General features: G+C 71.7%; 54 protein-coding genes and 1 pseudogene (1 of these 55 cut by a window edge). 31 read left to right on the top strand and 24 right to left on the bottom strand.

Going from position 1 to position 55,732, the window contains the following annotated elements; all coding sequences use genetic code 11:
• Both ACWD35_RS04605 and ACWD35_RS04600 read left to right on the top strand, forming a co-directional pair.
• Positions 1-222, top strand: the final stretch of a protein-coding gene (locus tag ACWD35_RS04605) for an MFS transporter (protein WP_451349660.1). 1,446 nt of this gene lie to the left of the window's left edge; only the last 222 of its 1,668 coding nucleotides appear in the window; its start codon lies off the left edge, out of view; its stop codon occupies positions 220-222.
• 68 nt (positions 223-290) lie between these two features.
• Complete coding sequence (locus ACWD35_RS04600; protein WP_451349659.1) at positions 291-1,481, top strand: acyl-CoA dehydrogenase family protein; 1,191 nt, start codon at positions 291-293, stop codon at positions 1,479-1,481.
• Positions 1,482-1,518: 37 nt separating this feature from the next.
• On the opposite strand, the gene ACWD35_RS04595 is transcribed toward ACWD35_RS04600, so the two are convergent.
• Positions 1,519-1,956: a cell division protein SepF gene (locus ACWD35_RS04595; protein WP_451349658.1), complete on the bottom strand. Its 438-nt coding sequence runs from the start codon at positions 1,954-1,956 to the stop codon at positions 1,519-1,521.
• Positions 1,957-2,219: 263 nt separating this feature from the next.
• Here ACWD35_RS04595 and ACWD35_RS04590 point away from each other — a divergent pair, with 263 nt between their 5' ends.
• The 7 genes from ACWD35_RS04590 to ACWD35_RS04560 all read left to right on the top strand — a co-directional run bounded on the left by ACWD35_RS04590 (position 2,220) and on the right by ACWD35_RS04560 (position 12,469).
• Entirely contained in the window at positions 2,220-3,356 is a 1,137-nt protein-coding gene (locus ACWD35_RS04590; RefSeq protein WP_451349657.1) for a DUF5685 family protein, read from the top strand.
• A gap of 45 nt (positions 3,357-3,401) precedes the next feature.
• Positions 3,402-4,151 carry a DUF1684 domain-containing protein gene (locus tag ACWD35_RS04585; protein WP_451349656.1) on the top strand — a complete coding sequence of 250 codons (750 nt, stop codon included), beginning with the start codon at positions 3,402-3,404 and terminating at the stop codon, positions 4,149-4,151.
• Between the two features lie 152 nt (positions 4,152-4,303).
• On the top strand, positions 4,304-5,155 hold the full coding sequence (locus tag ACWD35_RS04580; protein ID WP_451349655.1) for a S1 family peptidase: 852 nt from the start codon (positions 4,304-4,306) through the stop codon (positions 5,153-5,155).
• 237 nt (positions 5,156-5,392) lie between these two features.
• Positions 5,393-6,292 (top strand): S1 family peptidase, encoded by a 900-nt coding sequence (locus tag ACWD35_RS04575; RefSeq protein ID WP_451349654.1) that lies wholly within the window; start codon positions 5,393-5,395, stop codon positions 6,290-6,292.
• Positions 6,293-6,617: 325 nt separating this feature from the next.
• On the top strand, positions 6,618-7,700 hold the full coding sequence (locus tag ACWD35_RS04570; protein ID WP_451349653.1) for a S1 family peptidase: 1,083 nt from the start codon (positions 6,618-6,620) through the stop codon (positions 7,698-7,700).
• 237 nt (positions 7,701-7,937) lie between these two features.
• The gene (locus ACWD35_RS04565) at positions 7,938-11,426 is read left to right on the top strand and encodes a DNA polymerase III subunit alpha (protein WP_451349652.1); all 3,489 of its coding nucleotides are present in this window, start codon (positions 7,938-7,940) and stop codon (positions 11,424-11,426) included.
• Positions 11,423-12,469, top strand: coding sequence for a DNA polymerase Y family protein (locus tag ACWD35_RS04560; RefSeq protein WP_451349651.1), 1,047 nt, complete (start codon positions 11,423-11,425; stop codon positions 12,467-12,469). The genes ACWD35_RS04565 and ACWD35_RS04560 overlap by 4 nt, the downstream gene beginning before the upstream one ends.
• A 17-nt stretch (positions 12,470-12,486) precedes the next feature.
• On the opposite strand, the gene ACWD35_RS04555 is transcribed toward ACWD35_RS04560, so the two are convergent.
• The gene (locus ACWD35_RS04555; protein WP_451349718.1) at positions 12,487-12,861 is read right to left on the bottom strand and encodes a cupin domain-containing protein; all 375 of its coding nucleotides are present in this window, start codon (positions 12,859-12,861) and stop codon (positions 12,487-12,489) included.
• A 96-nt stretch (positions 12,862-12,957) separates the two neighbouring features.
• Between ACWD35_RS04555 and ACWD35_RS04550 the strand changes: the two genes are divergently transcribed.
• From ACWD35_RS04550 to ACWD35_RS04540, 3 genes are all read left to right on the top strand, one after another.
• A complete protein-coding gene (locus ACWD35_RS04550) occupies positions 12,958-13,404 on the top strand; it encodes a MarR family winged helix-turn-helix transcriptional regulator (RefSeq protein WP_451349650.1) in 447 nt (148 codons plus the stop codon).
• A 189-nt stretch (positions 13,405-13,593) separates the two neighbouring features.
• The gene (locus tag ACWD35_RS04545; RefSeq protein WP_451349649.1) at positions 13,594-14,457 is read left to right on the top strand and encodes an esterase/lipase family protein; all 864 of its coding nucleotides are present in this window, start codon (positions 13,594-13,596) and stop codon (positions 14,455-14,457) included.
• A 171-nt stretch (positions 14,458-14,628) separates the two neighbouring features.
• Entirely contained in the window at positions 14,629-15,078 is a 450-nt protein-coding gene (locus ACWD35_RS04540) for a GNAT family N-acetyltransferase (protein WP_451349648.1), read from the top strand.
• An 18-nt stretch (positions 15,079-15,096) separates the two neighbouring features.
• Here ACWD35_RS04540 and ACWD35_RS04535 read toward each other — a convergent pair whose 3' ends face one another.
• Entirely contained in the window at positions 15,097-15,240 is a 144-nt protein-coding gene (locus ACWD35_RS04535) for a hypothetical protein (RefSeq protein ID WP_451349647.1), read from the bottom strand.
• A 114-nt stretch (positions 15,241-15,354) separates the two neighbouring features.
• On the opposite strand from ACWD35_RS04535, the pseudogene ACWD35_RS04530 reads away from it, so the two are divergent.
• Positions 15,355-15,441 (top strand): annotated as a pseudogene (locus tag ACWD35_RS04530) (SAM-dependent methyltransferase); the annotation flags it as partial.
• A gap of 21 nt (positions 15,442-15,462) precedes the next feature.
• On the opposite strand, the gene ACWD35_RS04525 reads toward ACWD35_RS04530, so the two are convergent.
• Complete coding sequence (locus tag ACWD35_RS04525; protein ID WP_451349646.1) at positions 15,463-15,963, bottom strand: DUF402 domain-containing protein; 501 nt, start codon at positions 15,961-15,963, stop codon at positions 15,463-15,465.
• Positions 15,944-16,873 (bottom strand): GNAT family N-acetyltransferase, encoded by a 930-nt coding sequence (locus ACWD35_RS04520; protein WP_451349645.1) that lies wholly within the window; start codon positions 16,871-16,873, stop codon positions 15,944-15,946. Before ACWD35_RS04520 ends, ACWD35_RS04525 begins: the two co-directional genes overlap by 20 nt.
• A gap of 85 nt (positions 16,874-16,958) precedes the next feature.
• Between ACWD35_RS04520 and ACWD35_RS04515 the strand changes: the two genes are divergently transcribed.
• Positions 16,959-17,330, top strand: a complete 372-nt coding sequence (locus tag ACWD35_RS04515) for a GntR family transcriptional regulator (RefSeq protein ID WP_451349644.1) — start codon at positions 16,959-16,961, stop codon at positions 17,328-17,330.
• A 5-nt stretch (positions 17,331-17,335) separates the two neighbouring features.
• Here ACWD35_RS04515 and ACWD35_RS04510 read toward each other — a convergent pair whose 3' ends face one another.
• Entirely contained in the window at positions 17,336-18,106 is a 771-nt protein-coding gene (locus ACWD35_RS04510; protein WP_451349643.1) for a DUF72 domain-containing protein, read from the bottom strand.
• A gap of 29 nt (positions 18,107-18,135) precedes the next feature.
• Positions 18,136-19,230 (bottom strand): DUF5925 domain-containing protein, encoded by a 1,095-nt coding sequence (locus tag ACWD35_RS04505; RefSeq protein WP_451349642.1) that lies wholly within the window; start codon positions 19,228-19,230, stop codon positions 18,136-18,138.
• Positions 19,231-19,501: 271 nt separating this feature from the next.
• Between ACWD35_RS04505 and ACWD35_RS04500 the strand changes: the two genes are divergently transcribed.
• Positions 19,502-20,305, top strand: a complete 804-nt coding sequence (locus ACWD35_RS04500; RefSeq protein ID WP_451349641.1) for an SGNH/GDSL hydrolase family protein — start codon at positions 19,502-19,504, stop codon at positions 20,303-20,305.
• Positions 20,306-20,309: 4 nt separating this feature from the next.
• Here the strand turns inward: ACWD35_RS04500 and ACWD35_RS04495 are convergent, their stop codons facing one another.
• The 4 genes from ACWD35_RS04495 to ACWD35_RS04480 form a co-directional block, all read right to left on the bottom strand.
• Complete coding sequence (locus ACWD35_RS04495) at positions 20,310-21,962, bottom strand: serine/threonine-protein kinase (protein ID WP_451349640.1); 1,653 nt, start codon at positions 21,960-21,962, stop codon at positions 20,310-20,312.
• 27 nt (positions 21,963-21,989) lie between these two features.
• Entirely contained in the window at positions 21,990-23,462 is a 1,473-nt protein-coding gene (locus tag ACWD35_RS04490; protein ID WP_451349639.1) for a nickel transporter, read from the bottom strand.
• Positions 23,459-24,820 carry a tetratricopeptide repeat protein gene (locus ACWD35_RS04485; protein WP_451349638.1) on the bottom strand — a complete coding sequence of 454 codons (1,362 nt, stop codon included), beginning with the start codon at positions 24,818-24,820 and terminating at the stop codon, positions 23,459-23,461. The genes ACWD35_RS04490 and ACWD35_RS04485 overlap by 4 nt, the downstream gene beginning before the upstream one ends.
• A 96-nt stretch (positions 24,821-24,916) precedes the next feature.
• Complete coding sequence (locus tag ACWD35_RS04480) at positions 24,917-26,461, bottom strand: DUF4331 domain-containing protein (RefSeq protein ID WP_451349637.1); 1,545 nt, start codon at positions 26,459-26,461, stop codon at positions 24,917-24,919.
• Between the two features lie 207 nt (positions 26,462-26,668).
• Between ACWD35_RS04480 and ACWD35_RS04475 the strand changes: the two genes are divergently transcribed.
• The 3 genes from ACWD35_RS04475 (at position 26,669) to ACWD35_RS04465 (ending at position 28,455) form a co-directional block, all read left to right on the top strand.
• Complete coding sequence (locus ACWD35_RS04475) at positions 26,669-27,211, top strand: sigma-70 family RNA polymerase sigma factor (protein ID WP_451349636.1); 543 nt, start codon at positions 26,669-26,671, stop codon at positions 27,209-27,211.
• The gene (locus tag ACWD35_RS04470) at positions 27,208-28,059 is read left to right on the top strand and encodes an anti-sigma factor (RefSeq protein ID WP_451349635.1); all 852 of its coding nucleotides are present in this window, start codon (positions 27,208-27,210) and stop codon (positions 28,057-28,059) included. Before ACWD35_RS04475 ends, ACWD35_RS04470 begins: the two co-directional genes overlap by 4 nt.
• A 126-nt stretch (positions 28,060-28,185) precedes the next feature.
• Entirely contained in the window at positions 28,186-28,455 is a 270-nt protein-coding gene (locus ACWD35_RS04465; protein ID WP_451349634.1) for a hypothetical protein, read from the top strand.
• An 11-nt stretch (positions 28,456-28,466) separates the two neighbouring features.
• On the opposite strand, the gene ACWD35_RS04460 is transcribed toward ACWD35_RS04465, so the two are convergent.
• The 3 genes from ACWD35_RS04460 to ACWD35_RS04450 all read right to left on the bottom strand — a co-directional run bounded on the left by ACWD35_RS04460 (position 28,467) and on the right by ACWD35_RS04450 (position 31,560).
• Entirely contained in the window at positions 28,467-29,663 is a 1,197-nt protein-coding gene (locus ACWD35_RS04460) for a CaiB/BaiF CoA transferase family protein (protein WP_451349717.1), read from the bottom strand.
• A gap of 131 nt (positions 29,664-29,794) precedes the next feature.
• Positions 29,795-30,577, bottom strand: coding sequence for an ABC transporter permease (locus tag ACWD35_RS04455; protein WP_451349633.1), 783 nt, complete (start codon positions 30,575-30,577; stop codon positions 29,795-29,797).
• Positions 30,574-31,560: an ATP-binding cassette domain-containing protein gene (locus ACWD35_RS04450; protein ID WP_451349632.1), complete on the bottom strand. Its 987-nt coding sequence runs from the start codon at positions 31,558-31,560 to the stop codon at positions 30,574-30,576. Before ACWD35_RS04450 ends, ACWD35_RS04455 begins: the two co-directional genes overlap by 4 nt.
• A 63-nt stretch (positions 31,561-31,623) precedes the next feature.
• On the opposite strand from ACWD35_RS04450, the gene ACWD35_RS04445 reads away from it, so the two are divergent.
• Positions 31,624-32,346 carry a TetR/AcrR family transcriptional regulator C-terminal domain-containing protein gene (locus tag ACWD35_RS04445; protein ID WP_451349631.1) on the top strand — a complete coding sequence of 241 codons (723 nt, stop codon included), beginning with the start codon at positions 31,624-31,626 and terminating at the stop codon, positions 32,344-32,346.
• Positions 32,343-32,870, top strand: a complete 528-nt coding sequence (locus ACWD35_RS04440; protein WP_451349630.1) for a nucleotidyltransferase domain-containing protein — start codon at positions 32,343-32,345, stop codon at positions 32,868-32,870. Before ACWD35_RS04445 ends, ACWD35_RS04440 begins: the two co-directional genes overlap by 4 nt.
• On the opposite strand, the gene ACWD35_RS04435 is transcribed toward ACWD35_RS04440, so the two are convergent.
• Genes ACWD35_RS04435 through hmgA form a run of 3 tightly spaced genes read right to left on the bottom strand, consistent with a single transcriptional unit; the run spans position 32,867 to position 36,192 of the window.
• Entirely contained in the window at positions 32,867-34,024 is a 1,158-nt protein-coding gene (locus tag ACWD35_RS04435) for a type ISP restriction/modification enzyme (RefSeq protein WP_451349629.1), read from the bottom strand. The genes ACWD35_RS04440 and ACWD35_RS04435 overlap by 4 nt on opposite strands.
• A gap of 25 nt (positions 34,025-34,049) precedes the next feature.
• A complete protein-coding gene (locus ACWD35_RS04430; RefSeq protein WP_451349628.1) occupies positions 34,050-34,799 on the bottom strand; it encodes a GntR family transcriptional regulator in 750 nt (249 codons plus the stop codon).
• Positions 34,800-34,854: 55 nt separating this feature from the next.
• A complete protein-coding gene (gene hmgA, locus ACWD35_RS04425; RefSeq protein ID WP_451349627.1) occupies positions 34,855-36,192 on the bottom strand; it encodes a homogentisate 1,2-dioxygenase in 1,338 nt (445 codons plus the stop codon).
• A gap of 170 nt (positions 36,193-36,362) precedes the next feature.
• On the opposite strand from hmgA, the gene ACWD35_RS04420 reads away from it, so the two are divergent.
• From ACWD35_RS04420 to ACWD35_RS04395, 6 genes are all read left to right on the top strand, one after another.
• Entirely contained in the window at positions 36,363-36,932 is a 570-nt protein-coding gene (locus ACWD35_RS04420; protein WP_451349626.1) for a hypothetical protein, read from the top strand.
• A complete protein-coding gene (locus ACWD35_RS04415) occupies positions 36,929-37,546 on the top strand; it encodes a TetR family transcriptional regulator (RefSeq protein ID WP_451349625.1) in 618 nt (205 codons plus the stop codon). The genes ACWD35_RS04420 and ACWD35_RS04415 overlap by 4 nt, the downstream gene beginning before the upstream one ends.
• Positions 37,547-37,662: 116 nt before the next feature.
• Complete coding sequence (locus tag ACWD35_RS04410) at positions 37,663-39,945, top strand: molybdopterin oxidoreductase family protein (protein ID WP_451349624.1); 2,283 nt, start codon at positions 37,663-37,665, stop codon at positions 39,943-39,945.
• Between the two features lie 97 nt (positions 39,946-40,042).
• Positions 40,043-40,846 (top strand): class F sortase, encoded by an 804-nt coding sequence (locus tag ACWD35_RS04405; RefSeq protein WP_451349623.1) that lies wholly within the window; start codon positions 40,043-40,045, stop codon positions 40,844-40,846.
• Positions 40,847-40,970: 124 nt separating this feature from the next.
• Positions 40,971-42,359: an aldehyde dehydrogenase family protein gene (locus tag ACWD35_RS04400; RefSeq protein WP_451349622.1), complete on the top strand. Its 1,389-nt coding sequence runs from the start codon at positions 40,971-40,973 to the stop codon at positions 42,357-42,359.
• Positions 42,360-42,374: 15 nt separating this feature from the next.
• Positions 42,375-43,457, top strand: a complete 1,083-nt coding sequence (locus tag ACWD35_RS04395; protein ID WP_451349621.1) for a Zn-dependent alcohol dehydrogenase — start codon at positions 42,375-42,377, stop codon at positions 43,455-43,457.
• Positions 43,458-43,461: 4 nt separating this feature from the next.
• Here the strand turns inward: ACWD35_RS04395 and ACWD35_RS04390 are convergent, their stop codons facing one another.
• Positions 43,462-44,403, bottom strand: coding sequence for a DMT family transporter (locus tag ACWD35_RS04390; protein WP_451349620.1), 942 nt, complete (start codon positions 44,401-44,403; stop codon positions 43,462-43,464).
• A 56-nt stretch (positions 44,404-44,459) separates the two neighbouring features.
• Positions 44,460-45,101, bottom strand: coding sequence for a TetR/AcrR family transcriptional regulator (locus tag ACWD35_RS04385; protein WP_451349619.1), 642 nt, complete (start codon positions 45,099-45,101; stop codon positions 44,460-44,462).
• Between the two features lie 89 nt (positions 45,102-45,190).
• Between ACWD35_RS04385 and ACWD35_RS04380 the strand changes: the two genes are divergently transcribed.
• The 3 genes from ACWD35_RS04380 to ACWD35_RS04370 all read left to right on the top strand — a co-directional run bounded on the left by ACWD35_RS04380 (position 45,191) and on the right by ACWD35_RS04370 (position 47,501).
• Complete coding sequence (locus ACWD35_RS04380; RefSeq protein WP_451349716.1) at positions 45,191-46,342, top strand: acyl-CoA dehydrogenase family protein; 1,152 nt, start codon at positions 45,191-45,193, stop codon at positions 46,340-46,342.
• Positions 46,343-46,458: 116 nt separating this feature from the next.
• A complete protein-coding gene (locus ACWD35_RS04375) occupies positions 46,459-46,746 on the top strand; it encodes a YiaA/YiaB family inner membrane protein (protein WP_451349618.1) in 288 nt (95 codons plus the stop codon).
• A gap of 113 nt (positions 46,747-46,859) precedes the next feature.
• The gene (locus ACWD35_RS04370) at positions 46,860-47,501 is read left to right on the top strand and encodes a TetR/AcrR family transcriptional regulator (protein ID WP_451349715.1); all 642 of its coding nucleotides are present in this window, start codon (positions 46,860-46,862) and stop codon (positions 47,499-47,501) included.
• On the opposite strand, the gene ACWD35_RS04365 is transcribed toward ACWD35_RS04370, so the two are convergent.
• Positions 47,492-47,953 carry a MaoC family dehydratase gene (locus ACWD35_RS04365; protein WP_451349617.1) on the bottom strand — a complete coding sequence of 154 codons (462 nt, stop codon included), beginning with the start codon at positions 47,951-47,953 and terminating at the stop codon, positions 47,492-47,494. The two genes, ACWD35_RS04370 and ACWD35_RS04365, sit on opposite strands and share 10 nt — an antisense overlap.
• 110 nt (positions 47,954-48,063) lie before the next feature.
• On the opposite strand from ACWD35_RS04365, the gene soxR reads away from it, so the two are divergent.
• A complete protein-coding gene (soxR, locus tag ACWD35_RS04360; RefSeq protein WP_451349616.1) occupies positions 48,064-48,519 on the top strand; it encodes a redox-sensitive transcriptional activator SoxR in 456 nt (151 codons plus the stop codon).
• On the opposite strand, the gene ACWD35_RS04355 is transcribed toward soxR, so the two are convergent.
• Both ACWD35_RS04355 and ACWD35_RS04350 read right to left on the bottom strand, forming a co-directional pair.
• The gene (locus tag ACWD35_RS04355) at positions 48,503-49,219 is read right to left on the bottom strand and encodes a 3-keto-5-aminohexanoate cleavage protein (protein WP_451349615.1); all 717 of its coding nucleotides are present in this window, start codon (positions 49,217-49,219) and stop codon (positions 48,503-48,505) included. The genes soxR and ACWD35_RS04355 overlap by 17 nt on opposite strands.
• A gap of 84 nt (positions 49,220-49,303) precedes the next feature.
• Positions 49,304-49,906, bottom strand: coding sequence for a hypothetical protein (locus ACWD35_RS04350; protein ID WP_451349614.1), 603 nt, complete (start codon positions 49,904-49,906; stop codon positions 49,304-49,306).
• Positions 49,907-50,125: 219 nt separating this feature from the next.
• Here ACWD35_RS04350 and ACWD35_RS04345 point away from each other — a divergent pair, with 219 nt between their 5' ends.
• On the top strand, positions 50,126-52,915 hold the full coding sequence (locus ACWD35_RS04345; protein ID WP_451349613.1) for a penicillin acylase family protein: 2,790 nt from the start codon (positions 50,126-50,128) through the stop codon (positions 52,913-52,915).
• 43 nt (positions 52,916-52,958) lie between these two features.
• On the opposite strand, the gene ACWD35_RS04340 is transcribed toward ACWD35_RS04345, so the two are convergent.
• A complete protein-coding gene (locus tag ACWD35_RS04340; protein ID WP_451349612.1) occupies positions 52,959-54,266 on the bottom strand; it encodes a serine-threonine protein kinase in 1,308 nt (435 codons plus the stop codon).
• Between the two features lie 81 nt (positions 54,267-54,347).
• Positions 54,348-55,577 (bottom strand): exo-beta-N-acetylmuramidase NamZ family protein, encoded by a 1,230-nt coding sequence (locus ACWD35_RS04335; RefSeq protein WP_451349611.1) that lies wholly within the window; start codon positions 55,575-55,577, stop codon positions 54,348-54,350.
• Positions 55,578-55,732 lie beyond the last annotated feature (155 nt).

Genomic DNA, 55,732 nt, shown 5'->3' with positions numbered 1-55,732 from the left:
CGGGACTCCTTCGTGCACGGGCTCCATGTCACCCTGCTGGTGAGCGCGGGCCTGCTCCTGCTCGGTGCGGTGATGGCCCTGCGGCTGCCGCGGATCATGCAGTGCGGGGAGCAGCCCGAGGTGGAGCTGCCGGCCCCGCGGGAGGCCGAGGTCGCGCCGGTGGAGGTTGTGCAGCCCAGGGTCCCCGTGGCGGCTCTGGACGTGCGGGACGTGGCACCGTAACGTCGGCCGCGAGTTGTAACTAGCGTCGCTAGTTTTCACTGCGTCTCAGTGTGCCGGAGGGTGTTTCCATGTCCGCGTCCGCGAAGTTGCCCCCGTTCGATGCCGCCGACCCGCTCGGGCTCGACGACCTTTTGGAGCCGGAGGACCTGGCCGTCCGGGACACGGTCCGCAACTGGGCGGCCGACCGCGTGCTGCCGAACATCGCCGACTGGTACGAGAAGGGCGAGCTGCCCGAGATCCGGGAACTCGCGCGCGAACTCGGCGGCATCGGCGCCCTCGGCATGTCGCTCACCGGGTACGGCTGCGCCGGGGCCACCGCCGTCCAGTACGGCCTCGCCTGCCTTGAGCTGGAGGCCGCCGACTCGGGCATCCGCTCCCTGGTCTCCGTGCAGGGCTCCCTCGCGATGTACGCGATCCACCGGTTCGGCAGCGAGGAGCAGAAGCAGGAGTGGCTGCCCGGCATGGCCGCCGGCGAGGTGATCGGCTGCTTCGGCCTCACCGAGCCCGACATCGGCTCCGACCCCGCCTCCATGCGCACCCACGCCAAGCGCGACGGCGACGACTGGGTCCTCAACGGCCGCAAGATGTGGATCACCAACGGGTCCGTGGCCGGGGTCGCCGTCGTCTGGGCCCAGACCGAGGAAGGGATCCGCGGCTTCGTCGTACCGACCGACACCCCCGGATTCTCGGCCCCCGAGATCAAGCACAAGTGGTCCTTGCGCGCCTCCGTCACCAGCGAACTCGTCCTCGACGACGTACGGCTGCCCGCCACCGCCGCCCTGCCGGACGGCATCGGCCTGCGCGGCCCGCTCAGCTGTCTCTCACACGCCCGCTACGGCATCGTCTGGGGCGCGATGGGCGCCGCGCGCAGCAGCTTCGAGTCGGCCCTGGAGTACGCGAAGACGCGGGAGCAGTTCGGGCGGCCAATCGGCGGCTTCCAGCTCACCCAGGCCAAACTCGCCGACATGGCGGTCGAACTGCACAAGGGGATCCTGCTCGCCCACCATCTGGGGCGGCGGATGGACGCCGGCCGCCTGCGTCCTGAGCAAGTCAGCTTCGGCAAGCTCAACAACGTCCGCGAGGCGATCGAGATCTGCCGTACGGCGCGGACGATCCTCGGTGCCAACGGGATCTCCCTGGAGTACCCCGTGATGCGGCACGCGACCAACCTGGAGTCGGTGCTCACCTACGAGGGCACCGTCGAGATGCACCAGCTCGTGCTGGGCAAGGCGCTCACCGGGCTCGACGCCTTCCGCTGACCCCAGGAGCGGGGCAGGGCCGGCGAGCGGCCCTGCCTCAGCTCTGGTTGAAGAAGCCGTCCTCGCGGCGGGCCGCCGGCTCGCCGGTGATGATCTCCGTGTTCGCGGGCGTCAGCAGGAAGACCCGCGTCGCGACCCGCTCGATCGTGCCCCGCAGCCCGAAGGTCAGTCCGGCCGCGAAGTCCACCACGCGCTTGGCGTCGGCCGGCTCCATGGCGGTCAGGTTCATGATGACCGGAACGCCCTCGCGGAACAGCTCGCCGATGGCACGCGCGTCCCGGAAGCTGTCCGGGGTGACCGTGCCGATCCGGCGGCCCTTCTCCTCGGCGACGTCCGTCGCCACCTTCACCCGGGGGTCGGTGACCCAGGCATCGCCGGGCTCGGTCCCCTCGTTGTAGTCGTCGTCGTAGTAGCGCTCGTCATCGTTGTCGTCGACGAGGCCGAGCCACGCACTCGCCTTGCGTACCGATCCCATGGACGCCTCCTCTCACAGCGGTCTCTCTTGCTTATCGCATCCCTATGGTCATCCATGATGCGGACGGCGCGCCAAGTGGATAGTCGCCGCGCGGGGGGTTTGTGACGGTACTGGTGCACAGCCCAAACGTCGAGACTCCTTGTGTCCCAAGGGTCGTGACACATACGGCTGCTGACTGTGAGTGAAATATGATTGTTTTCGGCGGATGGGTGAGACGCGGTGCGTCCGAGTGAACGTCCCATCAGGTCACGGGGGGATCAACGGTGTTCGGAATCGTCAGGCCATGCAGTCACCGGCTGGGGCAGAGCCTCAAGGCCGAGTGGATGGCGCACTTGTGCGGACTGTGTCTCGCGCTGCGCCGGGACCACGGACAGTTCGCTCGTGTTGTGACGAACTATGATGGGCTTCTCATATCGGTTTTGACGGAGGCTCAGGCGGGGCAGGCGAGCGGATCGCGGCGCACCGCCGGGCCGTGCGCACTGCGCGGCATGCGCACCGCTTCCGTCGCCCAGGGCGAGGGAGCGCGGCTCGCCGCAGCCGTCTCGCTGGTGCTCGCCTCGGCCAAGGTCCGCGACCATGTCGTGGACCGGGACGGGCTGCTGGCGCGGGCGCCCGTCGCGGCTGCCGCGCGCAGGGTCGCCGCGAGCTGGGGTCGGGCGGGGGCGCGGAGCGGCTCGGCGGTCGGGTTCGACACCGGGCTGCTCGTCGACGCCGTGGACCGGCAGGTGGGCATCGAGGCCCTCGCGGGTCACGGCACCCCGATCCTGACGGTCACCGAGCCGACCGAGACGGCGACCGCCGCCGCGTTCGCGCACACCGCGGTGCTCGCCGGGCGGCCGGCCAACGCGGAGCCCCTCGCCGAGGCCGGGCGGCTCTTCGGGCGGCTCGCCCACCTCCTGGACGCCGTGGAGGACCGGCACGCCGACGCCGAGACGGGCGCCTGGAACCCCCTGGCCGCCACCGGCACCTCCCTCGCCGAGGCCCGCCGGCTCGCCGACGACGCCCTGCACGGCATCCGACTCGCCCTGCGGGAGACCGAGTTCGCGGACGGCAGGCTCGCCCATCTGCTGCTCGTGCACGAGCTGGGCCGCTCGGTGGACCGGGCGTTCGGCACCGTGCCGGTTTGCGCGACGCATCAGCCGGGTCCGGTGGGGCCGTACGTCCCCGGCGTCCCGCACCACTCCGAAAAGCCCAAGGAGCCCCGGAGTTTCCTGCCCGGCTGCGGGATGTTCCTGCTGCTGTGCTGCTCGTGCCAGATGTGCTGTGCCGAGGAGTACGAAGGGCCCTGGTCGCGCAAGAAGCGGGAAGGCTGCTGCCGGGACTGCGACTGTCCGTGCGACGGGTGTGACGGCGGTTGCTGCGACGGGTGCGACTGCTGCTGCCCGTGTGACGGCTGCTGACGGTCAACGCTTGAACGCTATGACGGCTGGGCGCCGTCGCCGTCCTTGCGGGGGCGGCACCCTGCGCGAGCGCCTGGGCCTGACCTACTGACCGCCACCCACTGGCTGGAGGATTATCCGGAGGGGCGACTTCCGGACATTCCCGGGATCTGGGTGGCCGACGGGGACTCCGTGGTGCTGACGGCCACCGAGGCCGATGGCCTGACCGTGGAAGGCCGATCCTTCTCCGGTGAGGTCAGGCTCACCGCCGACCAGAGCTCGGCGGCCGAGGCGCGGGTCGAATTCGGCGAGAAGTGGCTGCCCGTGCTGCGGCGCGACGGCGTTACGGCTGTGCGGGTCTACGACCCCGACGCAGAGGTCCGCCGGAACTTCCGGGGCGTCGAGGCCACCACGTACGACCCGCGCTGGTCGGTGCCGGGCCGCTTCACGCCGTACGACGCCTCGCGCACCGTGCGCGTCGGGAACGCCGACAAGCGCCGGCGCGGGCTCGCGCTGGCCGGGGAACTCGCCTTCACCCTCGCCGGACAGGACCTGACGCTCCAGGTCGCCCGGCAGGGCGACGGCCGGCTGTGGGCGGTGTTCGCCGACGCCACCAGCGGCGACAGCAGCTACCGGCTCCGCTTCCTCTACCCGCATGCCCCTGGTGCCGACGGCCGTACGACGGTGGACTTCAACCGAGCCCAACTCCCGCCGTGCGCCTTCTCCGACCACTTCGTCTGCCCCTTCCCGCCGCCCGGGAACACCCTGGACGTGTCGATCGAGGCGGGGGAGCGCGTTCTGGGCCGAACTCCCTGAACTCCCCTTTTCCGTAAGGCTCCTGCGCCTCTCTTGTGCGCCCGGCCTTCCGGCGGCATTCTCACTGGGGCGCATGTCAGGAACACGCCATGCAAGCGCTTTACGGGTCCTCACCCCCCGGCCCGGCCTTCCGCTTCCCACGAGGAGGATCAGTGAGAGCCAAGCGCACCCGACTGCTCGCCATCGCCGCAGGTCTCATCGCCACGACCCTGGCCGGAGCCCCCACCGCGGGCGCGGCCGGTACCCACGTCCGCAGCGCGGCCCAGCTGGCCCGGGTCTCGGACAACGTCGCCAAGGCCGCGGTCGGCGGCACCGCCTGGTACACCGACCAGGCGACCGGCCGCGTTGTCGTCACCGCCGACAGCACGGTCACCAAGGCCGGCATCGCCCGCATCGAGAAGGCCGCGGGCACCGACCGGGGCGCCGTGGACGTCCGGCACTCCGCCGGGGCCTTCCGGCCGCTGGTGTCCGCCGGGAACGCCATCTACGGCGGCCAGTACCGCTGTTCGCTCGGCTTCAACGTGGTCAGCGGCAGCACGTACTACTTCCTCACCGCGGGCCACTGCGGCAAGGTTGCCAAGACTTGGTACACCGACCAGGCCCACACCACGCTCATCGGCCCGACCATCAAGTACGACTTCCCCGGCAACGACTACGCCCTGGTCCGCTACGACAACACCGCCCTCAGCCACACCGGCGGCTACAGCGCGGCCGATGCCTACGTCGGCGAGAGCGTCAAGCGCACCGGCTCCACTTCGGGCACCCACGGCGGCACGGTCACCGCGCTCAACGTCAGCGTCCACTACTCGAGCGGCGGCACGGTCAACGGCATGATCCAGACCAACGTCTGCGCCGAGCCCGGCGACTCCGGCGGGCCCCTGTACGACGGGTCGAAGGCGATCGGCCTGACCTCCGGCGGCAGCGGCGACTGCACGACCGGCGGCACGACGTACTTCCAGCCGGTCACCGAGGCGCTCAGCGCCTACGGCGTCAGCATCTACTAGGCGCGCGGCGGAGCCGTAGTGGCATTCGGCGGGTTGAAAACGCGTAACCTGTAGGACAGTTGAAGGCTGCACGGCCGAAAGGTGCCCTTGTGGCGACCGGCCGTGCAGCCGAATACTCCCCCTCAGCGCCTTGTCAAGGGAAAGCGGTCTCGGGAATCCCGGGCCGGCCCTTGGCTGCGCCTCACGGGCCTTCCGACCCCACGCGGGCCCCCGACTTCCCCTGGGAGGGAACGAAAAGTGAGGATCAAGCGCACCACTCCCCACAGCGGTACGGCGAGACGGACCCGGCTGATCGCCGTGGCAAGCGGTTTCCTGGCCGCAGCCGCGTTCGCAGCCCCCACCGCGAACGCGAGCGACGCCCACACGTTCAGCGCGACCCAGCTCAGCAAGGCGAGCGACTCCGTCCTCAAGGCGGACGTTCCCGGCACGGCCTGGGTGGTGGACGGCAAGACCCACCGTGTCGTCGTCACCGTCGACAACACGGTGTCCAAGGCCGAGATCGCCAAGATCAAGCGGCAGGCGGGCGCCGACGCGGGCGCGCTGACCATCAAGCACACCTCCGGCAAGTTCAACAAGCTGATCAGCGGTGGCGACGCCATCTACGGTGGCCAGTACCGCTGCTCGCTCGGCTTCAACGTGCACAGCGGCAGCACGTACTACTTCCTCACCGCCGGCCACTGCGGCCAAGTCGCCTCCACCTGGTACAGCAACTCCAGCCACACCACGGTGCTGGGCACCAACGTGGGCTACAGCTTCCCGGGTGACGACTTCGCCCTGGTGCGCTACACCAACTCCTCGATCTCGCACCCGAGCACGGTCGGCAACCAGACCATCTCCAGCGCGGCCACGCCCAGCGTGGGCCAGACCGTCTACCGTCGCGGTTCCACCACCGGCACGCACAGCGGCCGGGTCACCGCGCTGAACGCCACCGTCAACTACGGCGGCGGTGACATCGTCAAGGGCCTGATCCAGACCACGGTCTGCGCCGAGGGCGGCGACAGCGGCGGTCCGCTCTACGCGGGCAGCGTGGCCTACGGCCTGACCTCCGGCGGCAGCGGCAACTGCACCTCCGGCGGTACGACCTTCTTCCAGCCGGTCACCGAGGCGCTGAGCAAGTACGGCGTGAGCGTCGGCTGACGAACCTCGCAAAAGCCCCCGTACGCAACCGGCGTACGGGGGCTTTCTCTTGCCGATCCTCGGCCGGAGGACGAATTCAGGCCAGGGGCAACGGTGACTGTCCTGTGAAGAGTTACTCGCCCGTAGTGTTTGCAGTGCGAATTCCCCTGGGATGACTGTCCTCGGTCAAGTGAGTCGAGTGTGCGCGGCGTGCCCGTCCACGCGTCCGGAATCCGGCCTTGTGTGTCCGCTGTGGACCTCGGAATAGTAGGCGCCCGTCAACCAGCCTTCCGGTCCGCGAGGTCCCCACAACCTCCTGGGCCGACCCCCCACAGGAGGACATGAGTTGAAGCACCGACGCATACCCAGGCGGCGGGCCGCCGTGGCCGGAGCGGGAATCGCCGCCCTGGTCGCAGCGGGTGTCAGCTTGCAGAGTGCGAACGCCAGCGAGTCCGCGAAGTCCACTCCGGAACCGAGGCTGTTGTCGGCCCCGGCGGCCGGAACACTCGCCTCTGCTCTGAAAAAGGACCTCGGTTCCGACGTGGCGGGCAGCTACTACGACGCCCAGGCCAAGAGCCTCGTCGTCAACGTGCTGGACGCCACCGCGGCCAAGACCGTCGAGGCGGCCGGCGCCAAGGCCCGCATCGTCGCCAACTCGCTGGCCGAACTGAACGGCGCACGCACGGAGTTGAAGAAGGACGCGACCATCCCGGGCACGTCCTGGGCCACCGACCCGGTCACGAACAAGGTAGTCGTCACCGCCGACAAGACGGTGTCCGGCGCCCAGTGGACCAAGCTCGGCAAGGTGGTCGAGGGGCTCGGCGCCAAGGCCGAACTGAAGCGCTCCCAGGGAGAGTTCAAGCCCTTCATCGCCGGTGGCGACGCCATCACCGGCTCCGGCGGGCGCTGCTCGCTCGGCTTCAACGTGGTCAAGGACGGGCAGCCGTACTTCCTGACCGCAGGCCACTGCACCGAGGCCATCTCCACCTGGACGGACTCCAGCGGCAAGGAGGTCGGCCAGAACGCGGAGTCCCACTTCCCGGGCACCGACTACGGCCTGGTCAAGTACACCTCGCAGGTCGACCATCCGAGCGAGGTCGACCTGTACAACGGCTCCAGCCAGAAGATCACCGGCGCCGCCGAGGCCACCGTCGGCATGAAGGTGAGCCGCAGCGGCTCGACGACCAAGGTGCACGACGGCAAGGTCACCGGCCTGAACGCCACCGTGAACTACCAGGAGGGCACGGTCAACGGTCTGATCCAGACCGACGTCTGCGCCGAGCCCGGTGACAGCGGCGGCTCGCTCTTCTCGGACAGCAACGCCATCGGCCTGACCTCCGGCGGCAGCGGCGACTGCACCAACGGCGGCGAGACCTTCTTCCAGCCGGTCACCGCGGCCCTGCAGGCCACAGGCACCCAGATCGGCTGACCCACCCGACACCACCCGCTCTACGTACTTTCAGTACCACCCGCTCCACGAGGTCCCGCCCCGCGCGCGAGGGGCGGGACTTTCGGCGTCCCCCGCGGCCCGGTCGGCCGGGCGTTTGTGCAGGTGGAAGGCGCTCGAACGAATGTCGCACACATGTTCGGAAAGGGGTATGGTGGAGTGCGGGAGTGGAACTGATGTTCGAGAGCCGTTCGGGGCTCGCGAGTGCGGGAGGTGCGTGTGCCGGGCTTCGCGCATCTGCACACCGTCTCCGGGTTCTCCCTGAGGTACGGCGCCTCGCACCCGGAGCGGCTGGCCGAGTGCGCCGGGGAACGGGGTATGGACGCCCTCGCCCTCACCGACCGCGACACCCTCGGCGGCGCGGTCCGCTTCGCCAAGGCCTGCGCCAAGGCGGGCGTCCGTCCGCTGTTCGGCGTGAACCTGGCGGTGGCGGTGGCGGTGGCGGTGGCGGTGGCGGAGGCGGAAGGCGTACACGGGCGTGAGAGGCGCCGTACCCCCGTGCGCGGTGGTGCCTTTGTCGACGAGTCGGCACCCCGGGTGACCTTCCTCGCCCGGGACGGCGCCCGCGGCTGGGCGGACCTGTGCCGCCTGGTCACCGCCGCCCACGCCGTCGAGGGCACGCCGCTTCTTCCCTGGTCCGGCCATCGTGCCGACGGTCTTACCGTCCTGCTCGGGCCCACCTCCGACGTGGGGCGTGCCCTCGCCGCGGGCCGTCCCGACCGTGCCGCGAAGCTGCTCGCCCCCTGGCGCGAGGTCTACGGCGACGCCCTGCGCCTGGAGGCCGTCTGCCACGGGCGCACGGGCACCGGCCCCGGCTCCCTGCGCCTGGCCGCCCGTACCGTCGGCTTCGCCGCTGAGCAGCGGATCCGGCCGGTGCTCAGCAATGCCGTCCGGTACGCCGACCCCGGCAAGGGCCCGGTCGCCGACGTCCTGGACGCCGCCCGCCGCCTGGTCCCGATCGACCCCGGCAAGGAGCTGGACTCCGGCGAGGCGTGGCTGAAGGGCGCGGACGCCATGTTCCAGCTCGCCGAGCGGGTGGTGGAGGCGGCCGGCTACCGGCGCGACACCGCCCACCGGCTGCTGGAGCAGACCCTGGCCACGGCGGCCGAGTGTCTCGTCGATCCCGAGGACGATCTCGGTATCGGGACCGTCCACTTCCCTGAGGCGCACCTCGTCGGCGCCGGCCGCCGCACCGCCCAGCGGGCGCTCGCCTCCCGGGCGGCGGCGGGCATGCTGCGGTACGGCTACGCCGGCCGCCGGGAGTACTGGGAGCGGATGCACCACGAGCTGGACATCATCGCCCACCACGGCTTTGCTTCCTACTTTCTGACTGTTGCTCAAGTTGTCGATGACGTACGGGAGATGGGTATTCGGGTGGCCGCGCGCGGCTCTGGTGCCGGCTCTCTCGTCAACCACCTCCTGGGCATCGCGCACGCCGACCCGGTCGCGCACGGGCTGCTGATGGAGCGCTTCCTGTCCAAGCAGCGGGTCGTGCTGCCGGACATCGACATCGACGTGGAGTCCGCGCGCCGCCTGGAGGTCTACCGCGCGATCATCGGCCGGTTCGGCACCGAGCGTGTCGCGGCCGTCTCCATGCCGGAGACGTACCGCGTCCGGCACGCCATCCGGGACGTCGGCGCCGCCCTGTCCATGGACCCCGCCGAGATCGACCGTCTGGCCAAGTCCTTCCCGCACATCCGGGCCCGGGACGCCCGCGCCGCGCTGGAGGAGCTGCCCGAACTCCGGCAGCTGGCGGGGGAGAAGGAGAAGTACGGCAGGCTGTGGGAGCTGGTCGAGGCCCTCGACGCCCTCCCGCGCGGAGTCGCCATGCACCCGTGCGGGGTGCTGCTGTCCGACGCCTCCCTCCTCGCCCGTACGCCGGTGGTGCCGACCAGCGGCGAGGGCTTCCCCATGTCGCAGTTCGACAAGGAGGACGTGGAGGACCTCGGGCTGCTCAAGCTCGACGTGCTCGGTGTGCGGATGCAGTCGGCGATGGCGCACGCGGTCGCCGAGGTGGAGCGGGCGACGGGCGAGCGGATCGACCTGGACGCGGTGCCGCCGGGCGACCCGGCGACGTACGGGCTCATCCGCTCCACCGAGACGCTCGGCTGCTTCCAGATCGAGTCGCCGGGCCAGCGGGACCTGGTGGGGCGGCTCCAGCCGGCCACCTTCCACGACCTGGTCGTGGACATCTCGCTCTTCAGGCCCGGCCCGGTCGCCGCCGACATGGTGCGGCCGTTCATCGAGGCGCGGCACGGCCGGGCGCCGGTGCGCTATCCCCACCCGGACCTGGAGGGGCCGCTGAAGGGGACGTACGGGGTCGTCGTCTTCCACGAGCAGATCATCGACATCGTCGCCATCATGACCGGCTGCGGGCGCGGCGAGGCGGACCGCGTCCGGCGCGGGCTGTCCGACCCGGAGTCGCAGGGGCGGATCAAGGTGTGGTTCGCGCAGCACGCGGCGGCGCACGGATACGACGCGGAAACGATTCAGCGGACCTGGGAGACCATCGAGGCGTTCGGCTCGTACGGCTTCTGCAAGGCGCACGCGGTCGCCTTCGCCGTACCGACGTACCAGTCGGCGTGGCTGAAGGCCCATCATCCGGCCGCCTTCTACGCCGGGCTGCTCACGCACGACCCCGGGATGTACCCGAAGCGGCTGCTGCTGGCGGACGCGCGGCGGCGTGGGGTGCCGATCCTGCCGCTGGACGTGAACGTGTCGGGGGTCGCACACCGTATCGAACTGGTGTCTGAATCCCCTCGGGTGTGGGGGCTGCGGCTCGCCCTCTCCGACGTGCACGGCATCAGCGAGGCCGAGGCGAAGCGGATCGCGGACGGGCAGCCGTACGCCTCCCTGCTGGACTTCTGGGAGCGGGCCCGCCCGAGCCGGCCGCTCGCCGGGCGGCTCGCTCAGGTCGGCGCACTGGACGCCTTCGGCGCCAACCGCCGTGACCTGCAACTGCACTTGACCGAGCTGCACCGGGGCGCCCGGGGTGCGGGCGGCGGCCAGCTCCCTCCCTCACTGCTTAACGTGTGGGAAGTGCCCCCGGCCGGCGGCCGGAAGACGGCCTCGGCCGGGCTGCCCGACCTGACCTCGGCGGAGCGGCTCAGCGCCGAGCTGGGCGTGCTGTCCATGGACGTCTCGCGCAACCTGATGGACGACCACCGGGAGTTCCTCGACGAGCTGGGTGTGGTCTCGGCACGCCGGCTGCGCGCGGCCCGGCACGGGGAGGCCGTGCTGGTCGCGGGCGCCAAGGCGGCCACCCAGACCCCGCCGATCCGGTCCGGAAAGCGGGTCATCTTCAGCACGCTGGACGACGGCACGGGCCTGGTCGACCTCGCCTTCTTCGACGACTCCCACGACGCCTGCGCGCACACCGTCTTCCACTCCTGGCTGCTGCTGGTGCGCGGAGTGGTGCAGCGGCGCGGTCCGCGCAGCCTCAGCGTGGTGGGCTCCGCCGCCTGGAACCTCGCCGAACTGGCCGAACTGCGCGCCGAGGGCGGCCTGGACGAGGTGGCGGCCCGGCTGGCGGCGCCCGTGCCGGAGGGGGCGACGGGCGGGGATCCGACGCACGGCCGCCGCATCCACCTGCCGACCGGATACGAACTGCACCCGTGGGCCGATCTGCGCCCGGCGGGTCAGGAGGCCTCACAAGGGCCTTCTACGGCACGGAAGTTGTGGCACCAGAGTCCGGGGAGTGCGGGATGACCATTCTCTGCGTACGTTTCCAGCTGCCGCCGATGCACGAGGCGGCCCTGCCCGGGCTGCTCGGCCTGCTGGGGGAGTTCACCCCGGTCGTCGAGGCGCTGCCCCCGGACGGGGCGCTCGCCGATCTCCGGGGTGCCGAACGCTACTTCGGGCGCAGCGCCGTCGAACTGGCGGCGGTGATCCGCGTCCGGGCGCTCGCGCTGTACGGCGTCGACTGCGTGATCGGCGCCGGGCCGGGCCCGATGCTGGCCTGTATGGCGCTGCGCGAAGCGCGGCCCGGGGTGACCTGCGCCGTGCCCGAAGAGCCGGACGCCGTCGCGGAGTTCCTCGCCGCCCGGCCCGTGTCCGCGCTGCCCGGCGTCGGCGCGGCGACCGCCCGCACCCTGTGCGAGTACGGCCTGGACACCCTCGGCCTCGTCGCCGCCGCGCCGCTGTCCACGCTCCAGCGGCTGATCGGCGCGAAGGCGGGCCGTGAGCTGCGCGAGAAGGCGAACGGCGTCGACCGCGGCCGGGTCGCCCCGAACGCGGCCTCCCTCCCCCACTCTCGGCTTCGCTCGAGCGGGGGGACCCCCATTCTCGCCGCCGAACGCCCCTTCGACCTCGACGAGTTGGACCCCGACCGGCACCGCAGGGCACTTCTGTCCGCCGCGGAGGAACTGGGCGCCCGGCTGCGCGCGGCGGAGAAGGTCTGTCGCACCCTGACCCTCACCGTCCGCTACGCCGACCTCCCCCACTCTCGAACAGGCTCGAGCGGGGGGACCCCCATCTCCACCACCCGCAGCCGCACCCTGAAGGAACCGACCGCACACTCGGCGGCCCTGACGAAGGCGGCCTACGGCATGTACGAGGCCCTCGGCCTCCAGCGCGCCCGGGTCCGCGCGCTCGCCCTGCGCGCCGAGGGGCTGACCCCCGCCGACCAGGCGTCGTACCAGCTCACCCTCGACCCCGTGGACGAGAAGGTCCGCCGCATCGAGGAGGTCGCGGACCGCGCGCGGGCGAAGTTCGGACCGCGGGCGGTGCTGCCGGGCACGCTGGCCGCGTAACTCCTTTCGGTCGGCCGTCAGTTGGCCCATGGCGGCGTGATGCGGGTGCCGTCGGCCATTTCCGCCGTGAGGCCGACGGAGGTGGTGACCCAGGAGATCGCCGTGTGGTCGGTCGGGTTCTCGACGGCGAGGGTCGCGCCCGGGTTGATGATCACCGTGTCTCCCGCGGAGATCCGCTCGGTGCGGCCGTCGAGGGTGATCAGCAGTTCCCCGAGGAGCAGATGGAAGATCTCCTCCCGGCTGACGGTGTGGGCGTGCGCCTTGGTGCCCGCGGGGATCTCCCCGCGCCAGGCGCACAGTTCCTTGCTGCCGGTGAGCGGGGAGGCGTACGAGACGAAGCGGGCGCCGTGGATCTCGTGCGTCACGGACTCCGATGCGCGGACGACGGGCATGACGGTGAACTCCGTTCGATTGGTCAAGCTGCTTGACTGTCTGCCCTCCATGGTCAAGCTGCTTGACCAATCCGTCAAGGGTGTTTCAATGCCTCTGTGCAGAACTCCGAAGCCATGGCCCTGTCCGCCGCCTTGCTCGCCGCGGCCGGCGACCTGACGCAGCGCATCAATGACGGGGTCGTGGCCCGCGGTTTCACGGACCTCCGGCCCGCCCACGGTTTCGCCTTCGCGCGGCTCGCCCCGGACGGCGCCACCGTCACCGACCTCGCCGCGCACCTCGGGGTGACCAAGCAGGCCGCCAGCCAGCTGGTGGACGAGATCGTGCGCAAGGGGTACGCCGAGCGGCTGCCGCATCCCGAGGACGCGCGGGCCCGGCTGATCGTGCTGACCGAGCAGGGGTGGGCCTGCACCAGGGCGGCCGAGGCGGCGGCTGCCGAGGTGGTGGGGGTGTGGGCCGAAGTGCTGGGCGAGGGTGAAGTACGCGCGTTGGGGGACCGTTTGGCGCGGATCGCCCCCTATGGTCCGATCAGGCCTGCCTGGTAAGTCCGGTGACTGACCATCAGTGATGCGCAGGTGGCAAGAGCGCCTCCGGATGTTACCCGCAGTTTTTACCGACGCGTAACTTCACATCCGTACTACTCGCCCGTAACTTGACGAGTGAACAGCATCCACGTGATCCGGATCACTGGGTTGAGCCGCCCCACCTCCCTTGAGCCGCAAGGAGATCACTCGATGCTGCCCTGGAAGCGACTCTTCAGACCGCTTGCCGCGCTGCTGCTGACCGCCGCCGTCGCCGCCGTACCCGCCGCCACCGCGCACGCCGCCGACGCGGCCCCGAGCAAGGGCTGGAACGACTGGTCCTGCCAGCCCTCCGCCGCACACCCCCGCCCGGTCGTGCTCGTCCACGGCACGCTGGGCAACTCCTGGGACAACTGGCTGTCCCTCGCCCCGTACCTGGAGAGCCGCGGATACTGCGTCTACTCCTTCGACTACGGCCAACTCCCCGGCGTCCCCCTCTTCTACGGCCTCGGCCCCATCGACAAGTCGGCGCAGCAGCTGTCCGACTTCGTCGACAAGGTGCTCGCCGCGACCGGAGCCGCCAAGGCGGACCTGGTCGGCCACTCGCAGGGCGGCATGATGCCCCGCTACTACCTGAAGTTCCTCGGCGGGGCCGCGAAGGTGAACGCCCTCGTCGGCCTCGCCCCCGACAACCACGGCGCCACCCTCAGCGGTCTGACCAACCTGCTGCCGTACTTCCCCGGTGCGGGGGACCTGATCAAGGCCACCACCCCCGGCCTCGCCGACCAGATCCCCGGCTCCGACTTCCTCACCAAGCTCAACGCGGGCGGTGACACCGTCCCCGGAGTGCACTACACGGTCATCGCCACCAAGCACGATGAGGTGGCCACGCCCTGGCAGAGCCAGTACCTGAACGGCCCGGACGTCCACAACGTCCTGCTCCAGGACCTGTGCCCGCTCGACCTGAGCGAGCACGTGGCGATCGGCACGATCGACCGCATCGCCTTCCACGAGGTGGCCAACGCGCTCGACCCGGCGCGCGCCTCCGCCACCACCTGCGCGTCGGTCTTCAGCTGATCTCGGGACTACTCGCGCCCGGGGCCTGTCCGGCCTGAGCCGCCGGACAGGCCCCGCGGCCGAATCCCTTGGGGTGAGACGAAGGTAGCCCCCCAGGAACCGTGAAATCCCCTGCCTATGGTCGGCTTAAGGGAGTGCTGAGGCTGCGCTCAGGTAGGTACCGTGCGCGGCATGACAGACGACCTGATCCGCCCGGCCGGCCCCGCCGACGTACCGGCCGTGAAGTCCGTGACCGACGCGGCGTACCACCACTACATCGAGCGCATCGGTGTGGTGCCGCAGCCCATGGAGGCGGACCACACGGTGAACGTGGCCGCGGAGAAGGTGTTCGTCACGGGCGAGCCGGTGACCGGGCTCGTCGTCATCGAGGCCCACGCCGACCACCTGTTCCTCGACAGCATCGCCGTCCACCCCGACGCGCACGGCCAGGGGGTGGGACGGCGGCTGCTGCACTTCGTGGACGCACGCGCGCGGGAGCTGGGGCTCGGCGAGATCAGGCTCTACACCAACGCGCTGATGTGGGAGAACCAGAAGATCTATCCGCGGTACGGCTACGAGGTCGTGGAACGCCGCGTCGACGGCCCCTACGACCGCCTCCACTACCGCAAGCGGCTGGGCTGAAGGGCGCGCGCGGCGGCGTCAGCCGTCCGGCCACCAGGTGCGTGCGATGTCCCCCCGCACCTCGGGGCGTCCCGTGGGGCGTTCTTCCGCCGCCTCGCGGGTCTCGCGGATCCGGCGGCTGTCGGTCTTCTTCAGGGGCTTCTGCACGGTCATGCGGCGCATGGCTGCCTCCTTCAGTGCCTACCCGAGATCCGGACGGTCACGGAGGTAGACCCTTTCGGCGAGGGTTCCTCATCGGTGCCGGATTGTCAGTGGCGGGTGTCACTCTTTGGACATGACGAGCGAGATGACGTCGTCCTCGTCCGGCATGTGCTGTGGACGCTGCCCGACCCCGACCCCGACCCCGCCCTGCGGCACTGGCGGGAGGCCGGGCCGGTGCCGGGATCAGGGCAGCAGCTTCTCGAAGTCGCCGCCCAGGGCCAGCGCCTCCAGTTCGTCGAGGGCGGCCATGGCGGCGGACGCGGCCTCCGGGTCCGACTCCGCCAGCCCGCTCGCGGCGAACTCGTCCTCGTCCAGGCGTCGTACGTCCCTGCCGTCGGCCGAGCGCCACAGGTCCAGGTCGAGGTCCTCCACCACCAGCTCCGCGCCGGAGAGGACCGCGGGCCGGGTGATGTCGCAGTACCAGCCCTTGACCGAGCCGTCCGCCGCGCGCACCTCCTTCACGGAGTACCAGCGGTCCCGCCAGTAGTGCTCGGTGAACACATCGCCCGGCTCGAAGCGCACGAAGCCGAAGTCCCGGACGCCCTCGCCCGCCCAGGGAGCCCGGACCGACACGCGGGTACCGTCGTCGCCGATCAGCTGCGCGGCGTAACGGATCTTCGTACGGCCGGCCTTGACCAGGACGACCTCCACCTCGACCGGCGTCTCAGCCGAGTTCGCGGACATAGCGCACCTCCGTCGCACAGATCTCGTATCCGAGCCAAGTGTTGATCGCAATCATGGGGTCGTTCCCGGTGTCGTTGCCCGTGAACGCCTCGGTGACGCCGGCGGCGCGGGCCCGGTAGAGGGAGTGGAGCTTGGCGAGCTTGGCCAGGCCACGGCCCCGGTAGGCGCGGGCGGTGCCGGTCATCGCGGACAGGTAGTGGCCGAGGCCGTCCGTGTACGCCACGCTGAACGCGACCGGGCGGCCGTCGACGACCGCGGCCATGGTCAGCTCCCGGTTCAGCAGCGGGTGCTTCCAGCTCTCCTCGACCCAGGTGTCGTAGTCCGTGAACTCGATCGCGACGTCGCCCGGTTCGTCCGACACCGTCTCCGCGTCCAGCTCGAACAGCGGCCGGGGGTCGTCCGCGAAGTCGGCCGCGGTGCGCAGTTCGACACCGGGAGGGACGTCCGGTAGCGGGGGCAGGGTGCCGTTCGCCAGGTCCAGCCGGAAGAAGTGGGCGGAACGGCTGCTCGTGTAGCCGTGCCGCTCGGCGAAGGCGCGGTTGGCGGGCTCGTCGAGGACCCAGCTGAGCAGCTTGGTGGCTCCCTGCGCGGCCAGGTACTCCTCGGCGGCCTTCACCAGGAGCCGGCCCGCGCCGCGGTGGGTGCGGTCCGGGCGCACGTACACGTTCACGCAGCCCACTCCCGGCTCGGGGCTGTCGTGGGCCAGGTGCACCTGTGCCGTGCCGATCACCTCGCCGTCCTCCTCCGCGAGGAGCGGACGGAAACGGGCGTCGGGGTGCATGTGGGTGGCGGTGTGGCGGACCGAGTCCGGGGTGGTCAGGATGAACGGCAGGGCGAGCCGACGGACCTGGGTGAAACCCTCGGTGTCGGCGGTGACGTCAGGGCGCAGAACGCGCACGATCACGGTCATGTGCAGGCACCGTACGCAGAGAGCCGCCGGGGTGCCTCCCATTTTCCGCCTCTCGGATTTCCGGCGGGTGCGGGACAATCGGCCTGTGAGCCTGAAGATCCACATCGATGACAGCGCGCCGCCGTACGAGCAGGTGCGGGCGCAGATTTCCGAGCTGGCGCGGAGCGGGGCGCTGCCGGTGGGGTACCGGCTGCCGACCGTGCGGGGGCTGGCCGAGTCGCTGGGGCTCGCGGTGAACACCGTGGCCAAGGCGTACCGGGCGCTGGAGACGGACGGGGTGATCGAGACGCGCGGCCGCAACGGAACGTTCGTGGCTGCCGCCGGCTCGGCCGCGGAGCGGGAGGCGGCTGCTGCCGCGCAGGCTTATGCGGAGCGGGTGCGGCGACTTGGGCTGGACGAGAAGGATGCGCTGGCCGCGGTGCGGGATGCGCTGCGGGCCGCTTATGGGGAGGGCTGAGCGAGTCAGCGGTGTGCGGCGGGCTCCGGAATGCGTGTCACTGTCAGACCCGCCCTTCCTGCCGTCCTGCCGAACGTCACCGCGTCCGCCACCGCCGCCCCGCCGGGGTCGTTGTTGAAGTACGCGTACACGTCGTCCGTATCGGACCAGGTGGTCGCGATGCGGTCCACCCACGTCTCCAGGGACCGGCGGCCGTAGCGGGGCCACGGGGTGGCGCGGCCCTCGTGGAAGCGGACGTAGCCCCAGTCGGTGGTGCGCCAGAGCGGGGTGACCGGGTGGGCCTGGACGTCAGCCCAGCACAGGGCCGCTCCCCGGGACGCCAGGACCTCGCGCACCTCCGGCGTCCACCAGGAGTCGTGGCGGGGCTCCACCGCGATCCTCGTACCGGACGGGAAGCAGGCCAGGCAGGCGTCCAGCAGGGGCGGGTCCACGCGCAACGTGGGCGGGAGCTGGAGGAGGACCGGGCCCAGGCGGTCGCCCAGGCCGGCCGCGTGGGTCATCAGGCGGTGGACCGGTTCCGCGGGGTCCTTCAGGCGCTTGATGTGGGTCAGATAGCGGCTGGCCTTGACCGCGACCACGAAGTCCTCGGGCACCCGGTCCCGCCACGCCTCGAAGTTCTCCCGCGTCGGCAGCCGGTAGAACGCGTTGTTGATCTCCACCGTGGCGAAGTGGGCCGCGTACTCCTCCAGCCACAGCCGGGTCGGACGGTCGGCCGGGTACAGGACGCCCCGCCAGTCCTTGTACTGCCATCCCGACGTGCCGACGAACAGGGGCATACCTTCATCAAAGCACCCGAGCGGCGGTCCTACAGGTACAGCCCCGCGTCCGCCCCCTCCCGCGCGCCCGGCACCGACGTCGGCGCCGTGCCCCGGCGCAGGGCGTACAGCTCGGCCAGCGTCGCCCCCTCCCGGCCGACTCCCTCCTCGGTGCCGAGCCAGTTCACCGCCTCGCGGCGGGTCAGCGGGCCCACCTCGATGCGGGCCAGGCAGCGGCCGGGGCGGACGACGGCCGGGTGCAGCCGCTCCAGGTCCTCGTTGGTGGTGACGCCGACCAGGACGTTGCGGCCCTGGCCGAGCAGGCCGTCGGTGAGGTTGAGCAGCCGGGACAGGGCCTGGCCCGCGGTGTGCCGGGCCTCGCCGCGGATCAGCTCGTCGCAGTCCTCCAGCAGGAGCAGACGCCAGCGGCCCTTGCCGGCCGCGTCCTCCTCGCCGATCGCGATGTCCATCAGATAGCCGACGTCGGAGAAGAGCCGCTCGGGGTCGAGGACGCAGTCCACCTGGCACCAGTCCCGCCAGGAGCGGGCCAGCGTGCGCAGTGCGGAGGTCTTGCCGGTGCCGGGCGGGCCGTGCAGCAGGAGCAGCCGGCCGGCGATGTCCTCCGGGGTCGTCTTCATCAGGCGGTCCATCGCATCCGCCACCGGAGCCGTGTAGTTGGGGCGGATCTCGTCCCACGTGCCTGCGGAGATCTGCCGGGTGGTGCGGTACGGGCCGCGCCTCGGGGAGACGTACCAGAAGCCCATCGACACGTTCTCCGGCTGCGGTTCGGGTTCGTCCGCCGCGCCGTCCGTGGCCTGGTCGAGGACCTGCTTCGCCAGTTCGGCGGTGGTCGCGGTGACCGTGACGTCCGCGCCCCGGTTCCAGCGCGAGACCAGCAGGGTCCAGCCGTCGCCCTCGGCGAGGGTCGCACTGCGGTCGTCGTCGCGGGCGATGCGCAGCACGCGGGCGCCGTCCGGCAGCAGGGTCGCGCCGGAGCGCACGCGGTCGATGTTCGCCGCGTGGGAGTACGGTTGCTCGCCCGTCGCGAATCGGCCGAGGAACAGCGCGTCGACGACGTCGGACGGCGAGTCGGAGTCGTCGACGTTGAGCCGGATCGGCAGAGCGTCGTGTGGGTTCGCAGACATGCCGCCATGATCGGGCACAGGTGCGGCGCGTGCACGGCATTTCCGCACCTTGTTCCGGGTGTTCCCGAGACGTGGTGGCACCTGATGGCAAGGCGAGGTTCTTCAGGGCTGAAGGCCCGTCAACTTGACTGACATGAACATGTAACAGTCTGGGCGGAAACGTCTCGGGTCGGGCCGGTTGAGCTCGCAACAGTTTTGGCATGAACACTTCCACTCAACACGCGTAGCTGCTACCAAAGTTGCGGCAGAGATCCTGCTATAGGGAGGCACCATGAGACGTTTCCGACTTACCGGATTAGTTACTTCGCTCCTCCTTGCCACCGGCCTCGGCCTCTCCGGGGCCGCCACGGCACAGGCGTCAACGGCCGCGACCGGCGGCTACGTGGCGCTCGGCGACTCCTACTCCTCCGGAGTCGGAGCGGGCAACTACATCAGCTCGAGCGGCAGCTGCGACCGCAGCACCAACGCGTACCCCTACCTGTGGAACGCGGCCCACTCCCCGTCCTCGTTCGCCTTCAACGCCTGCTCGGGCGCCAAGACGGACGACGTGATGGCCAACCAGCTCGGCTCGCTGAACTCCTCCACCTCGCTGGTGTCCATCACGATCGGCGGCAATGACGCCGGGTTCTCCAGCGTGATGACGGACTGTGTGCTCGGGTCGGACAGCGACTGCCTGTCCGACGTCGCCACCGCCAAGGCGTACGTCGACTCGACGCTCCCCGGCAAGCTCGACACCGTCTACAACGCCATCAGGTCCAAGGCCCCCAACGCCCGGGTGGTCGTGATCGGCTACCCCCGCCTCTACCTGACCGGCCAGATCTGCGTCGGCCTCTCGGACACCAAGCGCACCGCGATCAACGGCGCGGCCGACTACATCGACAACGCCATCCAGAAGCGCGCCCTGGCCCACAGCTTCGTCTGGGGTGACGTCCGTCCCGCGTTCTCCGCCCACGAGATCTGCTCCGGCGACTCCTGGCTGCACAGCCTCAACTGGCTGGACATCGGCGTGTCGTACCACCCGACCGCGGCCGGACACTCCGGCGGCTACCTCCCGGTCTTCACCAACAACGCCTGATCCGTCAGGGAGTTGGACCGGACGAAGTGGAGGCCCCGCCGGACGGCGGGGTCTCCGTCGCCGTTGCGGTGCCCGTCGTGCACGTCACCGAGAGCGGCACCGGATCGGACGTCGTCCGCACCGGACTGCGCACCTCCACACTGACCGCGTTCTCGACCGTCCCGCCGTCCTCGTACGCCGTCACGGTCAGCTGTTCCTGCCGGGTCGACGCGCCGCCCGCCGGGAACGACAGCGTCTTCCATCCCGGGTCGGAGACCGAGCCGTGGTCCAGCACCCACCGGTACTCCACCTGCGCGGGCACCTGCCCCACCGTGAATGTCGCCGTGAACGCGGGCGCCTGGGCGTCCGGCGGCGGACAGGTCCCGGAGTACGCGGTGTGCGCACCGGTCAGCGTCACCCGCACGGACGGGGCGGCGGGCCCACTGCTCTCCGAGGTGCTGGCGTACGGCGATGACGGCGACGTGCTCGGCGAGGCCGAACTGCCATGCAGTGCTGATGAGTTCACACCGGCAGCCGGCGATCTGCCGCCACTGGCCGCATGGTCACCGCCGTTGCCGTGGTGGAGCAGTGCGTACGCCAGCCCCGCCAGCGCGAGGGCGACCGCGAGCACCCCCGCGATCAGCACCACGCCGGCCCGGCGTTCGCGCCGAGGCTCGTCGAGCCCGAACGGCGGCTCCGTGGGCGCCCCGGACCGCAGCGGCAACGGTGGTGTGGGGTACGGCTGTTGTGGCGGGGCCACGGCCGTCGGCGCGGTGTACGGCGAGGAGGTGTACGGCGAGGAGGTGTACGGCGCGGGGTCCGCCCGGGGGGCGCCGCCAGCGGCGACCAGCCGCAGCTCCCGCTCGGCCCGCTCGGCGGACAGCCGCTCGGCGGGATTCTTGCGCAGCAGCCCCGCGATGACACCGGCCAGCGGCCCGGCCCGGCGCGGCGGCGGCAACTCGTCCTCCACCACCGCGCGCAGGGTGCTGATCGGGGTGTCATGGCGGAACGGCGAGCCGCCCTCGACGGCCGCGTACAGCAGCACCCCGAGCGACCAGAGGTCCGACTCCGGGCCCGGCGTACGGCCCAACGCCCGCTCAGGGGCCAGGAATTCCGGCGAGCCGACCACCTCGCCGGTCATGGTCAGCGCGGAGCTGCCCTCCATGGAGGCGATACCGAAGTCGGTCAGGACCACCCGGCCGTCGTTGGCCAGCAGCACATTGGCCGGCTTCACGTCCCGGTGCAGCACCCCTGCGGCGTGCGCGGCGTGCAGCGCGGCCAGCACCTCGGCCCCGATGCGCGCGGCCCGCTGAGGGGACAGCGGACCCTCCGCCGCCAACTGGTCGGCCAGCGACAGGCCGCGCACCAGCTCCATCACGATCCACGGGCGGCCCGCCTCCGCCGCCACGTCGTACACCGTAACCACGTTGCGGTGCGCGACCCGGGCCGCAGCCCACGCCTCGCGCTCCAGGCGGGCATGCAGCCGCTCCACCTCCGAGGCCGGCAGCCCGGCCGGGGCCCGCACCTCCTTGACGGCCACCTCGCGGTGCAGCACCTCGTCGCGGGCCCGCCACACGGTTCCCATGCCGCCCTCGCCCAGCGCGGACAGCAGGCGGTAGCGGCCCGCGATCACACGTTCACGGCCCGGTTCCTCGGACACGGGCGCCCCCCAAGGCATCTCGCGTGATTTCTCCACAAAAGTAGCTCAACCGAGGGCGGATGCGGCCCCCCTGAGCACCAATCCGGCACCCAGGGCCAGCACGGCCAGCGCGGAGGCGAGCGGCACGGTCCGGCGGAGCAGCGCCACCGGCCGGTGAGCGGTCAGGCGCGGGCGCCGCTCCAGCATCCGGGTGACCTTCGACCCCAGCCGGACCACGGCGAACCCGGCCGCCGTCAGCGTCAGCGCCAGCCCCACCCCGTACGCCACGACGAGCAGCAGCCCGAACCAGGCCTGCCCGAGCGCCGTGGCACCGACCAGTACGACCACGGCCGACGGGCTGGGCACCAGCCCGCCCGCGAACCCGAGCAGGATCGTGCCGCGCAGGGAGGGGGCGGCGGGGTGGGTGTGGGTGTGCCCGCCATGGGTGTGGCTTCCATGGGTGTGCCCGCCATGGGTGTGGCTGCCATGAGTGTGCTCTGCGGCGTGGTGGTGTTCGTGCGCGCGGTCGCGCCAGGCCCGGCGTACGAGGTGGGTGCCCGTCGCGAGGACCAGGGCGCCGCTCGCGAGCCCCAGCCAGCCGATCACCGACGGCGTGGCGGCGGACCCGGCGGTGACGAGCAGGCCCAGGGTGACGACGCCGAGGGTGTGGGTCACCGTGACGGAGGCGGCGAGCGGCAGTACGTCCCGGGGCCGGGCCCTGCCGCCACGGGCCGCCGCGGTCGCCGCCATCAGCGTCTTGCCGTGGCCCGGCGCCAGGGCGTGCAGCGCGCCGAGGCCCACCGCGATGAGCAGGGCGAGGGTGGCGAAACCCAGGGTGAGGTCACGCCGGGCGACCAGGTCGTCCAGGGCCCGCGTCCAGCGGTCGGCGCCCCGGGGCAGCACGGAGGCGGCCGGTGCGTCCTGCTGCTGCGCGGCGAGGGCGGGACCGCCGGGGCGGATGCGCAGCGACGCGGTGGAGCTGTCGGCCGGGGACGACAGCAAGTCCTTGGGGTAGGAAGTGAGTTCGTGCGAGACGGATGCCTTCGGTACGTCCGACGCGGTGAGCGTCATCCGGTCCCCGCGCGCGGTGATCTCCCGCCAGCCGGGTCCCGACCAGGTCACCGCGCTGTGGAAGCCCAGGGCGAGCGAGCGGCCCCTGGGGAGGGGAGCGGTCGAACGGCACTCCACGCGCAGGGTGTTGAGGCCCGCCTGGCCGGGGCGCAGGGCGGCCCGGCTGCCGTGCACGGCGAGCGGGACAGCGCGCCCGTCCACGGTCACCTCGCTGTGCCGCGAGGCCTGTTCGCACCGCCGCCGAGCCCACTCCGCCATGCCCAGCCGCTCGATGTCCGGCCTGGCCTGCGTCGCCGGGATCTCGGCGAGGTCCTCCACATGGTCGACGCTGAGGGTGCCGGGGGCGGCGACCAGACCGTCGTAGCGGTTGACGGTGAAATTCCCGAGGGGATGCGCGCTCGCGGTGCCGGCGGGAAGGAGCGCGAGGACACCCACGGCGGTGAGCACGAACGCGAACCGCAGCCTCACCGCGCGCCCCCCAGCGCCCTGCGGGCCTCGGCGGCGCCCAGCGGGGAGAAGCCGGGGTTCAGCCGCAGGGCCGCCGCCAGCCAGGTATGGCCGTCCGCCCGGTGGCCCGTGGCCAGCTCGATCATGCCGCGGTGGTAGCGGAAGGAGGCGTTGCGGTAGCCGGTGGCCGTGGCCCGGCGCGCGTACGGAAGGGCCTCCCGGTCGCGGCCGTTGACGTGCAGTGCCCAGGCGAGGGCGTCCGCGGTGTGCACAGTGTGCCGCCGGGCCCACTCGGCGCGGGCCGCGTGCAGCGCGGTCGCCCGGTCGCCGTGGTCGGCGGCGGCCAGCGCGGTGTCGAGGTCGACGTCGACGCCGTTGGCGCGGGCCAGAGCGGTCCAGGCGGCCACCAGGGCGTACTGCTCGCGGGCCCTGGCCCGGTCGCCCGCCGCGCCGCGCGCCTCGTACAGCTCGCCGAGTTCCACGAGCGGGCCGGGCAGCGGATAGCGGGCCACCACGGCCTCCATGCCCTTGACGGCCTCGGCCCGCCGCCCGCTCGCCGCCTGGGCGCGGGCCCGGCCTTCGAGCGCCGGGACATAGCCGTCGTCGGCGGCCAGGGCACGGGAGTAGTAGCCGAGCGCGGTCCCGTATTCGCCCTGGTTCCAGGCGAGTTGGCCGAGCTGGGTCGCGACGTACGCCGTGTCTCCGGGCGAAGTCGCGGCGGCCAGGGCCTGCTTGAGCACGCGCCGAGCCGTCGCCACATCGCCGCGCAGCTCGTGCACGTACGCGTACCGCGTGAACACGGGGACCCCTGGCCTGCGTGCGTCGGCGGTCCCGGCAGCCTTCGACGCCTTGTCGTAGCGGCCGAGTTCGACCAGGGCGTCGATACGGGAGGACAGCGCTCGCTCGCTGTACGGGTTCCGCTTCAGGGCCCGGTCCGCGTAGGTCAGGGCGCCCCGGAAGTCGTGCCGGGCGGCGGCGAGGGCGGCCCGGCCCGCCAGCGCCTGGTCGTTGTCCGGGGTCAGCGTCAGGGACCGCCGCAACGCCTTCTCCGCCTGCGGGTACCGGGACGGGTCGCCCTTGGTCCGCGCCTGCTCGACGTAGGCCAGGCCGAGCGTGGCCCAGCCGCCGGAGTCCCTCGGCTGGGCGCGGAGATGCGTCTGCAGCGCGGCGATACCGGCGTCCAGGTCGCCGCCGCTCAGCAGCGCGGGATCCACGGCACCGGAGGCGGCCACCGCGGCTGCAGGCGCCGCGTCCCGCGCGGCCCCGACGGCGATCGCCCCGCCCGTCAGCGCCACGGCCAACAGTGCGGCCGTGCTGGCGAGTTGAAGACTTCGCCACCGTCGCCCACCGGTCTCCTCGTCCCTCGTACGCGGTGCCATGCCTGCTCCTGGATCGCCTGGTGGTGGTCGGAAGGGGGGTGGCGCGGCCCGCCGTGGGGGAGTGGGTACGGGCCGCGCCGGTCGGTGGGGTGGGGGTCAGTACGGGCGGTGCATGCGCCGGCGCCACCAGGCGAAGGCGGTGCCGATCAGCAGGATTCCGGCCGCGCCGGAGGCCGCCGAGCCCGCGATCAGCACGGTGTCGCTCGTACCGCCCGAGGACGCCCCGGCCGCCGGCCGCAACGCGTCACCGAGCTGGCTGCGCACGTCCGTACCCGAGGTCGTGCCCTTGGCAAGCGGGCCGCGCGAGCCGGACGTGGGCTCGGCGACGTACGGGAAGTACTTCTCGAACTTCTGGTCGTTCTGGTCCACGGCGTCGCCCAAGTCGTTCTTGGAGCCGACCAGTTCGCCCTCGACGACCTGCAGGGCCTCGTCCACCACGTCGTCGGTGAGCCGGCGGCCGTTCGGGAAGCCCGCGTTGTCGCCGTCCAGCACCCCGAGCCGCTTCGGATGCATGCTCGGTTTGATCGACGTGTTGAGGCGCAACTCCTCCGAAGGGCGCACGTTCGGGGGCTGGTTGAGGCCCTTGACGCCCTTGAGGAAGACGTCGACCAGGTCGTTGCGGGGCTCCGTGGGCGCCTTGATCTTGTAGATGGACTCGATCAGCTTCGGCAGTTCCGGGTTGGTGACGTTCTTCAGGAACTGCCCGTCGTCCCAGGGCTGCGACGCGTTGAACCGGTCCTTGTCCCGCTGCGGGTTGACCACCTCGTTGACCAGCGGGTTGCCGAGGCGCGAGACCTGCGAGTAGTACCCCTGTGCGTTCCGGCGCTGCGTGGTGGACCAGATGCCCACGACGGGCTGCCCGGATGACTCGCGGATCAGGTCGTTCGGGACCTGGAGGGCGATGGTGTTGACGTTGTAGCCCTTCAGCGTGTCCCGGCCGACCTCGGTGAGGTTGCCGCCGTACAGCAGGTCGAAGACCCGCAGATCCAGGAAGAAGGGGTCGTCCGCCTGCCCGGCGAAGGTGCTGGCCCCGCCGGCCGTCTTGTACACCGCCTGCGCGCGCAGCTTGCCGTAGTCCGGCATGGACGCCTTGCCCACGTTGGACGGCGCCACCGGCACGTCGTCGGCGAGCTTGGTCTTCGACACCACGTGCTGGTTCTTCAGCCGGATCAGGTCGAGGTCGTACGTCTGTGTGACGTTGAGGTCGGGGTCGGCCAGGTTCGTGACAGGGCCGGTGTTGTAGAGGAAGGTGTTCCCGTTCTTCGTGTGCGTCTTGAAGGTGTAGCGGAAGAGCAACTCGCCCTGCGCGTCACCGTTGTTGTCGATGTGGATGTCGTACTGGGCGTCGTCCGCGAACGTGTAGAAGTTGGGGCCGCCCGCGGGCTCCTCGAACGGGATCCAGTCGGCCACGATGGTGGTCGTGTCCGGCTTGTCCGGGCTGACGAACGCGTACAGGTCCGTGTTGTCGTACTGCGGGGTCCCCGAGATCAGCGGGGCCTCCCGGTGGGAGGAGGCGGAGGCCGCCCCGGGTTCCAGCGTGGCGACGCCGGCGGCTGCGAGCCCTCCGGCGGCCAGCGCACCACACAGGAGCGAGACCAGTCCCTTGCGACCCGCGCCGCTCCTGGAGAAGAGAGGTGTCATGCCGTCCGTCCTCAGTGCCAACTTGCCTGACGCCCCGGGATTCGGAGCCGGTGCCGGGGCGGATTGGTAGGCCGGGAAATTTTCTTTTCGCCCGCCGCACCCGCGTTTTCGGCCCGCTGATCCGTAACACCCACGGGAGGTGTGCGTTCGGTGCGGATGCGTGGGATCAGAGGACGGGCCGTCTGCGGCCACGGAGAGGGGGCACGGGTGGAGGCGGACGAGCTTCTGGTGCTCGTGGCGGGCGGCGACCAGACAGCCTTCGAGGACCTGTACGGACTGGTGTCCGGCCCGGTGTACGGGCTCGTACGGCGGGTCCTGCGCGACCCCGCCCAGTCCGAGGAGGTCGCCCAGGAGGTGCTGCTCGAACTCTGGCGCTCCGCCGCCCGGTTCGACCCCCGCAGGGGCAGCGCCCTGTCCTGGGTCCTCACCCTCGCCCACCGGCGGGCCGTCGACCGGGTGCGCAGCGCCCGCGCGGCCGGCGAACGCGAGCAGCGCGAGGCCCTGCGCGCCGGTGAACCCGCCTTCGACCAGGTCGCCGAGGAGGTCGAGGCCGGGCTGGAACGCGAATGGGTGCGCCGCTGCCTGGAGCGGCTCACCGCCCTGCAACGTCAGTCCGTCACCCTCGCCTACTACGACGGCTACACCTACCGTGAGGTGGCCGAGCGGCTCTCGCTGCCGCTGGGCACGGTCAAGACCCGGATGCGCGACGGACTCACGCGGCTGCGCGAGTGCCTGGGAGGTGCCGCATGAGCGTCCTCGGCCGGCTGCTGCGCCGGGAGGATCCGCACTCCCTCGCCGCGCCCTATGCCCTCGACGCCCTCGAACCCGGCGAGCGACGCCGTTTCGAGAAGCACCTCGCGCGCTGCGAGCACTGCGCCGCCGACGTGCGGGCCCTGTCCGAGGACGCGGTGCGCCTCGCCTGGTCCACGTCGGCGCCCGCCCCGCCCGCGCTGCGCGACCGCGTCCTGGCCGCCGTATGCACCACCCCGCAGGACTCGCCGGAGCAGACCTCCGCCCGGGAGCCCGCCCGGAAGCAGACCCCGGCCCGCGGGCGCGCCCGGCGACTGCCGCCGCACGTCTGGGGCACCCAGCCCCCGCCGTCACGCACCCGTACGCCCCGGACGCGCCCCCTGTTCGTGCCGCTCGCCACGGCGACCGCCGCGGCGGCCCTCGTCGTCGCCTCCCTCTTCGCGGTCCAGGCGCACCGCACCCAGGACCGGCTCGACGCCGAGCGGGCTCAGGCACGTGAGATCGCCCACGTTCTGGCCGCTTCCGACGCCCGCGCCGCCAGCAGCGAGGACGCCCGGGGCCGCAAGATCGGAGTGATTGCTTCCGTATCGCAGGGGCGGGCCGTCGTCACCCTGAGCGGATACGGCACCCCGCCCGCCGGCCGCGTCCGTCAGCTGTGGCTCTTGCGCCCCCATGTGCAACCGCGCTCCCTCGGGCTCCTCGCGGGGGACACGCCCTTGGTCGCCAAGGGGCTGGAGAAGTCCTCGATGTCACTCGCCGTAACCGTCGAGCCTGATGGTGGCTCAGTGCGGCCAACTGGTCAGCCGGTTGTCCAACTCACCTTGAAATCGGTCGGATTCGGAGAGTAGCCATAGCGGGTTGGTCAACCACCTTACGGGGAAGGTGAATCCTGTGACCGTGATACACGGGTGCTCCGCCCAGGCGATAGGGTTACTCTGCCCGGGCCGGGTGGACTCGTACGGGTGGGGAGTGACATGGAGCAGATAACGATGCGCAGCAGGGCCAGGGTCCCTGCTATCACCTGCGGGAGCAGCGCGACCAGTTCGCGTCTGGACCGTCATCTGTCGGTGCTGGCGGGTCCCGCCATACCGCAGCAGAAGACGGTCGAGGCGACGTCGCTGATGCTCGAACTGACCGCACGTGACACGGTGCGCCAGCACAGCGACCGGGGTACGCGGGTTCGCGGCGTCTCCCTGTTCGCGCCGCTGCGCCGACTGCGTCGTTCGCTGTTCGGCGGCCACTGAGGGGCCCGCGCTCAGGCCGCCACACCGTCCCGGCGCAACGCTGCGATTTCCTCGTCCGTCATCCCCACGGCATGCAGCAGCGCCTCGGTGTGCTGTCCGAGCGCGGGCACATCACCCATCCGTGCCTCGTCCCCGCCCGGCAGTGTGATGGGAGGCAGTAGCGCCCGCAACGGCCCGACCGGCGAACCCACCTCGCGCCACCGCTCCCTGGCCGCGAGCTGCGGATGCGCCGCCAGCTCGGGCAGGTCCCGGAGCCGGGCGCACGCGATGCCCGCCTTCTCCAGCCGCGCCAGCGCCTCCTCGGTGTCCAGTGCGCCCAGCGCCCCCGCGACCAGCTCGTCGGTGCGCTCCCGGTTCGCCACCCTTGCCGCGTTCGTCGCGTATACCGGATCCGTTCCCAGTTCCGGCCTGCCCATGACCTGTTCGGCCAGCCGCCGCCACTCCCGGTCGTTCTGCACCGACAGCAGCACCCGTCCGCCGTCCGCCGTCGCATAGGCGTCGTACGGCGCGATGACGGCGTGCGCGAGCCCGGTACGGGCCGGGGGCTCGCCGCCGTGCATCGCGTGGTGCAGCGGGTGCCCCATCCACTCGGCCAGCGCCTCCAGCATCGACACCTCCACCGGCCCGCCCCGCCCGGTCGTGCCGCGCCGCACCAGCGCGGCCAGCACCCCGGAGAACGCGTACATGGCCGCCGCGATGTCCGCCGCCGGAATCCCTGCCTTCACCGGCTGCCCGGGCGTCCCGGTCACCGACACCAGCCCGGCCTCGCACTGCACGAGCATGTCGTACGCCCGCTTGTCCGCGTACGGTCCCGAGCCGCCGTAGCCCGAGATGTCCACGGCGATCAGCCGCGGATGCGCTGCACAGAGCGTGGCCGCGTCCAGCCCGAGCCGGGCCGCCGCGCCGTGGGCGAGGTTCTGCACGAACACGTCCGCGTCCGCGATCAGCCGCCGTACGACGTCGAGGCCGCGCGGGTCCTTCAGATCGAGGGCGATGGACTCCTTGCCCCGGTTGCACCACACGAAGTGCGAGGCGAGACCGCGGGCCGCGGTGTCGTAGCCGCGCGCGAAGTCACCGCCGTCGACCCGCTCCACCTTGACGACCCGGGCCCCCAGATCGGCGAGCTGCCGGGTCGCGAAGGGCGCGGAGACGGCCTGCTCGACGGCGACGACGGTGATGCCCTCCAGGGGCAGCGGGACATGATCCATGGCCTGTTCCATGCGCTGGATCATGTCCCGCGACCGGCGCCTTTGTCAGTACCGCGTGCGGTACGCCTCACCGCCTGCCCGTGCCCGTGCCCGTGCCCGTGCCCGTGCCCGTGCCCGTGCCCGTGCCCGCGTCAGCGTTCGCCGTGTGCGTACCGGCGCACCGCGAGCGGCAGGAACACGGCGATGAGCGCGAGACTCCACGCCAGCGACCCGGCGACCGGGTGGGCCACCGGCCAGGCCGAGTCCGCCGGGATCGGCGCGTTGCCGAACAGGTGCCGCAGGGCCGTCGTCACCGCGCTGATCGGGTTCCACTCGGCGAGCGCGCGCAGCCAGGCGGGGAGGTTGCCGGTCGGGATGTACGCGTTGGACAGCAGGGGCAGCACGAAGGAGGAGGAGCCGAGCTGGCCCGCCGCCTCCTCGCTGCGGGTGAGCAGCCCCAGGAAGATCCCGGCGCAGGTGCAGGCGAACCGGAAGAGCAGCAGCAGCCCCACCGCCCCGGCCGCCGCGAGCGCGGACCCCTCGATCCGCCACCCCACGGCGAGCCCGACCAGCAGCAGCGGAACGGTTCCCACGGTCGTGACGACGAGGTCCGCGACCGCCTGCCCGAGGGGTACGGCGGCCCGGCTCACCGGCATCGTGCGGAACCGGTCCATCACCCCCCGGTGCGTGTCCTGGGCGGCCTGGAACATGCCGGTCATCAGCCCGCCGGCCGCCGTCGCCACCAGCAGACCGGGCACCAGGAAGGAGCGGTACTCGCGGCCGGGCATCGCCAGCGCGCTGCCGAACACATAACCGAAGAACAGCAGCATGTTGATCGGCATCATCTGGGTCAGGACGGCCAGCCCCGGGCTGTTGCGGACCCGCCGCAGCTGCCGTCCGGTCATCGCGAGACCGTCGTACGCCAACGCGCTCATGCCGCACACTCCTTGCTGCCGTGTTCCTTGCTGCCGTGCTCCTTGCCGTCGGCCGGTTCGCCGGTGAGCCGGAGGAAGACGTCGTCGAGGGTGGGCGGGCGCAGGCTCGCGTCCACCAACGGCACACCGGCCGCGTCGAGTTCGCGCACCAGCCGGGGCAGGGTCAGGGTCGGATCGGTGGTGACCGCGCCGACGGAGTTGCGCTCGCGGTCGAACACCGGCTCGCCGCCCGTGAGTTGATCGAGCACGGCGGCTGCCCGCACCAGCGCCTCGGGATGGGCGACGACGGCCTGAGCGAACGACCCGATGAGCGCCTTGAGTTCGCCGGGCGAGCCGGTGTGCGCGATCCGGCCACGGTCCATCAGGGCGATGTCGTCGGCCAGTTGGTCGGCCTCCTCCAGGTACTGCGTGGTCAGCACCACAGTCGTACCGTCCGCCTTCAGCTCCCGGACCGCCTCGTGAATACGGTTGCGGCTGGCCGGGTCGAGTCCGGTGGTCGGTTCGTCCAGGAAGAGCACCTCGGGCCGCCGGATCAGACTCGCGGCGAGGTCCAGCCGGCGCCGCATGCCGCCGGAGTAGGTGGCCGCCTTCCGGTCCGCCGCCTCGGTGAGCCCGAAGCGCTCCAGCAGCTCACGGGCGCGCTCGGCAGGCCCCCGGACCCGGTGCAGCCGCGCGAACAGGCGCAGGTTCTCCCGGCCGGTGAGGTCCCCGTCGACCGAGGCGTACTGCCCCGTGACCCCGATCCGCTCCCGTACGGCCGCCGCCTCCCGCACCAGATCGTGCCCCGCCACCCGGGCCGAGCCCCCGTCGGGCCGCAGCAGCGTGGTCAGCAGCCGCACGGCCGTCGTCTTCCCTGCCCCGTTCGGCCCGAGCAGACCGCACACCGTGCCCCGGGCCACGGCCAGATCCAGGCCCTGCACGGCCCGCACAGCAGCGAAGCGCTTCTCCAGACCCTCACTAAGTACAGCGTACGTAGTAGTCATGGGGTGACCATAGCGCACTACGTACGGTGTACGTAACTACGATGGTGGCCGAGGTGATGACCGATGGCAGTCCGAGGGGCCGTACCCGAGGTGATCTGGGCCCGCCCCGAGCGCACGGGCAGGGGGCCGAAGCCGGCGTACACGCGCGACGACATCGCCGCAGCGGCCGTCCGGATCGCCGACGCGCAGGGGCTCGACGCGGTGTCGATGCGGCACGTGGCGGCCGAACTGGGCTGCGGCACCATGTCGCTGTACAACTACGTCCCCCGCAAGGAGGACCTGTACGAGCTGATGGTGGACGCGGTCAGCGCGGAGCACGCCTCGTGGGAGCCGAGCGGCGACTGGCGGGCCGACCTGCTCCGCGTCGCGCACCAGACCCGCGCGCTGATGCACCGCCACCCGTGGCTGCCGCGCCTGATGTCCCCGGTCTACGGCTTCAGTCCGCACGCCCTGCGCTACCTGGAGCACTGCCTGGCCTGCCTCGACCCGCTGGAGGCGTCCTCCGGTGCCAAGTTGGAACTGATCGCGATGCTCAACGGCGTCGTGACGACCTACGTCCGCAACGAACTCGACACCGCCGAACGGGTCCGCGCCCTGCCGTGGTCGGAGGAGGAGGAGAACGCGGCCCGGATCGCCTACCTGGGCAGCCAGATCGCCTCCGGCGCGTATCCGAGAATGGCGGCGGCGTTCACGGCGGACCCCGGCCCGGTCGACATGGAGGCGGTGTTCCAGCGGGCGCTGGAACGGGTCCTCGACGGGTTCGACCCGGAGCGGGGAGCCCGGTGAACCAGGACCGCTCCGGTCGTCAACTCGCTTTGATCGCAGAGACGTTGGAGGCCGCCCGTCGCTGCGGCATCGAGCTGTGGCTGCGCGGCGGCTGGGCGATGGACTTCTACCTCGGCGAGGTCACGCGCGAGCACGGTGACATCGACTGGTTCGCCTGGGCCCTGGATGCGGCACCCCTGCGCACGGCCCTGACCGGCCTCGGCCACCGCCCGGTGCCCGGCCCGCCCCCCGAACTCCAGCTCGACTTCGCAAAGGACGGCCTGGACAGCAGCTTCACCCTGCTGGACCGGGACGCCGCGGGCCGCGTGACGGTCGCAGGCGGCCCCTGGGCCGGAACGCCCTGGCCGGACGGGCTGCTCGACGCCGGGCCGGGGTGTATCGGCGAGCTGGTGGCGCCGATCGTCAGCCCGCACGCCCAGATCGAGATCAAGCGCATGATGCCGGTCTGGGACCCCTCCCGGCCCCGCCGCGCCAAGGACGCCGAGGACATCGCCCGGCTGGAGGCCGCCCTGCGCAGCCGCTAGAGCAACGCGAACTGGCCCTCCGGGCCCTCCTCGGGGTGGTCGAGGACCGAGGCGGGGCGGCGGGACGAGTCCGGCGGGGGGAGGATGCCCGCGCGGCTCAGTTCGGTCGCCGTGAGGGTCGAGGTCGTCTTCGCCTGCAACTCCGCGCGCAGGGGACGGAGTTCCGCCAGCAGGGCCAGGACCGTGATCAGTTCCAGGAGTTCCGACGTCCAGGTCTGCGGCCAGGTCGCGGAGCGGATCGCGGCGAGGGTGCCCGGCTCGGCGGGGGCCGTGCGCGCCGCGAACCAGGCCTCCAGGACGCGGACTCCGGCCACCTCGTAGTCCCAGGCCTGCGGCGGGACGGGGGAGACGCGGCCCTCGTCCAGGTGCAGGGTCTCCTCGTCGCGGTCGTAGTGGAGGGTCAAGGGAAGCGTGGGCAGGGGCGAGCGGACGTAGGGGCGGCGGCCACCCGGCAGCTTGGGACGCTCGCCGTCGCGGCGCAGCAGCCACAGTGTGCGGTGGCCCAACTCCACTCCCGTTGCCCAGAGTTCGGCGTCCTCGGTGAGCGGGACGGAGAGGTCGGGGCGGATCGCGGTGAGGATCCAGGCCAGCACGTCCGGCGGTGTCACCGGCCTGCCCAGCCTGGCCGTCAGGTGGTCCAGCAGGCCCGGCGCCAGGTTGGGTTCCGTGCCGCCCGGGCGGCGGTACAACGGGCGGACGCGGCCGGTGCGGAGGGTGGGGAGCAGCGCGGTCGCGAGCACCGGCTCCTCGCCGGCCGTCTCGGCGACGAACACCTGCTGCTCGTCAGCCACCCGCCACAGCTCCGGCCGGGCCGAGTCGATCAGCCGGTGGTCGGGGATCAGCCACTGCTCGTCGAAGGGCGCCGCCAGGACCCGTACCGGCTCGGCGCAGGGGCCCTCGGCGCGTGCCAGCCGCTCCGTGCCGCTGGAGCGGCCCGGCAGCTGGCCCACCGCCGAGTGGAGCGTGCGGGCGCGGGTCGGCTCGAACAGGCTCTCCCGGTCCGGCCCTTCGGCCTTCAGCAGGGAGTCCCAGCGGGCCTTCAGGGAAGCGGGGTCGGGTGCCGTCGGCCAGGCGCGGCCCGGCCGCATGGGTGCGACGGACCACGGCATGAGGTCCGCCAGCGGCGGAGCGTCGTCGTGCGTCACGCTCGGCATGGTACGGCCTGACCGCGCCCCGGGATCAGGTGGCGTCCAGCGTGACCGTGAAGGAGAAGCGGTCGCCCCGGTAATGGATGACCGCCACGTCCAGCACCCGTCCGTCGGTGTCGTACGTCACGCCCGTGTAGTGCAGGATCGGGCTGAGCAGCGGCACTTGGAGCAGCCGGGCGGTCTCCGGGTCGGCGAGCCGGGCCTCTACGGTGTCCGTGATGCGGCTGATGTCCGCCTTGACGACGTCCCGCAGCACCTTGGTCATCGGCCAGCGGACCAGATCGTCCAGGTCGATGCGCTCGGCCAGTTCGGGGCGGACGTGGTTGACGGCGTGGTTGGTCGGCTCGCCGGTCTTCTCGTCGCTGCGCAGCCGGTGGTACGTCGCCACCTCGGCGAGGTCCGGGAAGTACTCGGTGAGTTCGCCCGGCACGGGGGCCGTGCCGTGGTCCAGCAGCTCGGTCGTCATCCCGGACTGCTGGGCCACGATCGCGTCCACCGAGCCCAGCAGCCGCACCGGGGCGGCCCGCCGGACGCCGGGCTCGATGAACGTGCCGCGCCGCCGGTGCCGGCTGATCAGCCCCTCGTCCTCCAGCTCCTTCAGCGCCTGCCGCATGGTCAGCACGCTGACCCCGTAGTGCTCCGCCAGCTGCTCCTCGGTGGGCAGGCGCAGCGGGTCCCGGGGCGAGCGGCCGAGGATCGAGGCGCGCAGCGACTGTGACACCTGATACCAGAGCGGCAGCTTGCGGTTCAGGACGATCGAATCCGGAGCGAAGGAGGTCACTGGGCTATCCGTATCTGGTGATGAACGGTCAGCGCAATGCCGGCGGACGGAGTGGTCATGGCATGCGGAAGTGCCGTTCGAGACCCTGCCACACGTCGTCGTAGCGCTGCTGGAGGTGGTCCGCCCCGGCGGCCTGCGGGGTGAGGGTCACCGGCCAGCGGGTCTCGAACATGAACGCCAGGCCGTCGTCGATCTTCTGCGGCTTCAGCTCGGCCGCACTCGCCCGGTCGAAGGTCTCCCGGTCCGGGCCGTGCGCCGACATCATGTTGTGCAGCGAGCCGCCGCCCGGCACGAAGCCCTCGGCCTTCGCGTCGTAGGCGCCCTCGATCAGGCCCATGTACTCGCTCATCACGTTCCGGTGGAAGTACGGCGGCCGGAACGTGTCCTCGCCCACCAGCCAGCGCGGCGCGAAGACCACGAAGTCGACGCCGGCCAGCCCCGGGGTGTCGGACGGGGACGTCAGGACCGTGAAGATGGACGGGTCCGGGTGGTCGTACGAGATGGTGCCGATCACATTGAAACGGCGCAGATCATAGACGTACGGCACATGGTTGCCGTGCCAGGCGACCACATCGAGGGGGGAGTGGTCGTACGTGGCCGTCCACAGGTTGCCGCAGAACTTGTTCACCACCTCCACCGGGCCGTCCACGTCCTCGTACGCGGCGACCGGCGCCCGGAAGTCGCGGGCGTTGGCGAGCCCGTTGGCCCCGATCGGTCCGAGGTCGGGGAGCTGGAACGGCGCCCCATAGTTCTCGCACACATAGCCGCGCGCCGTCGGGCTCTGCCCGCCATCAGATGCGGTGTCCAGCAGCTCCACGCGGAAGCGCACCCCACGCGGGATCAGCGCCACGTGGGCCGGCTCCACATGGAGCCTGCCGAACTCGGTGTGCAGCAGCAGCCCGCCGCGCTCCGGCACGATCAGCAGCTCGCCGTCGGCGTTGCTGAACACGCGCTCCATCGACGAGTTGGCGTGGTAAATGTGCACGGCGATGCCGGTGCGCTGGGCCGCGTCGCCGTTGCCGCCCAGCGTCCACAGGCCGCCGACGAAGTCGGTCCCCGCGGGTGGCTCCGGCAGCGGGTTCCAGCGCAGCCGGTTCGGGTCGGGCACCGCCTCCGCGAAGGGGGCCGTGCGGATCGCGCCGTTGTCGATGCGGGTGAACGCCGGGTGCGCGGCCGACGGGCGGATGCGGTACAGCCAGGACCGGCGGTTGTGTGCCCGCGGCTCGGTGAACGCCGTACCGCTCAGCTGCTCCGCGTACAGGCCGAGCGGCGCGCGCTGCGGCGAGTTGCGGCCCTCGGGCAGGGCACCCGGCATCGCCTCCGAGGCGTGTTCATTGCCGAACCCGGACAGATACGACAGTCCCTCGGCGATCTTCCGCGCGTCCGCGCTCATGCTCGCTCCCTTGCGACCTTGCGACGCTGATACCTGACTGATTCCTATGTATCACCGTAGGAATGTAGGAGTGCGGACGCAAGAGGACCTCTGCTCCTCCCTCCGGGGTAGGAGGAGAACCAGACTTCAGGGGGATTCGGGTGTCGGAGGGGTGTTCTAGTCTCCGGTGCATGTCATGGACGTCGTGGACCCGTAGCTCCCTCACCGTGCTCGCGGTCTGCCTCCTGCTGCCGTTCGGCGTGGCGGGCTGCGGGGCCGGCGAGGCCCACGGGAGCGGCGGCGCCGTGTCCTCCTCACCGGTGGGCAAGGTCCTGGACGACACCGACGAGACCGGCCGGCACCTGCGCGAGGTCGGCAAGCACGACGCGCCCCAGGTCGGCGTCGAGGTCACCCCCGACTCCGTCGGCGGCTGGGACGTCCGGCTGACGTTCCAGCACTTCCGCTTCTCCGCCACCGGCGCGAAGCCGAAGGCGGTGTCCGGGCGCGGCCTCGCCTACCTCTTCGTCGACGGCCGACGCGTAGCCCGGCTGCACACCCCCGAATTCCACCTGGCCGGCCGCCTGGTCCCGCGCGGTACCCACCACGTCACCGCCCGCCTGTACGCCGACGACGGCACCGTGTGGGCCGTGCGCGGCAGGAAGGTCGAGAGCACCGCCGACATAACGGCGTCCGGCGCGGACGCGGACCGGGTTCACCCTCTGGGACGAGGTTCACCGGATCCCGGCGGAAAGGCATCATGAGGTCCGTGCCCCACGCCACCTCGCTCCGCCGCGCCCCCGTCCAACGCCGCAGCACCGAGCGGCTGACCAGAATCCTCGACGCCTGTGCCGACCTGCTGGACGAGGTCGGATACGACGCCCTGAGCACCCGGGCCGTCGCCCAGCGCGCCGAAGTGCCCATAGGCTCCGTCTACCGCTTCTTCGGCAACAAACGGCAGATGGCCGACGCCCTCGCCCAGCGCAACCTGGAGCGGTACGCGGAGCGGGTCACCGAGCGCCTGAAGGAGGTGCGCGGCGGCGACTGGCGTGCCGCCATGGACGCCGTGCTGGACGAATACCTGAGCATGAAACGCACCGCGCCCGGCTTCTCCCTCGTGGACTTCGGCAACCAGATCCCGGTCGGCGTCCGGCTGGCCGAGCCCAACATCCGGGTCGCCGACCGCCTCACCGAACTGCTCTCCGGCTACCTCGGCCGCACCCCCGACGAGGACCTGCGCCGCGTCTTCCTCGTCGCCGTGGAGAGCGCGGACACCCTCGTGCAGCTCGCGTTCCGCCTCGCCCCCCAGGGGGACGAGGCGATCATCGGCGAGACGCGGGAGCTGCTGCGGGCGTACCTGGGGCGCGTCCTCGACTGAGCCTCGGCCCGGGGTGGCTGTAGGGGCTCCCCTCCATGCCTACTGGTCGGTATGCTCACCCCCGAGCCTGCCTGAACGCGCTCGCCCGGCACCGCCGCCGACAACCGGGAGGACCCGTGTCCCGCACCGCCCTGCGAATCTGCCCCCTGTGCGAGGCCACCTGCGGGCTGACCCTCACCATCGAGGGCACCCGCGTCACCGGCGCCCGCGGCGACCGCGAGGACGTCTTCAGCAAGGGGTTCATCTGCCCGAAGGGCGCCTCCTTCGGCGCCGTCGACGGCGACCCCGACCGGCTGCGTACCCCGCTCGTCCGCGAGGACGGCGCCCTGCGCGAGGCCACCTGGGAGGAGGCCTTCGACGCCGTCGCCGCCGGGCTGCGCCCGGTCGTGGAGCGGTGCGGCGCCGACTCCGTGGGCGTGGTCCTCGGCAACCCCAACACGCACACCATGGCCGGCGCCCTCTACCCGCCGGTCCTGCTCGGCGCGCTGCGCACCCGCAGCCTGTTCACCGCCTCCACGGTCGACCAGATGCCCAAACACGTCTCCAGCGGGCTGCTGTTCGGCGACGCCAACGCCATCCCGGTGCCCGACCTCGACCACACCGACCATCTGCTCCTGATCGGCGCCAACCCCCTGGAATCCAACGGGAGTCTGTGCACCGCGCCCGACTTCCCGGGCAAGCTCAAGGCGCTCAGGGCCCGCGGCGGCACCCTCACCGTCATCGACCCGCGCCGTACCCGCACGGCGAAACTCGCCGACCGGCACCTCGCGATCCGCCCCGGCACCGACGCCCTGCTGCTCGCCGCGATGGCCACCGTGCTGTTCGAGGAGAACCTGGCCGACCTCAAGGACCTCGCACCGCACGTGCAGGGAGTGGACGAAGTGCGGGACGCCCTCCGGGAGTTCACCCCCGAGGCCGTCGCCGGGGCCTGTGACGTCGACGCGGACCTCATCCGCACCCTCGCCCGCGAACTCGCCGCCGCCCCCACCGCCGCCGTCTACGCCCGCATCGGCAGCTGCACCGTCCCGCACGGCACCCTGGCCAGCTGGCTGGTCGACGTCCTCAACATCCTCACCGGCAACCTCGACCGGCCCGGCGGCGCCCTCTTCCCGCAGGCCGCCACCGACAAAACGCCCCGCCCGGCCGGCCCCGGCCACGGCTTCGCGCTCGGCCGCTGGCACTCCCGGGTACGGCAACACCCCGAGGTCAAGAGCGAGTTGCCGCTCTCCGCGCTGGCCGAGGAGATCGACACCGCGAGCGACGAGGGCGAGCCGGTCCGGGCGCTCATCGTCCTCGCCGCCAACCCGGTGCTGTCGGCACCCGACGGCGACCGCCTCGACAAGGCCCTGGGCACACTGGACTTCATGGTCAGCGTCGACCCGTACCTGAACGAGACCTCGCGCCATGCGGACGTCGTCCTGCCGCCGCCCCCGCCCTCCCAGAGCCCGCACCACGACTTCGCCTTCAACACCCTCGCCGTGCGCAACCAGGTCCGCTACACCCGGCCCGCCGTCCCGCTGGAGCCCGGCCGTATGGCCGAGTCCGAGATCCTCGCCCGGCTGATCCTGGCCGCGACGGGCATGCACGGCGCCGACCCGGCCGCCGTCGACGCGATGGTGATCGACCAGACCCTCGGCAAGGCCGTCCGGGAGTCCCACTCCCCGGTGCACGGCCGCGACCCGGAGGAACTCGCCGCGCAGCTCACCGGCGATACCGGTCCCGAGCGGCGGCTCGACCTGATGCTGCGCCTCGGCCCGTACGGCGACGGCTTCGGCGCCCGGCCCGACGGGCTGACCCTGGACAAGCTGCTCGCCCACCCGCACGGCATCGACCTCGGCCCGCTGCGCCCGCGCCTGCCGCAGCCGCTGAAGACCGTGAGCGGCAAGACAGAGCTGCTGCCCGGGCCGATCGCCGGCGACCTGCCCCGGCTGCACGCGGCCCTGCGCGAACGCCCCGCCGGGCTGCTCCTCGTCGGGCGCCGCCAGCTGCGCTCCAACAACAGCTGGATGCACAACGTGCCCGCCCTGACCGGCGGCAGCAACCGCTGCACCGTGCACATCCACCCCGAGGACGCGGCACGCCTCGGCGTCCAGGACGGGGCGGACGTACGCGTGAAGGGCGCCGGGGGAGAGGTGATCGCACCGGCCGAGGTCACCGACGGCGTCCGGCCGGGCGTGGTGAGTGTGCCGCACGGCTGGGGCCACGACCGCCCCGGCACCCGCCTGACCCACGCGGCCACCGTCCCGGGTGTCAACGTCAACCAGCTCCTCGACGGCAGCCTGCTCGATCCGCTGTCGGGCAACGCGGTCCTCAACGGGGTGCCCGTCGAGGTCGCCGCGCTCCGGTTCGGGGGCGCGCTCGCCGTTGAGCCGGAAGGGCCATATCCGAGCGGTTTCTGACGGGGGCTCGGCACCGCTTCCGGGCGGGCCAAGGTCAGGTGACACAGAGTCAGGCATGGCAGATTGTATGAAAATCGCCTGATTCGGAGTGTGGTTCATGCCGACCCCGTTCCTGCCTCGCCGCGCCGCCGCCCTGGGCGTGCGGCGCGGCCGGGCCCGCAGGCCGTGGCACCGGACGCGCGCCTACCGCCTGGCCCGCACGGTCGCCCTGACCGTCGTCCTGGCGGTGAGCGGCGCCCGGTGCGCGGGCGGCGGCGGCCCCACTACGGACTCCGGCGCGACCGGCATCCACGCGGGCGCCCGGGGCGGTGCGCAGGCTTCGGGGGACCGCGCACCGACCGGGCGGGCGAGCGCGACCCCCGCCGGGCGGCCAAGTACCACCCCCGCCACGCCGACCCCTCGTCCCCCCGCCCCCAGTCCCCACCCCCTGCCCCGCTCCCGCGCCACCGCCCTCGCCATCCCCTACCTGAGCGTCCACGCCCCGGTCATGGGTCTCCGCCTGGACCGTGAGCACCGCATGACCGCCCCGCCGGACGACGATCCGAAGCTGGTCGGCTGGTACCAGGACGGCCCCTCCCCGGGCGAGCGGGGCACCGCCGTCGCCGTCGGCCATCTCGACACCGGCACCGGACCCGCCGTCTTCGCGGGCCTGTCCCGGCTGAGCCCCGGTCGCGTCATCGAGGTCCGGCGCGCCGACGGCCGTACCGCCGTCTACACCGTGGACGCCGTCCGCACCTTCGAGAAGTCCCACTTCCCCGACCGCGAGGTCTACGGCGACCGGGGCCGCCCCGAACTGCGGCTGATCACCTGCGGCGGCACCTACCACCGCCGCACCGGCCACGCCGGCAACGTGGTCGTCTTCGCCCACCTCGCGGCCGTCCGCGCGGCGGGCGCACACTGAAACCCCACCCCGAGGAGTGATCGCCCGCCGCCCTGGCGATGATGACCTGGTACGTCTGGCGCAGAAAAACTATCGTCGCTAGTTTATGTGTCGGACGAGGTGAGCACGCCGGGAGGAAAGCAGCATGAAGGCACACGACGGGCTGTACATCGACGGCACCTGGCGACCCGCCGAGAGCCGGGACGCGATCGAGGTCGTGAACCCGGCCGACGAACAGGTCATCGCACGGGTCCCGGCGGGCGGCGCCCTGGACGTCGACACCGCCGTACGCGCGGCGCGCGCCGCCCTGCCCGGCTGGGCGGCCACGCCCCCCGCCGAGCGGGCCGCCCGCCTGGCTGCGCTGCGGGACGCGCTCGTGGCCCGCAAGGACGAGATCGCCGAGACCGTCACCGCCGAACTCGGCTCCCCGCTCCCGTTCTCGCAGACCGTGCACGCGGGCGTGCCGATCGCCGTCGCGGGCTCCTACGCCGAACTGGCCGCGGCCCACTCCTTCGAGGAGCGGGTCGGCAACTCGACCGTCCTGCACGAGCCGATCGGCGTCGTCGGCGCGATCACCCCCTGGAACTACCCGCTGCACCAGATCGTCGCCAAGGTCGCCCCGGCGCTCGCCGCGGGCTGCACGATCGTCCTCAAGCCCGCCGAGGACACCCCGCTCACGGCCCAGCTCTTCGCCGAGGCCGTGCACGAGGCGGGCGTCCCGGCCGGTGTGTTCAACCTGGTCACCGGGTACGGCCCGGTCGCCGGGCAGGCGCTCGCCGAGCACCCGGGCGTCGACCTGGTCTCCTTCACCGGCTCCACGGCGGTCGGCCGGCAGATCGGCGCGGTGGCGGGGGCTGCCGTGAAGAAGGTCGCCCTCGAACTCGGCGGCAAGTCCGCCAACGTGATCCTGCCCAGCGCCGACCTCGCCAAGGCGGTGAACGTCGGCGTCGCCAACGTGATGTCCAACTCCGGCCAGACATGCAGCGCCTGGACCCGCATGCTGGTCCACACCGACCGGTACGACGAGGCGGTCGAGCTGGCCGTGGCCGCCGCCGCCAAGTACGGCGACCGCATCGGCCCGGTCGTCAGCGCCAAGCAGCAGGCCCGCGTGCGCGGTTACATCGAGAAGGGCATCGCCGAGGGCGCCCGTCTGGTCGCCGGCGGCCCCGAATCCCCGTGTGAGCAGGGCTACTTCGTCAGCCCGACCGTCTTTGCCGACGTGACACCAGGCATGACGATCGCCCAGGAGGAGATCTTCGGCCCGGTCCTCAGCATCATCCGTTACGAGGACGAGGACGACGCCCTGCGCATCGCCAACGACACTGTCTACGGCCTCGCCGGCGCCGTCTGGGCCGGTGAGGAGGCCGAGGCCGTGGCCTTCGCCCGGCGCATGGACACCGGCCAGGTCGACATCAACGGCGGCCGGTTCAACCCCCTCGCCCCCTTCGGCGGTTACAAGCAGTCCGGCGTCGGCCGGGAACTCGGCGCGCACGGACTCGCCGAGTACCTCCAGACCAAGTCCCTCCAGTTCTAAGGAAGTCCGCGAGCCATGGCTGTACGAGCCGCCGTCCTGCCCGCCATCGGCGCCCCGCTGGAAATCACCGGCATCGAGCTGCCCGACCCGGGCCCCGGACAGGTCCGGGTCCGCCTCGCCGCCGCCGGGGTCTGCCACTCCGACCTGTCCCTGTCCAACGGCACCATGCGGGTGCCGGTCCCGGCGGTCCTCGGCCACGAGGGTGCCGGCACCGTCGTGGCCGTGGGGGAGGGGGTCACGCACGTGGCCCCCGGCGCCCCCGTGGTCCTCAACTGGGCGCCCTCCTGCGGGCGTTGCCACGCCTGCGGACTCGGCGAGGTCTGGCTGTGCGCCAACGCGATGAACGGCGCCGCCGACGTCTACGCCCGCACCACCGACGGCACCGACCTCCACCCCGGCCTGAACGTCGCCGCGTTCGCCGAGGAGACGGTGGTCGCCGCGTCCTGCGTGTTGCCCCTGCCGGACGGGGTGCCGCTCACCGACGCCGCCCTCCTCGGCTGCGCCGTTCTCACCGGCTACGGCGCCGTCCATTACTCGGCGCGGGTCCAACCCGGCGAGACGGTCGCGGTGTTCGGCGTCGGCGGTGTCGGCCTGGCCACCCTCCAGTCGGCGCGTATCGCCGGCGCGTCCCGGATCATCGCGGTCGATGTCTCCCCCGCGAAGGAGGAGCTGGCCCGCGCGGCCGGCGCCACCGAGTTCGTGCTCGCCTCCGAGAACACCGCGCGCGAGATCCGCGCCCTCACCGGCAAGCAGGGTGTGGACGTCGCCGTGGAGTGCGTCGGCCGGGCGGTCAGCATCCGCGCCGCCTGGGACTCCACGCGCCGGGGCGGCCGTACGACCGTCGTCGGCATCGGCGGCAAGGACCAGGAGGTCACCTTCAACGCCCTGGAGCTCTTCCACTGGGGCCGCACCCTGTCCGGCTGCGTCTACGGCAACACCGACCCGGCCCGTGACGTGCCGGTGCTCGCCGAGCACGTACGCGAGGGCCGCCTCGACCTTTCCGCCCTGGTCACCGAACGCATCGGCCTGGAGGGCATCCCGGCCGCGTTCGACAACATGCTGGCGGGCAAGGGCGGCCGGGCGCTGGTGGTGTTCTGACGGCTCAGGACACCTTCTCGGGTCGCGGCTCCCCGGCCGCGACCCGCCGCTCCTGCCCGCTCGCCCGGGACCGGGACACCGCCACGCCCGCGAGACACAGCACCCCGCCCGCGAGGGTGAGCGCCTTCGGCACCTCGCCGAGCGCCAGCCACGACATCAGCACCACCAGCGCCGGAACGGCGTACGTCGTCGCGCCCAACCGGCTGGCGGTGGTCCGGGCCAGGGCGTAGGCCCAGGTCGTGAAGGCGAGAGCGGTCGGAAAGACGCCCAGATACACCATGTTGAGGGTCGCCGACGCGGGCGCGTGGGCCGCCTCGCCCACCAACTGCCCGGCGAACGGCAGACAGACGACGGCCCCGACGAGACACCCGAAGGTCGTCACCTGCAGGGCGCCGGCCTCCCCCAGGGCGGGCTTCTGCGCGACGACCCCGGCGGCGTACGTCACCGCCGCGAGCAGACACAGCACCACCCCGAGCACCGAGGACCCGCCCCCGGCCGACATCGACAGCCCCACGGTCACGGCACCGGCGAACGACACCGCCATCCCCGCCAGCAGCCGGGGCGGCATCGGATCCCCGAGCAGCCGGGCGCCGAGCAGGGCTATGAGCAGCGGCCCGACGTTCACGACGAGCGCCGCCGTACCGGCGTCGACCTGCTGCTCACCCCAGTTCAGGACGACCATGTAGACCCCGAACCACAGCACCCCGGACACTCCGATGCCCCGCCACGCGGACCTCGGCGGCCACCCCTCCCGCCGTACGAGGCACATGACCCCCAGCACGAGGCTCCCCGCGAGCAGCCGCCCGAGCGCCAGCGCGCCCGGTGAGTAGACGTCCCCCGCGCTGCGGATCGCCACGAAGGCGGAGGCCCACAGCACGACGGAGACAACTGCCGCACCGGCGGCGAGGATCGACTGACGTGGGGCGGCGTTCGTCTTGGCGGTCATGCGCCCCAGCATGGGGTACGGACGCTTCGGCGGTCGCCGGATTTTCGCGACGGCGGCTACCCGCCCTGCCGTACCTGTTCGTACTGCTGCGCCAGCCCGTCCAGCAGCGCCGTCAGCCCCGTCTCGAAGGCGCGGGCGTCGATCTTCTCCTGCTGCTCGGCCAGCAGGTGCGCCTGCCCGAGGTGGGGGTAGTCGGCGGGGTCGTACGCGCTCGCGTCGTCCACGAAGCCGCCCGCGAAGGAGCTGAGCGCGGAGCCCATGATGAAGTACCGCATCAGCGCGCCGATGGAGGTCGCCTGAGCGGCCGGCCAGCCCGCCTCGACCATCGCGCCGTACACCGCGTCGGCGAGGCGCAGCGCGGCGGGACGGCGGCCGGGACCCCGGGCGAGGACCGGGACGATGTTCGGGTGGTCACGCAGGGCGGCCCGGTAGGAGACGGCCCAGTCGTGCAGCGCGGTCCGCCAGTTCCGGCCGTCCTCGAACATCGACAGGTCGACTTGTGCGCTCACCGAGTCGGCGACCGCCTCCAGGATCTCGTCCTTGGTGCGGAAGTGGTTGTACAGCGAGGGCCCGCTCACTCCCAGCTCGGCGGCGAGCCGCCGGGTGGAGACGGCCGCCAGGCCCTCCGTGTCCACGAGTGCCCGTGCCGTCTCGACGATCCGGTCGGTGCTGAGGAGGGGCTTGCGTGGTCGGGCCATGGCGCACATAGTAGGGCTGCACACGCAAACTAGCAGTGCTAATTTAAATGTACGGATTTCAAGATCGTCTGGTGTGGGGTGATCGCGTGGTGAACCTGGAGCTGAGCGAGGAGCAGGCCGCCGTCCGGCAGCTCGCCCGGGACTTCGTGGAGCGCGAGATCGCCCCGCACGTCGTCGCCTGGGACCGCGCCGAGGAGGTCGACCGGGGGATCGTGAAGAAGCTCGGCGAGGTCGGCTTCCTGGGTCTGACCATCGACGAGGAGTACGGCGGCTCCGGCGGCGACCACCTCGCGTACTGCCTGGTGACCGAGGAACTGGGCCGCGGGGATTCGTCGGTGCGCGGGATCGTGTCCGTCTCCCTCGGCCTCGTCGCCAAGACCGTCGCCGCCTGGGGCAGCGAGGAACAGAAGCGGCGGTGGCTGCCGGGGCTGACCGCCGGCGCGTACGTCGGCTGCTTCGGGCTCACCGAGCCCGGCACCGGCTCCGACGCGGGCAACCTCACCACCCGCGCGGTGCGCGACGGCGACGACTACGTCATCAACGGCAGCAAGATGTTCATCACGAACGGCACCTGGGCCGACGTCGTGCTGCTCTTCGCCCGCTCCACGGACGCCCCCGGTCACAAGGGCGTCTCCGCCTTCCTCGTGCCCACCGCCACCCCCGGCCTCAGCCGCCGCACCCTCCACGGCAAGCTCGGCCTGCGCGGCCAGGCCACCGCCGAACTGGTGCTGGAGGACGTCCGGGTGCCCGCCGCGGCGCTGCTCGGCGAGGAGGGCAAGGGCTTCTCCGTCGCCATGTCCGCGCTCGCCAAGGGACGGATGTCGGTGGCCGCGGGCTGCGTCGGCCTGGCCCAGGCCGCGCTGGACGCGGCCGTCCGGTACGCCGGGGAGCGGGAGCAGTTCGGCAAGCCCATCGCCCACCACCAGCTGGTGCAGGAGCTGATCAGCGACATCGCCGTCGACGTGGACGCGGCGCGCCTGCTGACCTGGCGGGTCGCCGATCTGATCGACCGCGGGCAGCCGTTCGCCGTCGAGTCCTCCAAGGCCAAGCTGTTCGCCTCCGAGGCCGCCGTCCGCGCCGCCAACAACGCCCTTCAGGTCTTCGGCGGTTACGGCTACATCGACGAGTACCCGGCCGGCAAACTCCTGCGCGACGCCCGCGTGATGACCCTCTACGAGGGCACCAGCCAGATCCAGAAGCTCCTCATCGGGCGTTCCCTGACCGGGGTTTCGGCGTTCTGAGCACGTGAGTGCATGAGTGCATGAGTGCGTGAGTGCATGAGTGCGTGAGTGTCTGAGTACGTGTCTGAGTATCCCGGCGGATGTGGCGCGGGCCACGTCCGGCGGATGCTCGTCCCATGAGTGACACACCCGTCAAGCAGCAGAGCACGGCCGCCTTCTACGGTCAGGCCGTCGCGTCCTTCTCGGTCGCCATGGCCGCCACCGCCGTCGGCATCTACCAGCTGAGCGCCGACGCCTGGGTGCGCGCCTTCCTGGCCATCGCCGTCCTCTACCTCGTCACGTCCGCCTTCACCCTCGCCAAGGTGGTCCGCGACCGCCAGGAGGCCGGGCAGATCGTCAGCCGCGTCGACCAGGCGCGGCTGGAGAAGCTCCTCGCCGAGCACGACCCCTTCGAAAAGATCTGAAGGCTCCGACAAGTATTGGCTGATCTTTTCGCCTCGCTCCCGGCGGCCACACTAAGCGCCCGCTCACCTTCGGCGGTATGGTGGTGCTCCTGACCGAGAGGGGCGAGCGAGCGATGAGTACGGCGGAGGAGACGACCGGCGGCGAGGTCGAGCCGTGGGACGAGGTCACCCCTGACGCGGCCCGGCGGCTGCTCGTCGCCGCGGTGGAGGCCTTCGCCGAGCGCGGCTACCACGCGACGACGACCCGTGACATCGCCGGCCGCGCCGGCATGAGCCCGGCGGCGCTCTACATCCACTACAAGACCAAGGAAGAGCTGCTCCACCGGATCAGCCGGATCGGCCACGACAAGGCCCTCGACATCCTGCGCACGGCCGCGCGGCGCGAGGGCAGCGCCACCGAGCGGCTGGCCGACGCCGTCAGCTCCTTCGTCCGCTGGCACGCCGGACGGCGCACCACCGCGCGGGTCGTCCAGTACGAGCTGGACGCGCTCGGCCCGGAGGCCCGCGCGGAGATCGTCGCGCTGCGCCGCCAGGTCGACGCCGAGGTGCGCGGGATCATCGAGGACGGCGTGGCCTCGGGCGAGTTCGACGTGCTGGACGTGCACGGCACCACGCTCGCCGTGCTGTCGCTGTGCATCGACGTGGCCCGCTGGTTCACCGTGGACGGCCCGCGCACCCCCGAGCAGGTCGGCGCACTCTACGCCGACCTCGTGCTGCGGATGGTGGGGTCGAACCAGGCCGCGCCTCAGACGTAGTACCGGACGACCGACTCCGCGACACAGACGGGCTTGTCGCCGCCCTCGCGCTCCACGGTGAAGGCGACGGTCACCTGGACGCCGCCCTTCACCGCCTCGACGCCGGTGATCGTCGCGGTGGAGCGCAGCCGGGAGCCGACCGGGACGGGGGCGGGGAAACGGACCTTGTTCGTCCCGTAGTTGACGCCCATCTTCACGCCCTCGACCTGCATCAGCTGCGGGCCGAAGATCGGCAGCAGGGAGAGGGTGAGATAGCCGTGCGCGATGGTCGTCCTGAACGGCCCCGCGGCGGCCTTCTCCGGGTCCACGTGGATCCACTGGTGGTCCCCGGTGGCCTCGGCGAACAGATCGATCCGCTTCTGGTCGACCTCCAGCCAGTCCGTGTAGCCCAGCTGCTCGCCCACGGCAGCCTTCAGCTCGTCGGGGGAGGTGAAGGTCCTCGGCTCTGCCATCTTCCCGGCCTCTCACTCGCGCTCGCATCTCTAAGCAACTGCTTAGCATGCTCGGGTGGAGGGTCGATGTCAACGGCTCTTCGCCCGAACCGGTGGGTAGTCTTGGAGGAGTGCCCCAGCTTCCCGAGAAGATCCACGAGCTGACCGTCGGCCAGTTGTCCGCGCGCAGTGGCGTCGCCGTGTCCGCCCTGCACTTCTACGAGGCCAAGGGCCTGATCCGCAGTCGCCGCACCTCCGGCAACCAGCGCCGCTACAGCCGTGACACCCTGCGCCGGGTGGCCTTCGTCCGGGCGGCCCAGCGGGTCGGGATCCCCTTGGCCACGATTCGCGAGGCCCTCGCCCAGCTCCCCGAGGAGCGCACCCCCACCCGTGAGGACTGGGCCCGTCTCTCCGAGGTGTGGCGCTCGGAACTCGACGAGCGCATCAAGCAGCTCAACCGCCTGCGCAACCACCTGACGGACTGCATCGGCTGCGGGTGCCTGTCCCTGGACACCTGTGTCCTGTCCAACCCGGACGACGTGTTCGGTGAACGGCAGTCCGGATCGAGGCTCATGGTGGAGCGGTAGGCGGCAGCGCCTCCCTCACCAACTCGGCGTTGGAGCGGGCGGGTCGGCCGTCCGGCAGGACCAGGGTGTCCTCCAGGCCGATGCGCGTGGCCAGGCCCAGGCGTCCGGCCAGCCCCAGCACCGGCCAGGTGCCGCCATCCTCGCCGTGCAGCAGCACCGGACGGCCGTGTGCCGTGCCGATGGCGGCCAGCAGGGCGTGGGCCGAGGCCTCGGCGGTCGCCGGGTCCGGGTCGGTCACCGCCGCCAGCACCCGCAGCACCCTCGGTGCCAGCGGTGAGCGCGTGAACCGCTCCGCCCCGTCGGTGCCGGACCTGAGGCCCGCCTCGACGCCGATGCCCAGGCCGAGCAGCTGCTCGGCCAGCTTCTCGGCGCCCGGCTCATGCCGGTTGACCGAGGCGAAGTCGGGCAGCACGGTCCAGCCGCGCACCCTGGCGAGCCGCGCGTCCGGGTCGGGCTCGGCCCAGGCGCCGGTGGTCACCCCGACCGGCACGCGCACCCGCGCCCGTAGCGCGTGGAGCGTCGGTGCGAGCACCCGCGGGGACAGACTGTCGTGCCCGCAGGGCGTCTTGGGGTGGACATGGATCTCTGTGGCCCCGGCCGCGACAGCCTCCGCCGCCGACCCGGCCATGTCCTGCGGGGACAACGGCACCCGCGCGCCGTCGGCGGCCGTGCGGCGCCCGTTCAGACATACCTGCACCATGACTCGATGGTGCCGGACAGCACTGACAAGGACACCGCTGACAAGGGGTGCCTCCCCCGGCGCACCCCCGGTTCGATCCGCTGGTCAGGCAGACATCAGCAGTTGTTCACGCCTGGCGTAGGCCAGGGCTTGGGGTGTGAGCACGGGACGGGGAACCAGGATTCCGCAGTCCGTGCAGACCGGACCGGACGAAGGCTCGTGGTCCAGGCCGTACTTCCAGATGAGGCGCTCGCCGCCGCACACCGGGCAGCACCCGCCCGGTACCCGCCGCAGGGCGGCGATCAGCCGGCGCAGCACCTCCGCCAGGGGTTCGTCGGGATGCACCCGCGGATCGTCGCACCAGGCGACCCCGAACCCGCCCCAGGTCAGCCGGTGCCAGTCGTCCACGCTGCCCGGCCGCCGCAGCCCGTCGTGCTTCTCTCGCCTGCGGCGCTCGGTGAACTCGGTCTCGTAGGCGAGCCAGACGGTACGCGCCTCCTCCAGCTCCTCGAGCGCGGCCACCAGCCGCACGGGGTTGGGGGAGCGGTCCTCGGGGCCGAAACCCGCCCGGGAGCACAGATGGTCCCAGGTCGCCCGATGCCCGTAAGGGGCGAACTTCTCAAGGCACTTGCGCAGGGAGTACCGCCGCAGCGCCAGGTCACAGTCCGGGTCGCGTACCTGTCTCGCCAGACTCCGGAAACCGGCCATCGCCTTGCACCTCCGTTACACCTGCACCTGTACTTCGGTCACTTCGGCGTCACTGCACGGACTTCGCACGACGTCGGCGAATAGACGTATCGACAGGCGATTCGGCTCCATCTGTTCTTCCTCTTCCTTCGTCGACTCCAGAAACATGACGCATGTTCATCTTCAAACTCGGGGATACCGGCGGTAACGTCTGCGCACCCCACGTCGGTAGGAGCTGCCATGCCACGGCGAACCCCACGCATCGCCCTTGACGTACTGAGAACGTCTCGCAGATTCCCCGGGTTCCTGAAGACCGCGTCCGTATGTGTCCTCGTCGCCGGTCTGCTCTCCCCACTCGGCCAGGCGGCGGCCTCCGCAGCCACCGCCACGGCCTCCAACGACTACTGCGGCGGCCAGTGTTCGGACATCCTGCCGCCCGGCGAGAACGGCAACGCGACCCTCGCCCAGATCCTGCTGAACCAGGTGTTCGGCACCCAGCCCGCGCACGCCGAGGACCAGCTCGGCCCGTACGCCAACCTGGCCACGGGCTACAAGGGCCTCACCGACTCGACGGTCAACACCTTCTTCAACGACGCCTCGTTCGGTGTCCCCTCCGACCAGGTCGCCTCCACCGAGAAGCCGGGCGGCCGCAGCGACGTGACGATCGTCCGCGACAAGAAGGCCGGTGTGCCGCACATCACAGGCACCACCCGGTACGGCACCGAGTTCGGCGCCGGATACGCGGCGGCCGAGGACCGGCTGTGGCTGATGGACGTCTTCCGGCACGTGGGCCGCGGCCAGCTGACCTCCTTCGCGGGCGGCGCGGCGGCCAACCAGGGCCTTGAGCAGGAGTTCTACCGGAACGCGCCGTACACCGAGGCCGACCTCCAGGCGCAGATCGACAATGCCGTCGCGAACAACGGCGCCCGCGGCCAGCAGGCCCTCGCGGACGTCAACGCCTACCTCGACGGCATCAACTCCTACATCGACGCCTCCGACAGCGGCCGTTACTTCCCCGGCGAGTACGACCTGACCGGCCACAAGGACCCGATCACCAACGCCGGCACCATCGCCCACTTCAAGGTCACCGACCTGGTGGCGCTCGCCTCGGTCATCGGCTCCCTGTTCGGCGCCGGAGGCGGCGGCGAGGTCAGCAACGCCATGTCCCTGCTCGCCGCCCAGTCCAAGTACGGCGTCGAGGAGGGCACCAAGGTCTGGGAGTCGTTCCGCGAGCGCAACGATCCCGAGGCCGTCCTCACCGTGCACAACGGCGAGAGCTTCCCGTACGGCGCCAAGCCCGCCACCGCGCAGGGCCAGGCCCTGCCCGACGCCGGCTCGGTGACCCAGGAACCGCTCGTGTACGACCGCACGGGCAGCGCCGCCACCGCGAGCGCCAAGAAGACCTCCGCCACGGCGGCGAAGGCGACCCTCGGCTCCGCCCGGCGCGGCATGTCCAACGCCCTCGTGGTCAGCGGCAAGTACACCGCCAGCGGCCACCCCATCGCCGTCTTCGGCCCCCAGACCGGCTACTTCGCCCCGCAACTCCTCCTGCTCCAGGAGATCCAGGGCCCGGGCATCAGCGCCCGCGGCGCCTCCTTCGCGGGCCTGAGCATGTACGTCGAACTCGGCCGCGGCCAGGACTACTCCTGGAGCGCGACCACCTCCGGCCAGGACATCATCGACACCTACGCCGTCGAGCTGTGCCAGGACGACTACCACTACCTGTACCACGGCACCTGCACGGCCATGGACAAGGTCGAGCAGAAGAACTCCTGGTCACCGACCACGGCCGACGGCACGCCGGCGGGGTCGTACACGATGCGCGCGTGGCGCACGAAGTACGGGCCGGTGGAGTACCGCGCGACCGTCGGCGGCAAGAAGGTCGCCTACACCACCCTGCGCTCCTCCTACCTGCACGAGGCCGACTCCATCATCGGCTTCCAGATGCTGAACGACCCCGACTACGTCAAGGGCCCGAAGGACTTCCAGAGCGCGGCCCAGCACATCAACTACACCTTCAACTGGTTCTACGCCGACTCCCAGCACACCGCCTACTACAACAGCGGTGACAACCCGGTCCGGGCGAGCGGCGTCGACGCCGAGTTCCCGGTCTGGGCGCAGCCCGCGTACGAGTGGCGGAACTGGAACCCGGCCACCAACACCGCCGACTACACCTCTCCCGCAAGCCACCCCAACTCCATCGACCAGGACTACTACATCTCCTGGAACAACAAGCAGGCCAAGGACTACACGACCGCGTCCTGGGGCGACGGCTCCGTGCACCGCGGGAACCTGCTGGAGGACCGGGTGAAGAAGCTGGTCGCGGCCGGCGGTGTGACCCGCGCCAAGCTGGTGCAGGCCATGGCGGACGCGGCCCTCGCCGACCTGCGCGCCGAGGACGTGCTGCCGAAGCTGCTGAAGGTGATCAACTCCTCGCCCGTGACCGACACCACCGCGGCCGACGCCGTGAACAAGCTCCAGGCGTGGCTGACCGCGGGCGCCAAGCGCACGGAGACCTCCGCCGGTTCGAAGGCGTACGCCAACGCCGACGCGATCCGCATCCTGGACGCCTGGTGGCCGCTGCTGGTGAAGGCGGAGTTCGAACCCGGCCTGGGCAGCGACCTGTACAGCGCGTTCACCGGCAACCTGCCCGTGGACGAGTCCCCGTCCGCCGGCCACGGCCCCACCGGCTCGCACGCCGGAAGCGCCTTCCAGTACGGCTGGTGGAGCTATGTCGACAAGGACATCCGGTCCGTGCTCGGGGAGAACGTCCAGGGCGGCCTGGCTCACACGTACTGCGGCAACGGCAGCCTCGGCGCCTGCCGGGACACGCTGATCAGCACCGTGAAGCAGGCCGCCGGCCTGACCGCCGCCCAGGTCTACCCGGGCGACGACCAGTGCTCGGCGGGGGACCAGTGGTGTGCCGACTCGATCGCCCAGCGCGTCCTGGGCGGCATCAAGCACGGCAGGATCAGCTGGCAGAACCGGCCGACCTTCCAGCAGGTCGTGGAGTACACCTCGCACCGCTGACGCTCCAGCCGGTGCCGGCAGCGGTGTTGGTGCCGGCGGCGGGTCAGGCGATACGGCCCGCCGCCAGCACCACCCGCGCCAGCTCCGGGTGCACGATGTCGCTGTGCGCCCCGCTCGGCGGTCCGCCGCGCCGGACGACCGCGGCGGCGTCGACGTTCACACAGCCGGACGCGGGCAGCCCGCCGTTCAGGGCCGCGGCGAGGTCGATGCCGGTGGTACCCGGCACCGCCTGCACCCCGTCGTGGCCCATGGCGCCCCACCGGGCGCCCAGCACCTCGCCGACGAGGTCCCCGGCGAGGGACCGGTCGTCGTCCGCCAGCCGCGAGGCCAGCGGATAGAAGGTGCCGAGCGCCTGGTCGAAGCGCGAGTGGCAGCACACCAACGGCCCGTCGATCCGCCGCTGCCGGTCCTTGAGCGCACCCGCCGTGTCCGCGTCCTGCGGCAGCCGCTCGGCGAACGCGTAGTGCGAGAAGGCTCCTTGGAGCAGCGTCACGGACTTCACCGTGCGCACTCCGTCGGGCAGCCCGCGCAGCGCGAACGACACCAGCCGCCCGCCGAAGCTGTGCCCGACCAGATGCACCCGAACGCCCGGCGCCGCAGTGGCCAACCGTCCGATGAACGCCCCGAGTCCACGCTCGCCCACGGTCCCCGCGCGCCGCTTCATCGTGTAGTACGTCACCTGCCGCAGCAGTTCCTTGGCCCCCTCCCAGGGGTTCGGCAGGCTGAACTCGGCCGTCGCGCCCGCGGCTTCGAGACCGGTGAGGGCCTGCGCGAATGTCTCGCACAGCGCCGCCGCGTCCCCGCCGAGCACGGCCGGCTCGCCCTCCTCGGCGGGCCCCGCCGTGTCCGCCGCGCGCGGGCCGTCCGCCGCGGTGTCGACCAGCTGCCGCACCAGCCGCCCGAACTCGTCCAACCCCGCGTCCCCACGCGGCTGTTCCGCCAGCAGCCGGGCCACCTGGTCCAGTACGCCGGCCCGGCCCGGGAAGGCCGCCGCCAGCGCCTGCCGGGTGTCCGCGTCCAGCGCCGGGCCCGGCGCCGCCTGAGCGGCCACCGTGGACCTGGGGAAGTCCGGGATCGGCTCGTCGCAGAACCGCATCGACGGCCAGATCACGCCCGCGTACCCGATCCGCGCCTTCGGCGCCAGCGCGGGGATCGGCGCGAAGAAGGCGCGGTACAGCGCGGTCGCGTCCGAACGGTCGTTGTTCCAGCCGTGCGCGAAGACGATCAGGTCACGGACACCGCGGCCCGTGACCTGCGCCAGCAGCTGGTCGCGTTCGGGGCCGTCGATGTCCCCGTCCGCATCGAAGGTCAGCTCCCAGTAGGGAGTCACGCTCATTCCCGGATCCGCCATGCCAGGCTCCCTCGACCCCGCAAACGGTGCGTTGTGGGCGCATCGTCCCGCGGCGGGCCGAGGTTGGCCATACAGTACGGCTCAGCTGTACAGGAGATATTCCTTTCGAATCCTCCGGAACGCGGCGAGTTCCTCCTGCCAGGCGTCGACCACCTCGTCCGTGCCCGCTCCCGCGTCGATCATCGTGCGCACCCCGGCGGAACCGGTGAGCTTGTCGATCCAGTTGTCCGAGCGCCAGGCGAACCCGCCCCACACCTTCTTCGCGGTGATGAGCAGCGCGATCCCGGTGCGTACGGGGTCGTAGGCGGCCCGGTCGTGCACATGGATCTGCACGCCCCCGACCGTCTTGCCCTGGAACTTGGAGAAGGTAGGCGCGAAGTACGCCTCCCGGAACCGCACGCCCGGCAGCCCGAGTTCGCCGACGGCGGCGGCCCAGCGCCCGTCGATGCCCTCGGCGCCGAGGAGTTCGAAGGGCCGGGTCGTGCCCCGCCCCTCCGACAGGTTGGTGCCCTCGAAGAGGCAGGTGCCGGAGTACACCAACGCCGTGTCGGGGGTGGGCATGTTGGGACTCGCCGGCACCCAGGGCAGCCCGGAGGCGTCGTAGAACCGATCGCGCTTCCAGCCCGTCATCAGTACGGTCTCCAGCTGCACGGGCGTGCCCAGGAACTCCCCGTTGAACAGCCGGGCCAGCTCGGCCACCGTCATGCCGTGCGCCTGTGCGATCGGCTGCCGGCCGACGAAGGTCGCGAACTCCTTGTGCAGCACCGGCCCTTGGGCGGACCGGCCGGTCACCGGGTTCGGCCGGTCGAGCACGACGAACCGCTTGCCCGCGAGCCGGGCCGCCTCCATGCAGTCGTACAGGGTCCAGATGTACGTGTAGAAGCGGGCGCCCACGTCCTGGATGTCGAAGACGACCGTGTCGACGCCGGAGGCGGTGAACACGTCTGCGAGAGCGCTGCCGCTCTTCAAGTACGTGTCGTAGACGGGCAGTCCGGTCGCCGGGTCGTCGTAGCGGCCCTCGGAACCGCCGGCCTGGGCGGTGCCGCGGAAGCCGTGCTCGGGCCCGAACACCGCCGTGAGCTTGACGTGGGGGTCGGCGTGCATCACGTCGACGATGTGGCGGACGTCGCGGGTGATGCCGGTGGGGTTGGTGACGATGCCGATGCGCTGGCCGCTGAGCAGACGGTAACCGTCGGTTTGCAAGTGCTCGAAGCCGGTGCGCAGGCTCCTGTCGTCCGCGGTTGCCGGTGTTGCTGCGAGTGAGGCGGTGGCCGTGGCTGCTGCGAATAAGGCTCTTCTGGACAGGTGCATGGGGTGACCTCCACGTTGAGCGCTCCCGCGGGAAGTGTGGCAGCCTGCGGGCCGTTTGTAGTTGATCGCGCCCACGCGGCGGAGCCGCAAATCGATCCTGTCCCGCGCCCCTTAGGGTGTCAGCCCTTCCGTACTTACATACCGACTGGTTAGTC

The organism is Streptomyces sp. NPDC002671 (assembly GCF_053592475.1).
Note: the sequence above shows the minus strand (reverse complement) of the source record. Positions and strands in the feature narration are given on the sequence as shown.

Coding starts and splice junctions, on each gene's coding strand:
- ACWD35_RS04600 (WP_451349659.1), top strand. CDS start 291: ATGTCCGCGTCCGCGAAGTTGCCCCCGTTCGATGCCGCCGACCCGCTC.
- ACWD35_RS04595 (WP_451349658.1), bottom strand. CDS start 1,956: ATGGGATCGGTACGCAAGGCGAGTGCGTGGCTCGGCCTCGTCGACGAC.
- ACWD35_RS04560 (WP_451349651.1), top strand. CDS start 11,423: ATGACCATTCTCTGCGTACGTTTCCAGCTGCCGCCGATGCACGAGGCG.
- ACWD35_RS04555 (WP_451349718.1), bottom strand. CDS start 12,861: ATGCCCGTCGTCCGCGCATCGGAGTCCGTGACGCACGAGATCCACGGC.
- ACWD35_RS04545 (WP_451349649.1), top strand. CDS start 13,594: ATGCTGCCCTGGAAGCGACTCTTCAGACCGCTTGCCGCGCTGCTGCTG.
- ACWD35_RS04540 (WP_451349648.1), top strand. CDS start 14,629: ATGACAGACGACCTGATCCGCCCGGCCGGCCCCGCCGACGTACCGGCC.
- ACWD35_RS04535 (WP_451349647.1), bottom strand. CDS start 15,240: ATGCGCCGCATGACCGTGCAGAAGCCCCTGAAGAAGACCGACAGCCGC.
- ACWD35_RS04525 (WP_451349646.1), bottom strand. CDS start 15,963: ATGTCCGCGAACTCGGCTGAGACGCCGGTCGAGGTGGAGGTCGTCCTG.
- ACWD35_RS04520 (WP_451349645.1), bottom strand. CDS start 16,873: ATGACCGTGATCGTGCGCGTTCTGCGCCCTGACGTCACCGCCGACACC.
- ACWD35_RS04510 (WP_451349643.1), bottom strand. CDS start 18,106: ATGCCCCTGTTCGTCGGCACGTCGGGATGGCAGTACAAGGACTGGCGG.
- ACWD35_RS04505 (WP_451349642.1), bottom strand. CDS start 19,230: ATGTCTGCGAACCCACACGACGCTCTGCCGATCCGGCTCAACGTCGAC.
- ACWD35_RS04500 (WP_451349641.1), top strand. CDS start 19,502: ATGAGACGTTTCCGACTTACCGGATTAGTTACTTCGCTCCTCCTTGCC.
- ACWD35_RS04495 (WP_451349640.1), bottom strand. CDS start 21,962: ATGCCTTGGGGGGCGCCCGTGTCCGAGGAACCGGGCCGTGAACGTGTG.
- ACWD35_RS04485 (WP_451349638.1), bottom strand. CDS start 24,820: ATGGCACCGCGTACGAGGGACGAGGAGACCGGTGGGCGACGGTGGCGA.
- ACWD35_RS04480 (WP_451349637.1), bottom strand. CDS start 26,461: ATGACACCTCTCTTCTCCAGGAGCGGCGCGGGTCGCAAGGGACTGGTC.
- ACWD35_RS04470 (WP_451349635.1), top strand. CDS start 27,208: ATGAGCGTCCTCGGCCGGCTGCTGCGCCGGGAGGATCCGCACTCCCTC.
- ACWD35_RS04465 (WP_451349634.1), top strand. CDS start 28,186: ATGGAGCAGATAACGATGCGCAGCAGGGCCAGGGTCCCTGCTATCACC.
- ACWD35_RS04460 (WP_451349717.1), bottom strand. CDS start 29,663: ATGGATCATGTCCCGCTGCCCCTGGAGGGCATCACCGTCGTCGCCGTC.
- ACWD35_RS04455 (WP_451349633.1), bottom strand. CDS start 30,577: ATGAGCGCGTTGGCGTACGACGGTCTCGCGATGACCGGACGGCAGCTG.
- ACWD35_RS04450 (WP_451349632.1), bottom strand. CDS start 31,560: ATGACTACTACGTACGCTGTACTTAGTGAGGGTCTGGAGAAGCGCTTC.
- ACWD35_RS04445 (WP_451349631.1), top strand. CDS start 31,624: ATGGCAGTCCGAGGGGCCGTACCCGAGGTGATCTGGGCCCGCCCCGAG.
- ACWD35_RS04435 (WP_451349629.1), bottom strand. CDS start 34,024: ATGCCGAGCGTGACGCACGACGACGCTCCGCCGCTGGCGGACCTCATG.
- hmgA (WP_451349627.1), bottom strand. CDS start 36,192: ATGAGCGCGGACGCGCGGAAGATCGCCGAGGGACTGTCGTATCTGTCC.
- ACWD35_RS04420 (WP_451349626.1), top strand. CDS start 36,363: ATGTCATGGACGTCGTGGACCCGTAGCTCCCTCACCGTGCTCGCGGTC.
- ACWD35_RS04415 (WP_451349625.1), top strand. CDS start 36,929: ATGAGGTCCGTGCCCCACGCCACCTCGCTCCGCCGCGCCCCCGTCCAA.
- ACWD35_RS04405 (WP_451349623.1), top strand. CDS start 40,043: ATGCCGACCCCGTTCCTGCCTCGCCGCGCCGCCGCCCTGGGCGTGCGG.
- ACWD35_RS04400 (WP_451349622.1), top strand. CDS start 40,971: ATGAAGGCACACGACGGGCTGTACATCGACGGCACCTGGCGACCCGCC.
- ACWD35_RS04395 (WP_451349621.1), top strand. CDS start 42,375: ATGGCTGTACGAGCCGCCGTCCTGCCCGCCATCGGCGCCCCGCTGGAA.
- ACWD35_RS04390 (WP_451349620.1), bottom strand. CDS start 44,403: ATGACCGCCAAGACGAACGCCGCCCCACGTCAGTCGATCCTCGCCGCC.
- ACWD35_RS04385 (WP_451349619.1), bottom strand. CDS start 45,101: ATGGCCCGACCACGCAAGCCCCTCCTCAGCACCGACCGGATCGTCGAG.
- ACWD35_RS04375 (WP_451349618.1), top strand. CDS start 46,459: ATGAGTGACACACCCGTCAAGCAGCAGAGCACGGCCGCCTTCTACGGT.
- ACWD35_RS04370 (WP_451349715.1), top strand. CDS start 46,860: ATGAGTACGGCGGAGGAGACGACCGGCGGCGAGGTCGAGCCGTGGGAC.
- ACWD35_RS04365 (WP_451349617.1), bottom strand. CDS start 47,953: ATGGCAGAGCCGAGGACCTTCACCTCCCCCGACGAGCTGAAGGCTGCC.
- ACWD35_RS04355 (WP_451349615.1), bottom strand. CDS start 49,219: ATGGTGCAGGTATGTCTGAACGGGCGCCGCACGGCCGCCGACGGCGCG.
- ACWD35_RS04350 (WP_451349614.1), bottom strand. CDS start 49,906: ATGGCCGGTTTCCGGAGTCTGGCGAGACAGGTACGCGACCCGGACTGT.
- ACWD35_RS04345 (WP_451349613.1), top strand. CDS start 50,126: ATGCCACGGCGAACCCCACGCATCGCCCTTGACGTACTGAGAACGTCT.
- ACWD35_RS04340 (WP_451349612.1), bottom strand. CDS start 54,266: ATGGCGGATCCGGGAATGAGCGTGACTCCCTACTGGGAGCTGACCTTC.
- ACWD35_RS04335 (WP_451349611.1), bottom strand. CDS start 55,577: ATGCACCTGTCCAGAAGAGCCTTATTCGCAGCAGCCACGGCCACCGCC.